Raw genomic sequence first — 56,477 nt, 5'->3', positions numbered from 1 at the left:
TACTGCCATTGCAGTGGCGAAGAAGGTGATGCCCGGAGCCAGCGGTATTCCGAGAAAAACAATCAGAGCGGCGATGACCACGGCCACGACGGTGGTGCGGATGCTCTTCAGCGCAAGAACACTCTGGAGGACTACGGCGCCGAAAATGGCCGGCAAAATATACAGTCTTGCGACACCGATCATTGCAAGCGGCAGTATGCCAACTATCCAGGTCCCGAGAATGCCCACGAAAACGAGGAGTGTTGTGACATGAACCAGGACCGCTCCGATGATTGCACTTCCTGCGATCAGCTCCGCCCTGCGGCTACCTGGTTTTTCGTTCAGCTTGGCTTGGGCCACGATGGCGGCGGGAAGTAGCTTGTTGGCAATGTTTCCGATCAGGAAGGCCTGATACATCGCAGAGCGGCCGAGGATCGGAAAGTATGAGACGGGCTCAACGATCGCGAAGAGGCCGAAGGTAGCCACGACCGCGCCGACAGCTTTCCACAACTCAATGTCTGTAATACCGAGGCCGGTTCCAAACGCGGCGTATAGGGCGGCCACCAGGGAAATCAACATCCCTAGACCAAGGGTTATCGGACCCCAGATTGAAGTTGTGCGGTCAAAGGCGGCGAAGCCGCTGCGGGTTTGCATGGAAGCTGACATCGAATGCTTCTTTCTATGGGTCAGGCGACCGGTGCGGAACTGGTGACAAGGTAGGCGACGGACAGTGAGGCGAAAATGGCGATCCCCAGACCCCACTCGCGGAGCCATGGTAGATCGAAGCGCTTGGCGAGCAGCAGACAGAGTCCCATAGCCGCGGCAGAAGAGACAACAGTCAGAAGATGCACGGGTGACTTCAATGTTTCTTGGAATGTCAGCGTGAAGAACGCGCCCAAGAGCGCAGCGGCCGGAACGATGGTCATGACCGCAGGATTGACCTGGCGGAGCTTGGCGTCGCCTCTACTCAGAATTGGCGTCAAGATCAGAGTCGCGAGCATCCAGAGGAGCCCGCCCATAGTCATGGCGGCGAAGCCTAGGGCGAATACCTTCTGCGTGTATGTGGGACCCCCGAGTTGGGCACCCTGGGTTCCGGCTGCCAGTCCGGCCGCGGCGACGTCGAAAGCGGCCGAGCCAACCAGACCGATCCTCGTCAGCACTGCAGGGGTACCGAATAGCGGTAGCAGGGAGATCGCAATGAGGGCCACAGCCAGGGACGGGCCGATCGCGGCTACGGCTCCGGCGCGCACAGATCCGCGAACCTGCGTCGGGCTGAGATCCGCATCCGCTGCGGTTCGCCGTATCGCCCGAAAGTAAATAACGGACTGAAGAATGATCACTAGGAAAACACCGCCGGCGCATACCCAGAGCACCGGGTGATGGACCAGGGGCTGGATATCCGTCGAGCCCGGGTCGATAACTGTGACAACCACGGTCACTCCTTAGAGTCTCAAAACCTGAGATAAAATGTCTATAAGTATCGTTTGTGCTCAATCGAATGCCGATACTTCTCAAATATGGAGCCCGTAACGACGTTAAGTCAATAGGCGGACATCCAACGTCGATTGTGAAGGATCCCTCCGGGCGGATAACTTCGCATAGCGAGAACCTGCCAACGGGCAGCTCCCAGCGCACGCTATCCCCGACAAGGTGAACGTGGCGGCCCGGACGGAGCCGTATGAGAGGTTGCCGTCCAGTCAGGCGGCAAGCGCCGCTCTCAGAACCAGTTTTCGGCGAGCAGTCGCATGGAATGAAACTTGCCGGCGGGGTCGTGGGCGTATGTCATGGTGATCAGTTCATCAGCGTGGGTCGCCTCAGCGAAGGCCTCCAGCGCTTTGCAAGCAGCGGCTGGGGAGCCCACCGCCTTGATTCCCAGCATCGATTCGGCGTAGGCCCTCTCGGCAACTGTTCCGATGCTGCCAGGCGCAACCGGCGGCTGGAGTTTGCGCCGGTTGCCGCTACGAACATCGAGGATCATCCGCTGGGCAGTCGTCCACATCCGCTGCGCTTCCTCATCCGTGGGCGCGATGGCGACGTTGATGGCCGCCATGACGTATGGCCGTTCAACTTGTGCCGTCGGCGCCTGAGGATTAAAGGTCTGTCGGTAAACCTGCAGTGCTGAAAACGTCTCAGCCGGGGAGAAGTGAGATGCAACGCAGAATGGCAACCCCAAGTGACCGGCAGCTGCGGCGCCACTGCTACTGGAACCCAGAACCCAGATGGGAACTTTCGTCCCGGTGGCCACGCCGCCGGTAATTGGCAGGCTTTCGGCCATTCCCTCGTCACTGAACCAGCCATTGAGGTCCTGGATATCGCGGCCGAACGAGTTCAGATCGGACCCGGTTCTGCGCAGTGCCTGCCCTGCCACCGGATCTGTTCCAGGTGCTCGCCCGACGCCGAGGTCGATCCTGCCCGGAAAGAGCTGGGAGAGAGTGCCAAAGTCCTCTGCAACCCTCAAGGGTGCGTGGTTGGGCAGCATGATGCCCCCGGAGCCGACGCGGATCCTTTTGGTAAGGGAGGTCGCGCGGCCAATCAGTACCGATGTGGCGCTGGCGCCGAGGAACGGTGTGTTGTGATGCTCCGCAAACCAGAGTCTGCTGTACCCGAGCTCGTCCGCCAACTGCGCCCCGGCCATTGAGTGGGAGATGGCCTCCGCCATTGTGCCGCCCTCTGTGACGTGCACAAGATCAAGGATGCTCAGGGGTACACGTGCTGACATGCCGGGTTGTCCTAACCTACATCAACGGTCAATCCATAGAATCACAGTGGGTGGACGCAAATACTCACCTCGGATCCCTAGCCGAATCCGACCATATCAATCTATAGTTGAATGGTTCGACCAATAGCCTATTTTCTATTTCCGGAACTGGAGACTACAGAGTCCCGATCCGGCGGAGGGTGAAAGATATGAGATCCGTCGTCATGATTAAGCAGGTGCCGGACACCTACGGACCCGTAGAGCTCGACTCCCTGACCGGCCTTCTTGACCGATCTTCGGGGGAGCAGGTTTTCGACGAAACAACTGAGCGCGCCCTTGAAGTTGCGCTGCAGCAAAAGGAAATTCACGGCGGCGAAGTTGTGGTTCTAACCATGGGTCCCGCCCAGGCAATCGACGCGCTCCGCAAGGCGCTTGCCATGGGGGCGGACAGTGGCGTGCACATTCTCGACGACGACCTGGCCGGGTCCGACGCCGCCCGCACGTCCGAGATTCTCGCTGCTGCCCTGCGCCGGATCGGCTTCGATTTGGCCTTGGCAGGAGACCGATCCACTGATGGACAGGGTGGAGTGATTCCCGCCATGGTCGCGGAGCGCCTTGGTGTCGCCCAGGCGACTTACCTCGCCTCGCTGAGCACTGACGGCCTGTCCCTGACCGGGGAACGAGTCACTGAATCCGGCGTTCAAACGCTCCGTGCGGCATTGCCGTCGGTGGTTTCCGTGACGGAGAAGATCGCCGAACCCCGGTACCCCAACTTCCGCGGCATCATGAAGGCGAAGAAGAAACCCGTAGACGTATGGAGTGTTGCGGACCTGCGCGTGCAGGGCGTCGCCCCGGTGGGTTCGAGAATCGGAAGCGTCGCGGAACGCCCTGCCCGGCAGGCGGGCGTCCGTATCATTGATGACGGCACCGCAGGCCGCCAATTGGCACAGTTCTTGTCCACGTCCGGGCTTGTCTAGAGGAGGCACCATGGCTGCAGTACTGGTTTATGTAGAGATGAATGAACACGGCCCGGCGAAGTCCGCCCGAGATCTGCTGGCATTCGCTGCCGGGCTGGGCGAGCCGGTGGCCGTGGTGGTTGCCGCCGACAGTCCTTCGCGCGAGTCCGTGGCGGAACTCGGGTCCTGGGGAGCCGGGCGGGTCATGCTAACCACGACGCCGGACGCGGGCCGGGTCCTGGTAACGCCGGCGGTGGACGCACTCGAGGCGGCCTGCGCGTCCGCCGCTGATGTAGCTGCTGTCCTGACTGCGGACACTGCTGACGGCCGCGAAGTGGCCGCCAGGCTGGCGGTCAGATGCGGCCTCCCGTATCTCGGTGACGTCGTCAATGCTGAGTTGCGTGGTGGGGACCTATTCGTGGAGAAGTCGGTTTTTGGCGGAAATTACGCGGTGGAGTCTGTCGTTTCGGGGATGGCTGTATTGGCTGTCCGGGCAGGCGTCAACTGCGGCAGTCCGGCTCCGCGGGAGGCCTCCGTTGATCCGCTCGATGTGGGGCCATCCGTTGCTGAGCGGACGGCGATACTGGATTCGCTGCCGCCGACCGGGACCGGCGGCCGGCCCGGCCTGTCCGAGGCCGAGGTTGTAGTCTCCGGCGGCCGAGGTTTGGGTTCCCGCGAGCAGTTCGCGCTCGTCGAAGCCCTGGCTGATGCATTTGGCGGTGCTGTAGGGGCCTCGCGCGCCGCTGTTGACGCCGACTACTGCGATCCCGTACTCCAAGTGGGGCAGACTGGAGCTACGGTCTCGCCCATGCTGTACATTGCGCTCGGCATCTCCGGGGCAACACAGCATAAGGCGGGCATGCAGGCAGCCAAGACCATCGTGGCTATAAACCAAGATGCGGAAGCGCCAATTTTCGACATAGCGGACTTCGGCGTGGTGGGGGACGTTCTGGAAGTTGTGCCCCAGCTGCTGAATGAACTGGCAGCCGTAAGGCGCTGACCGTAGGGTCACCACGCGGTGGCGGCGTGGTCAAAACTTTATGGTCAAACGGTTGGACCATCCGCCGCAGGAACGGGTAGCATAGGCATGCTTGGCAATACAACCAGCCGAGCCCCGGAGCCGTAACAATCAGGAGGAATCACCGATGGCTGAAGTCGATTTGATCCCCGCCCCGGATGGTGCGGGGCCGTTCGCTGCCAAGGAGACGGTGGGGGAGCAGCCCATGTTCACAAAAGTACGGCCCCGGAGAGGGTTTGAGTACGTTTCTGAGCAGATCCGCGATGCATTGGCGGACGGGCGGCTCAAGCCCGGCGGCCGCCTTCCGGCGGAGCGTGAGATGGCGCTCATCTTCGGCGTGAGCCGGCAGGGCGTGCGGGAGGCCCTGCGCGGACTTGAGATGAGCGGGCTCGTGGAATCCAAGCCCGGCGTCAACGGCGGCGTGTTCATCCTGCCCGGAGACCCGGGTGTGGTGACCCGGGCGGTCAGCGACCTTGCCTCCCTTGGCGCACTTTCACCTGAAAGTCTGCTCGAGGCGCGCATCCTGCTGACCTCGGACGTTATTCGTCTGGCGTGTGAGCGGGCAACCGCGGAGGATTTCCAGCGGCTGGACGACGACATCACGAAGGTGGAGCAGTTCGAGGACTCCATTGATGAAGTCGGGGCCGTCCGCACGATTCGGGTGACTCACTTCTACACCCTCCTGGCTGAGGCAACACACAATGAAGTCCTGGTGATGCTGATGAACTCCCTGACGGACGTTGTGCAGATGCGGTTGAACCGGGTAGGCCCGCGACCGCTGACCGACGTCGGCGCGGTGCGGAGAAAGTTGCTTAGCCACCTTCGCAAGGGTGAGGCCGACGCCGCGGTTGCGGAGCTGACCGCTCACCTCAAGCGCCTGGAGGGCCGGCTTGAGGAGCGCGAGAACCAGATGTCCTCCGCAAGCTAGCACTCCGACACTGAAGGGGCTGGAACCGGTACACCACCGGAGCCGGCCCCTTCGGCATTTCCGCAGATATGGACGGATCCCACGAAATGATTGCTTCTTCACCGTCGGGCGACTAAATTTAACCTATAGGTCTGACCATTGGCATCTTTGATGATGAGGCCTGCTGAGGCAACCCGCCTGAACGGACGAAGCACAAGACAAAGGATGTCAGCAGATGACTGTGGCCATGCACAACGATGTGGAAGCACTGGCAGCCGTACCCAAGGAACTCCTGATCGGTGGCGAGTGGCGACCAGCCGCTGACGGATCATCTTTCGATGTGGTGGATCCCGCCACCGGTGAAGCGCTGTGCCAGGTGGCCGACGCCTCGGTGGCGGACGGGCTGGCTGCCATAGACGCGGCCGTGGCTGCGCAGGCGTCTTTCGCTGCCACCACGCCCCGGCAGCGGGCGCAGATGCTGCGCCGCACCTGGGAGCTGCTGGGGGAACGCAAGGAGGAGCTGGCCGTCCTGATGACGCTCGAGGCAGGGAAGCCGGTAGATGAGTCGCGAATGGAAATCGAGCTGGCCCGCGAATTTGTTCTGCATTTCGCCGAGGAAGCCGTAAGGATCTCCGGAAACTATCAGGAGAACCCCAACGGGGGCGGCCGAATGCTGGTGACGCGCCAGCCGGTCGGCCCGACCATTCTCATCACGCCGTGGAATTTCCCGATGTCCATGGGGTGCCGGAAGGTGGCGCCGGCCATTGCGGCGGGGTGCACCGTCGTCGTAAAGCCGGCAAAGGAAACCCCCCTGACAATGCTCGCCCTCGCGGAGATCTTCCGGGAGGCAGGCGTTCCCGCCGGAGCCGTCAACGTGGTGACCACAAGTTCGTCGTCGGCTGTCATTGAACCCATGATCGCCTCCGGCAAGGCACGCAAACTCTCTTTCACCGGCTCCACGGGCGTGGGGAAAAAGCTCATGGTTCAGGCTGCCGAGCAGGTCATGAAGACGTCCATGGAGCTGGGCGGCAATGCGCCGTTCATCGTATTCGAGGACGCGGACCTGGAGAACGCGCTCAACGGTCTGATGCTGACGAAAATGCGCAATGCCGGCGAGACGTGCACGGCCGCGAACCGCGTGTTTGTGCACAGTTCCCGCATCGACGACTTTTCAGCACGCCTTGCGGAGCGGATGGCTGGCTTCACCATGGGGCATGGCCTGGACGACGGGGTAACTCTGGGCCCGCTGATCAACGCCCGCCAGCAGCAGTCGGTGGACTCCCTGGTTCAGGACGCGGTGGAGAAGGGGGCAGAGGTAGTGGTGGGAGGCCACAAGGTTGACCGGCCAGGCTTCTTCTTCGAACCAACAGTCCTTAAGAACGTCCCGGCCGGTGCCCGCATCCTCAAGGAGGAGATCTTCGGTCCGGTGGCGCCTCTCGTTCCGTTCGACACTGAGGATGAAGTAGTGGGCCTGGCCAATGACACGGAGTACGGACTGGTTTCCTACATCTTCACAGAGAACCTGCGCCGTGCCATCCGAGTAGCCGAGGCCATGGAATCAGGCATGGTGGGCCTCAACCAGGGCAGCGTATCGAACGCGGCGGCTCCCTTTGGCGGCACCAAGCATTCGGGTCTGGGACGCGAAGGCGGCCCGCAGGGCATCGACGAGTTCCTTGAGACAAAGTTCATTGCCATGCAGCTTTAGATCGGCAACTGCAGGATCACAAGCACAAAGGAGGGGCGGAAACCACTGAACTGCTCCCCGGAAGTTGGACTGAGAATTCAGTTCTGACTTCCGGGGAGCAGTTCATTTATGAGGGCAGTTCGTTGTCAGAGGAACAACGCGAGGCTGCGGTAGCGTTGTTTGATGCGGTCGGGCCGCTGCGGCCGTAGCGACGAGGCTCGGATTGCGCACGAATGCGATCGGCAGGTCATACGATCGGTGGCGAGTGCGCGAGGCCTTGACGACGCTCGAGGGCGGGCAGAACCGGCCCGTGCATTCGGATCAGGGCTTCCAGTACCAGCACGCGTCGTGGCGGCTTCTCCTGAAGGGCGGCGGTGCGGTTCAATCGATGTCCCGCAAGGGCAACCGTAATGACAGCGCGGTGATGGAAAACTTCTTTGGCCACCTCAAGGGGGGAGCTCTTCCGCCACGTCCGGTTCCTCCCCACCGACGCCTTGGCTGCGCAGCTGACGGAAGACATCCGCTGGTACAACACTGAGAGGATCTCGACAAAGCTCGAGGGCCTGAGCCCGGTGCAATACCGTGCGCAGACCCTCGCGGCCTAGACCCTTACTCGGCCAGGCCAACTCTCCGGGAGCAGTTCACTGGTTCCGCCCCTCCTTTGTTCGTGTGATGCCGGTCAGCCCACCGGAGCAGCGGCGAGCGTACCTGTAACGCGACGGATAAGCGTTGAAGCGTTACCAGCGGGCTCGTCGCCGCGCCAGACCACCTGACCATCGGGCCGCACCAGCACAAGCTTGGCCCCGTAGAGCTCGTGGGCTTCGGCGTTATCTACGTCCACCACGCGCAGGGGAACCCGGCACTCCTGGGCGGCTGCAACCAGGGCCTCTGCATCCAGCCGCGGGTCGAACCGCACCAGGACGAAGTCACGGCCGAACTCATCCAGGGTAGAGCGGTCCGCGTCCAGCCACACGTGCGGTGCACGGGAGCCGGGGCGGGCGTTGGGGGCGTAGCTGGAGACGGTAAGCGGCGGAAGTGCCGTGCCGTCCGGGGAGACGACCGGAGACCCTTCGTAGACATATCCGAGGTGGATGCCGATACTGAACCATTCGCGTTTCATCGCCTCAGTGTAGGCATCGCCGTATTCGCGCCTCGCAGCATCGGACTCCGGGCTGCCGTCATGGAACACCTCTGCCCGTGGCTGGGCCACGCGCGGGCCCAGCATGCGCTTGAGGTTATCGCCGGCCTCAGTAACGTTGCGGATGGCAACGGGCCGCTGTTCAAACTCGTAGCTGTCCAGAAGCGTTTCACCGCCCCAGCCTTCGAGGCTTGCCGCGAGCTTCCAGGAAAGGTTCACCGCGTCCAGGACGCCGGTGTTCATGCCGAATCCACCTGTGGGGGACGTGAGGTGGGCAGCATCGCCTGCCAGGAACACGCGACCCTGCCGGTATTTGTCGGCAACCAGCTGCCGGCGGACCCAGGGCAGCATCGTGAGGATCTCGAAATCGAAGTCTCGTCCGACAGCGCGAAGAATTGCCGCCCGCATCTCCTCTGTGGTGACCTCGTGCTGCGTATCGTCGCCAATGAGCGAGAAGCGCCACTGGTCGCGGCCGTTGATGGCCACCAGGGTGGCCCAGGTGCCCTCGGGGCCGATGAAGATGTACCGGTACGCGGGAGCGGTGGTGTGCAGCTCTTCCAGACCATCGCAGCGGAAGATCGCATTCGAGGTATACGTGAGGGCGCCTTCGCCGCTCATGTCAACGTCCAGAATCTCCCGTACCTTGCTCTGACCCCCATCGGATCCTACGAGGAAGTCAGCCTCCACCTGGTACTCCGTGCCGTCCTCCTTGTTGCGGAGCGTGGCAGTGACGTAGTCGCCATGGTCAACGAACGAGGCAAGTTCGGTGAAGTAGCGGACCTCGGATTTTCCAGTGGATGCCGCGAACTTGGTCAATACAGGATCGAAGAAGTTCTGCGGGCAGCGCTCGCGGTGCTGCGGACTTTGGGGCGGGGTCTTTTCGTCCTGCGGCGGTGCGAACTTTTCCCTGCCGAACTCGTAGCCCGTCAGCGTGGTAACCCAGGCGCAGTCCTGGATGTAGCCCCGGTTGTAGCCGGCGGCCTCGACATCCGCCGTGATGCCCCACCGGCGGCAGAATTCCATGGTGCGGATGCCCACCATGTCCATCTTCGGTTGGGAGACTCGTCCGCTGCGTGCTTCAACAAGCAGGGACTGGACACCCCTCCAGCCGAGGTCGCCGGCCAGCGCCAGTCCCACGGGACCTCCACCGACGATGAGTACGGGAACTCTTTCCACCATGGTCTTCACCTTTCCTTTAGGATTCCATTCATCTTATGGTCAAACCATTAGACCTTGTCAATAGATTTGCCAAGGCGGCCGGGACTTTGGGCCCCGCTCTTGACCGCTGGAAACCATCAGACTAGTCTCATTCTAAATGGTTCGACCATTGAATCGATCACCAAGGAGAGGAACAGACAATGTCTGAGATCACTATGGAGAGCGACGTCGAGACCCGCCGGGAGTTGCGGGAACGGCTGGGCAGGGACGGGCTGAAGATCGCACAGCCGGACGAACCGCCGCTGTTCACGCGTTCTCCCGAGTCCCCGATGGTTCCCATGCACTGGCGCTGGGCTGACCTGCACGCCTACCTCGAGGAACTGGGACGGGTTCTCAACCTCGAGCCCGGCGGGGACCGCCGCACGCTGCGCCTGGCCAATCCCGGACTGGAGTATGGCACCACTCCGACGTTCTGGGCCTCGATCCAGTACATCAACCCGGGTGAGGTTGCGACCGCCCACCGCCACACGCCCGACGCCTTCCGGTTCATCATGCACGGCAACGGCTGCACCACCAATGTCGAAGGCGAGAAGTACGACATGAACGAGGGAGACCTCGTCCTGACCCCCAACTGGATGTGGCATGACCACGTCCACGAGGGTGCCGAGCCGATGATCTGGCTGGACGTGCTGGACGTGTCCGTCATGAAGAAGCTCCACAACATTTACTTCGATCCGTACGAAAAGGGGACGCAGCCGGTCAACGAGTACCCGGAAACCTCCTACCGCGAGTTTGGGTCGGGCCTGATGCGCCCGGTAGGTCCCGCGCCCCGCCAGGATCGCAACCCGCTGCTGGTCTACACAAAGGCACAAAGCGACGCCGCCATGGAACTGGCGAAAGGCCTCCGCCCCGACCCGCTCAACGACGTCATCCTTGAGTACCAGAACCCTGCCGGCGGTGGTTCCGCGTTGCCCTCGATGTCGATGAAGATGCAAATCATCCGGCCCGGTTTCCAGGGCAAGGCTCATCGTCACAGTGGCAGCAAGGTCTACCATGTCCTCGAGGGATCAGGCACTACGATCGTGAATGGCCGCCGCTTCGAATGGAACAAGGGCGATTTCATGTCTATCCCGCCATGGGCCACACACCGCCACCTTAATGAAGGCGCCTCCGAGGCCCGCTTGTTCCGGGTGGATGACAGCCCCATCCTCAGGTACCTGAACGCCTATCACGAGGAAGTTTTGGAAGACGCGAGCGAAGCCGAGATGCTGCGATGAGGCTCGCTGTCTTTGATGACTTCCGCATAGGCGTTGTCGAGGGGGACACCGTGCTGGACGTCACCGACGTTGTCCCCGCCGAGTTCAACGATTGGCCGGAGCAACGCGTCAACTGGATCATTCGCCACTGGGCGTCGGTCAGCGGGCAGCTTGCCTCGGCCGGTGGAACAGCCAGGCCGTTGGCAGAGGTCTCGCTTCGGGCAGTCAACCCCGCGCCGCCCCAGGTATTCGCTATCCCGGCCAACTACCGCGCCCATCTGGGCGAAATAGGAGCCCGGTCGATCACCAAGGGCGGCCGGACAGCCCGCGAGGTGGGCTTCTTCCTCAAGGCAGCCGGCTCGGTTTCCGGAGCGGCCGACGGCATAGAGCTGCCCGCAGGTTCAACACGCCGGTTCGACCATGAGTGCGAACTCGCTGTTGTTATGGGTTCCGGCGGCCGCAACATCAGCCGCGAAGATGCCATGCAGCATGTCTTCGGCTATTCCTGCCTGGTTGACCTCACGATGCGGATCGAACCTGGGGAGCATGAGGAGGACCGGTCACTGCGGAAGTCCTTCGCCACGTTCACCCCGGTCGGCCCCTGGCTCGTGACCGCTGACGAAATCGGAGACGTTGACGCACTCCAATCCCGACTTTCGGTCAACGGCGAGGTACGGCAGAAGGCCGTCATCGCGGACATGATCGTGGGAATAGCCGAGGCCATTGAGCTAATCTCATCAGTGGTCGAGATCAAGCCTGGTGACGTGATTGCGTCCGGCACACCGAAGGGCGTGGGACCCGTGGTCCCCGGCGACGTGCTGGAGATCGAAATCGACGGCATCGGTGCCATGAAATTGGATATCAAGGAAGCAACCCCCGCGCCGAGGCCCTTCTAGCCGGAGCGGCCGATACGGCCCGGCCGGGCGCCGCGGCAAACTCACTAGGGATAGTAATGGGTCAAAAAATCAGGGCAGCGTTTATTCGGGGCGGAACCAGTAAGGCGCTCGTTTTTCACCGTGATGACCTGCCGGATGACCGCACCTCCTGGGACGATATCTTCCTCCAGGCCATGGGCAGCCCCGATCCCTATGGGCGCCAACTCAATGGCATGGGCGGGGGAATCTCCTCCCTGTCCAAGGTTTGCGTGCTGGGTCCACCGACGCATCCTGAGGCGGACGTCGACTATCTGTTCGCCCAGGTCCAAGTGGACCGTGCTTCCGTCGACTATGGGGGCAACTGCGGAAACATGTCCGCCGCCATAGGGCCCTTTGCTGTTGACGAGGGTTTGGTGGCCGTGGCGGATGGTGCTGCGCGCGTGCGGATTCACAATGTCAACACGGGCAAGATCATCGCTGCCACGTTTGAGGTCCAAGGGGGGCGCAGCGTCGAGAAGGGTGACTACGTCATCAAGGGGGTGGCCGGGACTGGCGCCCCCGTCCGCCTCGACTTCCTGGATCCCGGGGGAGCCGTCACAGGGACGTTGCTGCCTACCGGCGCCGTCCTGGACAAAATTGAGGGCGGAATCGCGGACGGAGGGGAAGCGAAACCGGCGCTCCGCGTATCCATGGTGGACGCTGCGAACCCTTGTGCCTTCTTCCTGGCGGAGGATTTCGGGCTTACAGGCGCCGAGCTCCCCGAGGCGCTGGAGGCCGATCCGGGCCTCCTCCTTCGCTTGGAGGACGCCCGCCGTCAGGCGTCCGTGGCCATGGGGATCACGGGCTCGGTGGAAGACGCGGGGGAGAACCGCTTGGTGCCATTTATTGCCCTGGTAGGGCGCCCGGCGCCGTATTTTACGCTTTCCGGTGAGCGGGTAGAGGCCGACGACGTCGATATCCTCGTGCGCTTTCTGTCCAGCGGACGGCCGCACCGCGCGGTCCCTGTTACAGGCGGCCTCTGCACGGCGATCGCTGCACGGATGGTAGGAACCACCGTCCATTCCATAGCCGGGCACGGAGAGGCAGATCAGCCTGTCCGTCTCGGCACGCCGTCGGGCGTCCTGGACGCCAACGCGTCGGTAAGTCCGACGGCGGACGGCGCCAATAGCGGCTACGTTGCCGAGTATGCCTCGACGTACCGCACCACGCGCAGGCTCTTCGACGGATACGCCTACCTCCCGTAGGCGGCCTGGCTATGGCTTCGACGGCGCTGAGGCGCGGCCGGCGGCGTGTTTGAACTGCACCTCCGAATGCTGGACTTCCACTTGAGAGTCTGGCCTTCGGGGGTGCAGTTCTTTTTGCCTGTTCGAACGACAAGGAAGGCTCCGTCCGAACCGGACGAAGCCTTCCTGAAGGATGCCGCGCTCACGAACAAGCCGTGGCTATAAGCGCCGTTTGATTGCCTCTCCGGCTCAGGCGAGCGCGGTCGCCGGCCGGGCGATGACCGGATCGGCAAACTTCGGCTGGCGGCGTTCGTTGTAGGCAGCTATGCCTTCCTGGAAATCGGGCTCACGCATGAACTTGCCAATGATTTCTTTCGAGGCGTCAACCGCACGCCCGGGGTGCATATCGAGCAATTCGCCGTACATCTGGCGCTTGGCGGAAGTGACGGAGGCGGGGGAGACCTGCGTGGCGATCATACGGGCCACTTTGTAGACCTCGTCCATGAACGTCTCCCGCGGGAACAGGCCGTTGAGGTAGCCCATGCCCTTCAGCTCCTCGGAATACACGATCCGGCCGGTGAACAGGATGTCCGCGGCGTGGGTGGTGCCGACGATGCGCGGGAGGATCCAGGACAGGCCGTATTCAGCCGGCAGGCCCAGCCGCGGCGTGGAGGTGGTGAATTTGATCCCCTCCGCTGCATAACGCAAGTCGCAGAAGCTCGCAATGGCCGCGGCGATTCCCGCGCAGGCGCCATTGATCGCCGCAATAACGGGAACACGAAGGCCCCAGTGCCAGACGATATCGGTTTCGAACTCGGGGTTCACGCCTGTGCCCGGCTGGGCGGCTGCGCTGGCGTCCACTGTGTCCGCATAGTTCTCGTCAGTCTTGGTGTAGAAGTTCAGCGCCTTTGTATCCGCGCCGACGCAGAACTGGTTTCCTGTTCCGGTGAGCACCACTACGCGGACTTTGGGATCGTTGTCCAAGGTGTCCATGATCCAGCGGTATTCAGTGTTCATGAGGTTGGTCCAGGAATTGCCGCGGCCGGGGCGGTGGAACCAGACTGTTGCGACGCCGTCGTCGTCAATTTCGTACTTGGTGACTTTCAGTTCCATTGGGATTTCCTCCGGATCGGGCCCGCCGTAGGGGCAGGCATGTTGGAGCGCCCTTAGGGCGCTGTGGTCGCTGAGGCTGTTGTTGCGGAGATGAAGGCCAGTGCCTGGGGCCAGGAGAGCTGGAACGCAGTGGCGTTGACTTCCTCGTTGTGACGCCTCTTGTCGCTGAAGCCGTGCTTGGCCTGCGGATAGAGATGGATGATGCTGGGCGAGTCGGTCCGGTTCTGCAGAGCCTCCTGCAGCCGCAGGAAGTTCTCGCGCGGAACGATTGAATCCTTGCCCGGGTAGGCCATGAAGGCCGGCGCCTGCATGGCAGCGGCAAGATCCACCACATCGTAGGTGTGCGTCGGCGCGGGTTCACCGGGAACTGTGGGGTGGAATGCGAGGACGTTGACCAGGTTGTGATCCAGTCCGCCCAGGATGAAGGCAAAGCGGCCGCCAAGGCACCAGCCGATGACGCCGATCCGCTCGAGGCCCAAGTCCTCGCGCATGTGGGTGAGCAGCGTCTGCTGTTCGGCGATGGCAGTTTCGTCCTTGAGTTCGTCAAGCAGGCCGTGGAGGACGTCGAAGTCAGCGTCGTCTGAACTCACGCCGTGCCACGGATCCCAGCTCAAGGCAACGGCGCCTGTCTGGGCGGCGATCATGTCGGCAAACTCCCGGACCTGGGCGCCTATGCCCGTAATCATTGGCAGCAGGAGCATTCCTGTCTTTTGCGCGTTGCCGCCTTCAGGCCTGGGCGTGGCGACGTAGGCCCGCAAGCCTTCAATCGTGACGTACTCGGAGTCGGTGGCATATGGCACTGATGGGCCTCCCTATCTTCTCGGCCGAAGCATTGTCGGTCGGGGCAGGCACGATCTGCGCCGTGCTGCGTGGTAGGTCTCACAGTAAGCCAATCTTTGAGAATTTGGAAGGTCAAACCATTTGGAATCTAGTGCCTGCAGCTCCGGCGACCATTGACAACCGGGTCTGCGCCATAGTCAAATGGTTAGACCGATAGCAATGAAGCAGGTATGTAGAGGGGTTGGCATGACAACGACAGCAGGTTCCAGCGAGACGTCCGCAGGCGAGATCCTCCCGCTCAGCGGGGTCAAAATCGTTGACCTATCCCAGATTGGCGCCGGCCCGTACGGCACGTCCATGCTGGGCGATCTTGGCGCTGACGTCATCAAGGTGGAGCCTCTACAGGGAGACAGCTTCCGTTATGTGGACAATGCCTACGCCCCGGGCGAGAGCGCGTACTTCTACGGTGTCAACCGCAGCAAGCGCTCCATTGCCCTGAACCTCAAGGACCCGGCAGGCTACGAGGTTTTGATGCGCCTGATCAGGGAAGCGGACGTTTTCGTCGTCGCCTTCCGGCCGGACGCCGTGGAGCGGATGGGGATAGATTACGCGACGCTCAGCAAGGTAAACCCCCGCATGGTCTACGCATCGATCACCGCATTCGGTGAAGAGGGCCCACGTTCGCATCAGCCCGGCATGGACATCCTCGCCCAGGCCTTGAGCGGAATGATGGGCGTGACCGGCGAAGTGGGTGGCGGCCCTGTCAAGGTCGGTGTACCAATTGCTGACTTCGTGGGTTCGTTCTTCCTCGGCTTCGGCGTCTGCGCAGCATTGCGCCAGCGGGACCAAACCGGCCAGGGCGACAAGATCAGCATCAACCTCCTGGACGGCCAAGTGGCCGCTTTCGCCAACTACATCACCGCCTACGACAAGACACGCGTAGCCTTCCGCCCCCAGGGCGGCGGACACCCGCAGCTGGTGCCTTACCAGCCCTTCCTGGGGTCGGATGACAAGTACTTCATCCTGGCCTGCCTCAATGACCGGTTCTGGATTGAGCTTGTGCCGTTCCTCGCCGAGTTCGATGACTTCAGCGATCCCCGGTTCGCCACCAATACGGACCGCATCGCCCACCGCGAGGAGCTCTGCGGCAGGCTGCAGGATCTTTTCTCGACACAGCCTGCCGACTTCTGGCTTCAGAAACTGGAACAGGCCGGGATCCCCTGCAGTCCCATCCACCGCATGGAGGAAGCACTCGAAGACCCGCAGGTTGTGCACAACCAGTCCGTGGTGGAACTGGAGCACCCGCGTTTCGGCGCCTACAAGGTGCCCAACAACCCGATCCGCTTCCAGAAGGCAGGCACCGGCCCTCGCGGCTACGCGCCCGGCCTCGGCGAGCACACCGAAGAAATTTTGTCCGAAGCGGGGCTGAATCCTGAGGAGATCCAAAGCCTGAGGGCCGCAGGGATCATCAACAGCACATTCACCCGCCAAACTGCCTAGCTGCGGAGATGCAGCAACTACAGCCAGAAAGCAAGAAGGAGCCCGAATTGACCACGAGCGCAGAGCTGACTACTGAGCAGCCCACCCCGGTCCGCTGGGGCCGGGACATTATCGAGGCAACCGTCAACGGCTACCCTGTCCGCGTGTACAAGGACCGGCCACGCTCCGTTGGTGAACTGCTGTTGGACGCCCGCCGCTGGGGTGAGCGGGAATTCCTCGTTCAGGGGGACCGCCGCCTCAGTTACAAGGACCACGAACTGGCAGTAGCGGCGGTTTCGAACCGCCTGGCTGCCTACGGGATTGCGCCGGGAGATCGTGTCCTCCTCCTGGGATTTAACAGCATCGAATGGTTCGTGAGCTTCTGGGCAATCCAAAGCCTCGGGGCAGTGGCAGTTTTGGGCAACCCCTGGTGGGGTGCCCACGAACTCGAGGTGATTCTGGGCAGGGTGCAGCCGAAACTCGCGATATCCGATGTTGAAATGCACCAGGTCTCACGAGTGTCTGTCGCCGAGATCCGGCAGATAGTGGATGCCGGCGAGCCTGCCGTGCTTCGGCTGGCCGACGTGGACGAAGACGACCCGGCACTGATCATGTTCAGCTCCGGCACGTCCGGAATCCCCAAGGGAATCCTCGTTTCCCAGCGTTCGGTGTGCGGCAACCTGCAGAATCTGCTGAGCATGACCAGGCGCCTTCCCACGGAGCTGGACGATTCCCGCCCCGGGACGGCCAGCCTGCAGACCGTGCCACTGTTCCATCTCGCCGGGGTCCAGGTAAGCTGCGGAACCATCCTGCAGGGCGGAAAGCTCGTCATGTTGAACGGAAAGTTCGATCCGGCCGAGGTATTGCGGCTCATCGAAGCGGAGAAAGTGACATCCTGGGGCGCCATCCCCACCATGGTCTCCCGTGTCCTTGACCATCCGGACCTTGCATCACGGGATGTGTCCACTCTTGGTTCCATTCCGCTGGGGGGTGCCGCCGTCCCCGATGAGTTGCGCGCCCGCATCGGGGCCACCTTCCCGAAGGTGAGTAAGCGCGTGGGCAGCCTCTACGGCCTCACCGAAACCGGGGGCCTGCTGGCCGCGGCCGCCGGCAAGGAGATCAACGGCCATCCTGGCCGCGTGGGCAAACCCCTCCCCGTCGTCGACATCAAAATCGTGGGTGCGGGTACCGACGGCATCGGCGAAATCCACGGACGCACCCCCAACGTTCCCCTGGAAATCGTCGGAGAGGGTCCCGTTGCCGACGCTGAAGGATGGGTAGCCACCGGAGACCTGGGCCGGATCGATGATGAGGGCTATCTGTATGTCACCGGCCGGGCCAAGGAGATCATCATCCGCGGCGGTGAGAACATCGCTGCAGCCCACATCGAAAACACCTTGCAGCGTCACCCCGACCTGGCAGACGCAGGAGTGATCGCCCTGCCTGACGCGGATCTGGGCGAGATCGTCGGCGCCGTGGTGGTGCTGGCCCCGGGAGCGATTTTCAACCACGACAGCTTACTGGCGCTCTGCCACGAGTACCTCGGGAGGTTCGAGATCCCCGAGCGCTGGTGGGTTCGCAGCGACAAGCTCCCCATGACCGCGATCGGAAAACTGGACAAGAAGCTTCTCAAAGCGGAGTGGCTTGAGCGCGGGGCCGGGGACCTCGACGACACCGCGTCCTAGGGCGCGGCGAACGGGACGGAACTGATGACTGGAGTACTTGAGGGACTGAAGGTCGTGGAATTCGCCGGGCTTGGCCCGGCGCCCTTCTGCTGCATGCTGCTTGCGGACATGGGTGCGGAAGTGATTCGGATTGAACGGCCTCAGCCGGCTGAATACCTTGAGCAGGCCACTGCCCGTGACACGTTCGGCCGGGGCCGGACCTCGGTCGTCGCTGACCTGAAGGACGAGGAGGGCAAACGGCTTGCCGCTGCCATTGCCCGTCAGGCGGACGTCGTGGTGGAGAGTTTCCGCCCTGGCGTGATGGAGCGGCTCGGCCTAGGGCCCGAGGATCTGATGACGGAGAACCCCGGCCTGGTTTATGCGCGAATGACCGGTTGGGGCCAGGAGGGCCCGCTGTCCGCGGCTGCCGGCCACGACATCAATTACATCGCCCAGGCAGGCGCGCTCGAACCAATTGGCAGGGCAGGGCAGCCACCCGTAGTCCCACTTACCCTGGTGGGCGACTTCGGCGGCGGCAGCATGTTCTTGGCGGTGGGCATCCTGTCAGCACTCTTTGAACGCTCCCGCTCCGGCCAGGGACAGGTGGTGGACGCTTCCTGCGTGGACGGCGCGTCCATGCTCATGTCAGTGGTCCACCACATGAAGTCCCTGGGGCAATGGAAGGACGAACGCGCGTCCAACCTCTTCGACACGGGGGCGCCCTATTATGACGTCTACGAAACGGCTGACGGGCGCTTCATTTCGTTCGGTGCGATCGAACGGAAATTCTACGAGGCGCTGGTCAGCACACTGGAGCTGGATCCCCGGGACATGAATCCGCAAAACGACCGGAAGGCCTGGCCCCGGCGCCATGACCTGATCGCCGCGAAGGTCCGCACGCGGACCCGTGCGGAATGGGAAGACGTCTTCGACGGCGTGGAGGCCTGCTTCGCACCGGTCCTCTCACCGGCCGAAGCGCCGGACGCCGCATTGCACCGCACCCGGGATGCCTTCATTACCGTCGATGGTTTTCCGGAACCGGCCCCCACCCCGCGATTTAGCCGCACGCCGTCGTCCGCGAAGCCGCGGCCCCGGCCGGGAGAACATACGGCCCAAATTTTTGAGCGGCTCGGCCTGGCCGAGCCGCTTACCCGCAACTGATACCCAGGAGGGATGAACATGGTGGAGACTGCCTACATGAGCGAGACCACAAAGCCACAGGCCGGCGAGAGCCCGGAGAGTCTCGAGGAGTTCGTGGCCCGGGCAACCGCATTCTTGGATGCCAACGCCGAGCCAAGTCCGGCCCGCACTGCATTCCAGTGGGGTGTCGGCGAGGACACCGGCGTCAAGCTGTGGGAGGAACCGGACTCGGCAGAGGAACGAGTACGCCTCACTGAAGCACGCGAATGGCGTCACAAGCGCTTCGATGCCGGCTTCGGCTGGCTGGACGGACCCACGGAGTCCGGTGGCCGGAGCCTGCCGCGCGCCTACGTCCGCGCGTATCAGCGGCTGGAAGCGAAATACCAGACGCCCAGCGAAACATATTTCAAGCTCGATCACGTCCTTGGCCCCGTACTGCTCAGCCGAGGAACGACGGAAGTCAAGGAAAGCATCCCCAGGGCCCTCCAGCGGGGCGAGTTGGTGGCCTGCGAACTGTTCAGCGAACCAGACGCGGGATCCGACCTGTTCTCCGTCCGAACCCGCGCCACACGGACCGAAGGCGGCTGGCTCTTGAGCGGGCAAAAGGTGTGGACCTCAGATGCCCACCTCGCTGACATTGGCGTCATCTTCTGCCGCACGTCTAACGAGCCCGGAAAACGGGCCTTCTCCGCCTTTGTCCTGGACATGCACCAGCCAGGCGTCAAGGTTGTGCCGCTCCGCCAGATGACCGGGGGAGCGGCGTTCAACGAGGTCTACCTGGACGACGCCTTTGTGCCGGATTCCTATCTGCTTGGCGAGGTGGGCCAGGGCTGGGACGTGACCGGCGAGATCCTGGCGCGGGAGCGCGCCGGAATCGGCGCCGGCCTGAGCCGCTCCGGCTCCGGCCTGGCCAACGGCAGCCGCCTCATCGCCCTGGTCCGGGCGATGGACCAGGCGGAGGATCCGCTGGTGCGCCAGGCCCTGGTCAAAACCATAACGGGCTTCTGGGCCACCAAGCAGCTCACCCGGAATGGCACCGACCGAGCCGGAGCGACCGGCTATAAGTCAGATCCGACACCGCTGGTGAGCAAGCTCGCGCTGAGCTTCAACCTTCGCCGCGCCTCGCAGTTCGCAGGTCAGGTCCTGGGGTCCAGGCTCACAGCGGACGGCGGGGAATGGGGAACTTTCTCCTGGAACTCCCTGGTCCTCGGCGAACCGGGGGTGCATATCTTCGCAGGTACGGACGAGATCGTCCGGAACTCACTCGCGGAGAAGGTCCTCGGACTTCCGCGGGATTAGGGGAGAGCATGAATACGACCAGTGCTGACATGTCCGGGCTCGCCGTCCGCGAGATAAGCGGACCGAAGAATGCCTCTGATACTCCGCGGGTCGTCCTGGTCCACGGCGCCATGGATACGGGAGCCAGTTTTTCCCGGCTGATCGGGCACCTGGGGGGACTCGACGTGGTCTCGTACGACCGCCGGGGGTACGGTGAATCGCGTCTCGCTGAGCAGTCGCCGGCACGCCTTGCCGACCATGTCGGCGACCTGCTGGCACTGCTGGACGGCCACCGCTCCATGGTGCTGGCGCACAGCCTGGGCGGGGTGATCGCCTTGGCAGCGGCCGAAAGGGCACCGCACCTGGTGCGGGGCATCCTCGTTTACGAGGCGCCAATGCCATGGGAATCGTGGTGGCCGCCGCTCGTGCTTCCGGAAAACGCCTCCGATGACGCCGAGGTCCGCGCTGCCGCTGAGGAGTTCCTGAGGCGGCACCTCGGGGACGCCCGCTGGGAAGCGCTCGACGACGACAGGCGCGAGGGTTTTCTGCGGCACGGTCCGGCGTGGGCCGCTGAGCTTGGGGACGCACGCGACGGCGGCCCCGCCTTTCTGCCGGAGGCGATCGAAGTTCCCGTTTTGGCCGTCTATGGAACCGCCACGGACAGCAGGCACGAGCGGGCAACGCAGGAACTTGCCCGGCGTGCCCCGCAGGGAAGGCTGGCGACGATCGGCGGCGCGAATCACCTCGGCCACCGGACGGAACCTGGCCGCCTCGCTGAACTGCTGATCGGCCATATGGCCGCCACGGAAGGAACCTCATGCCCGACACCAGATCCCACGCTGATCAGAAACACGGACGCATGAGAGGGACCGGCGGCGGGCAACTGCAGGGCAAACGCATCATTGTGACCGGAGGCGCCCAGGGAATGGGCGCCTCCAGTGTCAGGGCGTTTGCCCGGGAAGGCGCGACAGTCGTTGCCATGGACCTTCAGGCGCAGCAGGGGACAGCAGCCGCGGAGCGAATCGCCCAGGAGACCGGCGGCGACGTCTCCTTCCTGGCCGCCGATGTCTCCGACAGGGCACAGGTCTTTGACGCCGTGTCGGGGGCCGCGCGGCGCATGGGCGGCCTCGATGTCCTGGTGAATGTGGCCGGGGTGCAGCGCGCGAAGCCGGCGGAGGACCTGACCGAAGAAGACTTCGATTTCCTCCTGAACATCAACCTCCGCGGGACGTTCTATACGAATCAGGCGGCCTTTCTGGCCATGAAGCCGGCCGGCTCCGGTGCCATAATCAACTTCGGTTCCGACTCCGGCATGACCGCGATCCGTGGCCTGGGCGGATACTCGGCAACCAAAGGCGGCGTCCACGCCTGGACCCGGACCGTGGCCCTCGAATTCGCCGCCCACGGCGTCCGGGTGAACACCGTTGTCCCGGCCATGAAAACACCGATGACCGAGTCCGGTCAGGCGGAGGGACGCGGCAGCGTGTACGCGAAGACGCCGCTCGGCGGTGCCCTCGGCGATCCCGACCGGGACCTTGCCCCGGTAATGGTCTTCCTCGCCGGGGACGGCTCCCGGTTCATCACGGGACAAACAATTTCAGTCAATGGCGGGCTAGGAATGGTGCGCTAGCCCCGAAAGGAAACTCATGCTCTACTCGAAGACAATCCGGAAATCGGGCACCCAGGAGGCAAGCGTTCCCGAGATGCTGACGCGGGCACGCCTCTATGACCTGGTCGACTATGAGGGCTACAACCAGTTCGACACCGGAGTCTTCAACTTCTCAGTCCCGACCGTGTTCAGCCAGCCTGTCCAACGGATGACAGGCTGGCCGGCGGCCTAACGTCGGTGGGGCACCGGGCAGTCACACGGACTGCCACCAATCGCAACGAAAACGGTGCCTCACCGCGACACTGCACTACCCACATCGGGCTCACAAGTTGGCCGTCAGCCAGATGACGAAGAAGGCGCCCCGTTCCCGGGGCGCCTTCTTCGTATTGTTCTGGCTTAGATACCGAGGTGTCGGGCCGCAAGCTCGCGATGGTGGTCGGGGGTGCCGAACAGCAGTTCATTGCTCTTGGCCCGGCGGAAGTAGAGGTGGGCCGGATGTTCCCAGGTGAACCCGATGCCGCCGTGAACCTGGATGGCGTCGTAGCCAGCCTTGACGAAGGTCTCAGCTGTCAGGGCATGAGCCATCGCAGCTTCGGCAGGAAGCGCAGGGTCCTGTTCCGACGCCGCCCGAGCCACGCGGTGGGCAGCCGCCCGGGCGAGCTCCACATCCATCAGCACGTCCGCCAGCTTCTGCTTGATCGCCTGGTAGCCGCCGATCACTTTGCCGAACTGCTCCCGGGTGCGTGCGTACTCAGCCGCCAGTTCGAGGAGCTTCAGCGCTCCACCGGCGTTCTCCGAAGCGAGGGCCACTGAGGCGGCCCGGAGCATCTGCGCCACCGCCGCCCAGCCAGCACCCTCGGTACCGACCAGTTGGGCGGGCGCCTTGTCCAACACCACGATGGCCTGGCGGCGGGTCAGGTCCAGTGTGTCGACGCCATCGGCGCGAACCCCTGTGCCGTGGGCGTCCACGCGGAACACGGAGACTCCCAGCGGCGTGCGTGCCAGAACCAGCAGGAGGTCGGCCGTTTGGCCGTCAATCACGTTGGTCTTGATCCCGCTCAATGCCCAACCGTCGCCGGAACGATCAGCGCTGCACTGAATGCCTTCTTCGTCCCAGCGCTGCGATGGTTCGAGGAAGGCTACGGCCGCGCGAGTCTCTCCGGCGGCGATGCCCTCGAGGATTTCCTCCTTGGCGGCCGCATCGTCAGTGGCCAGCATCAGGTTGCCCGCAAGCACTACCGTCGAAAGGAACGGCGTCGGTGCCAGTGACCGGCCCAGTTCTTCCATCACGATGGCTTGCTCTGCCAGTGAGAATCCGGCGCCGCCGAATTCCTCAGGGATGGCCAGGGACTGCAGCCCGAGTTGCTGGGCCATCTGCTGCCACACGGCGGGGTCGAAGCCCAGCTCCGAATCGACAAGACGCCGAACGGCTGGTTCGGGGAACTTCTCCTCGCAGAATCGCCGCACCGTCTGGCGCAGCTCGGTTTGTTCCTCAGTGAATACCGGTGCCATGCCGCTCCCTTGCGTCTGCTAAACCCTAAATGTCTATTGGTATGACCGTATTATCCTACGGAGCCGGTCGTGGAGCCGTCAAGACCCTTGACGTTCTTGAAAAGACAGATATACATTGGTCAAACCAATTGGCACAACATAGGACCGGAGATTGTCAATGAAGACAAGCAGCCGGCCCCGGTCATTGCCCGGCGCCACGGCGGTTGTAAAGACCGTTGCCCTGACTTCCGTGACCGTGTCACCGACCTTTCTCATGGGCTCGCTGGTGGTACAAATGCGGCATGACATAGCGCTGGCGCCTGCGGCCATAGGGCTCGGGGCCGCAATCATGTTCGGAACGGGTGGAGTCCTGGCGCCCTTTTGCGGCCGTCTTGTCCAGCGAATCGGTCCCAAGCGCGGAATGCTCTTTGCTGCCTCGACCTCAGCATTTGCCCTGGCCGGGATAGCGGCGGCGCCGAATTTCCTTTGGCTTGCACTGTGCCTCGGGCTGGCGGGAACCGGCAACGCCCTGGGGCAACCTGCCTCCAACATGGCCCTGTCCGAATCCGTCCCCTTTCGACGCCTGGGCATCGCCATGGGGATGAAACAGGCCTCCATCCCCACCGCCTCCCTCCTCGGAGGCCTGGCCGTGCCGGCAGTGGCCCTAGTGTTTGGATGGCGATGGGCATTCGCCCTGGCGGCGGTATTAGCCCTGCTCGTCGCGGCCTGGGCACTTGGAGACAGAACGAAACAGCCAGCCGGTCGCCCCGCGCCCGTCGCCATTGATCCGCCTTCCTCACGGAGGGCAATGGCATTCCTCACCGCCGGCGGCGCAGTGGCGGCGGCTTCCGCCACCAGCCTGGGGATCTTCCTCGTGGATTCTGCAGTCAGCTCCGGAATCAGCCCGAGCCATGCCGGAGTTCTCTTCGCCGGAGCTGCCCTCATGGGCCTGGTATCCCGGATTGGAGCGGGCGCGTTCCTCGATCGCCGGCCGCACTACAGCCCCTATTCCCTGGCTAGCCAGTTTCTCCTGGTCGGATCGGCCGGATTCCTGGTGCTGGCCGTAGGTCAGCCCTGGGCGATGATGGCCGGTGCGGTGTTTGCATACGGTGCGGGCTGGGCCTGGCCGGGGGTGCTGACCTACGGAGTGATGCGGGATCGCCTGAGCTCCGTGGGGACCTCGACCGGCACCTTGCAGGTAGGTCTTTCTCTTGGCGCTGCGGCCGGACCGCTGGCGTTTGGAGTCCTGGCACAGGTTTCGTCGTACAGAATTTCGTGGCTTGTTGCCGGGCTGGGACTGGCCGCATCGGGCGTCATCATCAGTCGGGGTCACGCGGCGGAGAACAGGATCAGGTGCAGGGAAGCGGTGGCTGACCTGGACTCGGTATCTGAATGAACGCGGGTGACGCCATCCCAGCGGCCGCGTCCCGGCCTACAGCACGCACAACGAAAGGACAGCCAGTGAGTGGTGCCTCGATCACAGTGACCGGTCATGACCAGAAGGCGGCCTGGCGGGACAAAGTCCTGCCGGCCGTGGAGCAGGTACGTAAGGGTGTCTGGTCCATCCCGGTCCCTTTCCCAAACCATCCGATGCGGTACACCCTCAGCTACCTGCTGCTCGGGGCGGACGATGCCGTGCTCGTGGACCCGGGCTGGGCCAGCGACGTGGGCTGGCAGCACCTCGCGGCCGGCCTGGCCCAGGCAGACGTGGGTTTTTCGGAACTGACCGGCGTCGTCGTCACCCACCGGCATGCCGACCATTTGGGCCTGGCGGCCCGGGTACGGGAAGCCTCGGGCGCGTGGGTGGCACTGGGCGAACATGAAACACTCGGCGTGCCCACCGACGGCGACGATGCCGCGCGGATTGCTGAGGACCGCAGTCTGCTCAGGCTCTGGGGCGTGCCCGAGAACCGGCTCGACGAAGTTGTCGTAGACCCGAAGCGCCTGACTGCGCGAGGGCTGGCAGAGCCGGATCTCAGGTTCGCCGGCGACACCCTGGTGCCCGCCGCGGGACTGCGCCTGCGCGTCGTCGCGACACCCGGCCACACACCCGGCCACATCTGCCTCGTGGACGAGGCACGGGGCCTGATCTTCAGCGGCGACCACGTCCTGCCCCGCATTACCCCGAACATTTCCTTCGAAATCTCGGGGCCCGTCAATCCGCTGGAGGACTACTATGAGTCGCTCAACCTGATCGGGTTCGAGGACGACATGGAAGTGTGCCCTGCCCACGAGTACAGGTTCAGCGGCATGCGCCGCCGGGTAGACCAGCTGCAGGCCGACAACCGTGCCCGTTCGGCGGAGGTGGTCAAAATCCTCGCTGGCGGCAGCGCACATTCGATCTGGGAGATCGCGCGGTTGCTGACCTGGTCCCGCGGCTGGCACTCGCTGCAAGGACCGGTGCTTCGACTGGCCCTGGGGGAGACTGCCAGCCACGTGGTCTATCTGGCGTCTCAAGGCCATGACGTACAGGTTCCAGTCCGGGAAGCAATGCCGGCCGGGGACGCTGCCTGGTAGAGCCGTCCGGGCGGCCTACTCCATTACCACCACGGCGCGGCCGGTAATGCGGCCCGCCTCGAGGTCGTCAAATGCGTCCAGTGCATTTTCGAACGGGTACGTCTTCAGATCGATGACGATCCTGCCAGCTTGGGCGAGAGCGACGACGTCGTGCAGCTCACGGCGGGTGCCGCTGTACGGGCGGTTGATGGTCACCCCGCGGGGAATCGACGTCGTGGTGCGCCTCGTCTCGAACTGCAGGACGCCGTCGCTCTGACCGGGTACACGAATGGCCCCGTACGGGGCAATCATCGATGTCGCCAGCTTCAGCGTGGCGCTGCTGCCCACGAGGTCCAGAACGAAGTCCGGGCCGAACCCCCCGGCGGCGTCAAGCACTTGCCCGGCTGCGTCGGGAGCGGAAGCATCGATGGCAAAGTCCACGCTTGAGCGGAGGGCGTCCAGGGCGGCCTGCCGCACGTCCAAAGCGATGAGCCGGGCGGGCGTGATGGCCCCCAGGATGGAGACAGCGAACTGGCCCAGGCCGCCGAGGCCTATCACCGCTGCCGAGGAACCCGGCCCGAGCAGCGCGAGGCACTCCTTGATGGAATGGTAGGGAACGAGGGCGGCGTCCGGAAGCACCGCCGCGAGTTCAGGCGCGAGTCCGGGAGCCGGAATTACGGCGCTTGCCGGGGCCGTCACGTAAGTGGCCAGCCCGCCGTCGTGCTTTGTACCGGGACCCTGAGGAGGCCGCATCCGACCGCCGGTGCCTAGGCAGGCGTTCTCGCGCCCGGATCCGCACTGGCGGCAGACTCCGCACGACCAGACGGTGTGGACCACGGCGAAGGTCCCCGGCTCCAGGCCGCCGGACACGCCAGGGCCGACGTCGCTGACGACGCCCGCGATTTCATGCCCTAGGGTCAGCCCGGACGGGATGGCCAGGCCGGGGTGGGCGCGGAAAGCCACGTCCGTATGACAGATGCCGCCGGCGGAGACTTTGAGGAGGACCTGGCCGGGACCGGCTGTGGGCTTCTCTGCTTCAGCCCAGGCCACATGGCCGGTGCCGAGATATTTCAGTGCTCGCATTGTGAACTCACGCTTTCGTGAACTGCGCCGCGGCCGGAGGCGGTTGTCGCCTTCGACCGCGGCGCGGATCGAACAGGTGCAGTTGCTGCTCTTGCTACTTTGCGGCCATCTCCGCGGCTGCCTTCTCGCTGAAGGACGTGTCCATGATGTCCTCGACCTTCAGATCGGCCTTTTCGATCAGCCCTTGGGCCCGGTAGGTCTCGAGGTCTTCCGCCACGCCCGCCAGGTTCATCTCACCGGTGGGGCTGATCTCCGGAGAATAGGCTTTGGCCACGAGCTTAGGATCCAGTTCCGTGTATTTGGCAATGATGTCGATGACTTCTTGCGCGTTGGTGCCCGCGAGCTGTCCGTCGACCAATGCGGCGTTGTAGTCCTTGACGCTGCGGAGCCAGCCCTTCATGAAGCTAAGGGCCGCCGCGGGGTTCTTCTCCGTAAAAGCCGTGCCGTACATCATGGCGCCGAGTTGCAGGCCCGGGTAGAAATCGGCTCCGACGGCGAACCGCACCGCTGAGCCGTTCTCGATGGCCTTCGTGGCGAAAGGTTCAGCCGTGGTTGCGGCATCGATGGAACCGTTCTCCAGTGCCACCGCCTGGTCCGGGCCGCTGAGGAAGTTGGCCTGGATATCGGCACGCGCCAGGCCACCTTCCTTAAGGGCGCGGTCGAACCACAGCGTTGTGGAGGTCCCGTCCGCGTACAGGCCCAAGCGCTTGCCCTTGAGGTCCTTGACCGACGTGAACTCCTTGCTGTCCACCAGCGACTTGCGTACCAGGAGGGACGAGTACTTGCTGCCGGGGACGAGCTTGCCGGTATCGGCCACCAGCCGCACACCCAGGCCGCGGCCGACGGCGTTGAAGATCCCGGCCCCCGGCGCAGCCGTGCCGGCGTCGAGCGCGCCGGAAGCCAGGGGCGCGACCATGTCCCCGCCCGACTTGAAGGCAACCAATTTAACGTTCAGGCCTTCTTCCTTGAAGTAGCCCTTTTCGATGCCGATATATAGCGGAGCGTTGGAGATTCCCGCAGCGTGGCCCACTGAGACCTCGGCAGTTCCATTGGAGGTGCTGGCGCTGCTGTTGCCGCCGCAGGCGGCGACGCCGAGCAGTGCGGTGATGCCCATGACGGCGCCTGCTGTCCGGACAAGGAACCGGTTGCGGGCCGGCAGAATACGGGTGTTTTTGAACATGGGATGTCCTTTCGGCGGCTTCATTGCCGCGGAAGGTGGGATGAGCGGGATTTGGGGCAGTGCTAGGAGTTCTTACGGTTCCACGGTGTGAGCAGCCGTTCGACTTCCGTGAGCAGAAGGGTCATGGCGACGCCCAGGACGGAGATAAGGATGAGGGCGACATACATCGTTTCGACTCGGAACGTGGACCATGAGTTCCAGATCATGAAGCCGAGGCCGCTTGTTCCGCCGAGCATTTCCGCGACGACGATGAGCATGAGCGCCATGCCGACGCCCAGCTTCATGCCGGCGATGATCAGGGGGGTGGCGGCGGGGACGGCGATGGTCCTGAAAACCTGCAGCCGGCTTGCCTTGAAGTTCTTGCCCACGTCGTGGTGGATCTGGTTGATGCCCATCACGCCCGCCGCGGTGTTGACCACGACCGGGAAGAAGACCCCGATCGCGACGACGGCGACCTTGCTGGATTCGCCCAGGCCGAAGATGATCAGCAGCAGCGGGAAGATAGCGGTCTTGGGTATCGGATATGTTGCGGCAATGAGGGGTTCTGCAATTGTGCGGACCCAGCGGCTGAGTCCCATGATGATGCCGACAATGACGGCCGGGACGGCGCCGATAATGAAACCGATTGAGAGCCTGCCCATACTGACCATGGTGGTGTCGAGCAGTTGTCCGGAACCGATCAGGCGGGCGAATTCCTTCGCGATGGTGGTTGGGGCGGGGAAGAACTGGACATTCAGCAGCCCTGCCTTCGTTGCGATCTCCCACAGGACCAGCAGTCCCAACGGGGCGAGGACGGCAGCGAAGCGTTCGGCGCCAATGCGCTTGACGAGGCTGCGCCGGACGGGCTGCGGCGGGGGAGCAGGAGTGGTCTTGGCTGCAGCGGAACGTGCAGCGTCCGCAAGCGGCGTCTTGAGGCTCACAGGGCCGCTCCCACAACTTCGTCCTTCAGCGATGCCCAGATGTCGTAGACAATCTCGCCGTATTCAGGCTGCCGGCGAAGTTCGAGGACGCTGCGGGGCCTCTCGAAGGGAACTTCAATGACCTTCTTAACGCGGCCCGGACGGGCTGTCATGATCATGACCTCGTCACCGAGGATGACGGCCTCATCCACGCTGTGCGTAATGAAGACGACCGTTTTCCTGCTTTCTTCCCAGGTGCGGAGCAGTTCTTCCTGCAGGATGGTTTTGTTCTGTTCGTCCAGTGCTGAAAACGGCTCGTCCATGTAGAACACGTCCGGATCGTTGGCGAAGGCCCGCGCGATGGAAACACGCTGGCGCATGCCGCCGGAAAGCTGGTGCGGATAGGCCTTGGCAAACTTGGTCAGGCCGGTTTTGTTCAGGTAGTGCCCCACCTGTTCCCGGATTGTTGCCTTCGCTGCGTTGCGCATCTTGAGCCCGTAGGCGGCGTTGTCCCAGACGTTCATCCATGGGAAGAGTGAGTCTCCCTGGAACACCATGGAGTTTGTCACCGGCTTGTCCGATCCGGTGCTGACGTTGATTGTTCCGGACGTTGGCGTTTCGAGTCCGGCGAGCATGCGGAGAATCGTTGTCTTTCCGCAGCCGCTGGGCCCGACGATCGTGAAGAACGATCCTTCCGGAACATGCAGGCTCACGTTGTCGACAGCGGTGACCAGTCCACTGTCTGTGTTGAAAGTCTTGGTCAGGTTCGTGACTGTGATTCCAGTTGCTTGGGCTGTGTCGGACAACGGTGTCGTCGCAGGTCGCTGCATTGGATCCCCTCCCTGGGGTGGCGTTTGCGTGGGTGGCCCCGAAGGTAAGCGCCGGCTACGACGGGCATGTCGCTGAGGCCTGCTCGATAGCGTGGCAGTCTTCGGCAATAAGGTCAATAGGTTTTCCGGTCTTACCTTTATATGCCGTCCAAAGGGTGGCGTTCCCTGATTTGACGATATACATTGGTCAAACCATTGAATCAAGAAGGGTGTTGAGTGAGATGTTGCAAACCGAGACGGTGACGATTCCCGAAACGGCCCAGGAGAGCTCCCTGGCCGAATACGCGGCGGAGTCCTGCCGCCGACTGGCGGCCGGACTGTTAGGGAACACCGGGGAAGAGCTACGGACGTTCCTGGCTTCGGAGGTCCAAAGGCTTCAGGCCGTACTCGCAAACCCGTCCCTGCTCGAAGGCGCGGAACCTCAAACCCCGCCCCGCTTTGACCGCAAAGGCAGGGTGCAGATCACGACCAACCCGGTGGTCAGCCACCGCAATCCACTCGCACCTCCGCTGATGCACCATCATGATGGCGACGAGAGCGAGTTCCGCGTCACCCTGCCACTGCAGTACCAAGGGCCCCGGAATCACCTGCATGGCGGCTACTGCGCCGTTCTCCTCGATGACGTGCTGTGGCACTCAGTGCGTTACGCGGCGCCGGGGATCAGTTTTACCCGCGAGCTCACCGTCACGTACGAGCGGCCCGTGCCGCTGTTTGAGGAGCTGAGGATTGTGGGGCGGGTCAGCAGGATAGAAGGCCGCAAGACGTTTGCCGAAGGTGAAATCATCGCAGGCGGCCTTGTGTGCGCCCGCGCAACCGGTCTTTGGATTTCGCCGAAACCAAGCGAATAGACCGCCAAACTTTCACTGAGTGAAAGTCGTGGATGTGGCCCACATCATAACTGCAAGCATGGCAACAAGACCGAAATCAGGGGCAGTCACAAGGAAGTGAAGAGATGTCTGAAGAAGCGATCGTCATCATCGGAGCCGGCCACGCGGGAGTACAGGCGGCAGTCCGATTGGCCGAACTTGAATGGGCCGGACGCATTATCGTCGTTGAGGAGCAGGACGGTCCCACGTACGAACGGCCGCCGCTTTCAAAGGAATTCCTCAAGCCCGGAGCCTCCGACGAGATCGCAGCGCTCCGCAAGGAATCGTACTTTGAAGACAAGCGGATTGAACGGATCACCGGGGCAACCGTAACCGGGATCGATGCGGGTGCCAGGTCGGTCACTCTCTCCGATGGCACGAGCCTCGGTTACTTCCGACTGATCATCGCCACGGGTTCACAGGCCAGAGCCCTCACAGTCCCCGGCTCCGAGCTTCCCGGCATTCATCTCCTCAAGACCCGTGATGACGCCCAGGCCCTCCGTCGGGCAATGCGCCCCGGAGCGCATGTCGTGATCATCGGCGCCGGTTACATCGGACTGGAGGTAGCAGCCGCGGCAGCCAAGCTCGGGTGCACCACAACAGTCCTCGAGTTCCAGGACCGCGTCATGAGCAGGGTCACCTCAGCCCCGGTTTCGCGGCACTTTGAACAACTGCACCAGGAACAGGGCACGCGCTTTGTGTTCGGCGCCGCAGTGACGGAAGTCCGCGGCAATGGCAAGGTCCAGGAGGTCGTGACTGCAGACGGGTCCGCGTACGCCGCTGACGTAGTGGTGGCCGGCATCGGCGTGCTGCCCCGCCAAGCGCTCGCGGAGGCGGCGGGCATCGATGTGAAGGACGGCATCCTCGTGGACGCCGACAGTCGGACTTCAGACCCCAACGTTTACGCCATCGGCGACGTCACCCGACTGATCATCAAGGATCAGGGGATCAACCGGCGGCTGGAGAGCATCCAGAGTGCACTCGCCCAGGCGGTCAGTGCGGCCAACAGCATCATGGGCCTCACGAACACCAAACATGAGGTTCCGTGGTTCTGGACCGTCCAACACGGTGTGCGTCTCCAGACTGCCGGGTTGCGGCTTCCGGAAGACGACATCATCGTCCGCGGCAATCCCAAGGACGGGCGCTTTTCGGTCCTCTACCTCCGTGACGGACGCCTCGCTGCAATCGATACCATCGCAGCGCTCTCCGACTTCACCGTAGGAAAGAAGCTGGTGGCTTCCGGGGCAGAAATCGACCCTGAGATTGCCGCCGACCCGGCAAACAAGCTGACAACCGCTGTACGCGAGCTCGTCGACGAGACTCGCTGAGGACAGGAAAGGATCAACAGCCATGAGCAAGACCCTGATCAATGTCATCGACCGCGAGGGTGCAACCCGCGAAGTGGAATGGGAACCGGAACAGTCGCTGATGGAGACCCTCCGCGACAACGACTTCCCCGTCCTGGCATCGTGCGGGGGGACGGTCTCCTGCGCCACCTGCCACGTCTTCCTGGAAAAGCCCGTACTCGAATCGCTTGCTGACCGCAGCGAGGACGAACTGGAACTGCTCGAGGATGCGGAGCACTACAACCCGGAGGCCTCGCGCCTGTCCTGCCAGGTCCAGCAGTGCGACAGCCTCGGTGGCATCAACGTCATCATCGCCCCGGAAGAGGACTAGCAGGTGGGCGGTGCCGCGGAAACGGCATCGCCCACCGGGCAGGCAACGCTGGGCAGCCCGTGCCCCAAAACTGGTTCGGGGCACGAACCAAGGCAAGAACAAACACAACGAAGTCAGGCAAGAAGGGGTCAGCGGCATGAGGCAGAATCCGGCAGGAACTACCGGGGAGGTATCCGGGGAGGCAGGAAGCACGGCCGATCTGGCCAGCTTCCTGCGCGTTCCCCTGACTATCCTCGGTGACGTGGTGCGCCGCGCAGGAAAAGGCCGGGCACTGCCGACTTCACAGGCTCAGGTACTCAGCCAGCTCTCCGCCGAGGAATCCCTCAGCGTCTCCGAACTGGCCCGGGCCCAGGAGCTGGCCGTGTCATCTATGACCGAAGTCCTCCAGCGGCTCCAGGCCCGTGGACTCATCACGAAGACCGGCACCGAGCAGGACCGGCGGCAGGTGCGGGTTGCCATTACCGCCGAAGGCCGGCACCGGCTCAACGAAACAGCAGCAGCCAGGGACGAACTGCTGGGAATGCGCCTGGCCAGTCTCCCGGAGGACGAGCTGAAGCGGCTCGAAGCGGCCGTGCCGGCACTGTGGCGGCTTGCCCGACTTGATGCGGAGATTTGGCCCCGGATCCCGGCCCGGCCGCATCGCCCGCGCTCCAGAGAAACCCGGCCGCACATCGGCCGCTAAGACCCAACCACCGCAGAAGTGCTCGGGATAGCCAGGGCACCTTAACCAACACACGTGTACAGACAGAGGAGAACAGAACATGGGCGTTCTAGACGGAAGAGTTGCTTTGATAACGGGGGCAAGTCGTGGCATTGGCGCCGCTATCGCGGAGGAATTCGCGAAAGAGGGCGCCTCAGTGATCCTGACCGCGCGTTCCAGCAATGAGGAGCCGGGAAAGCTTCCAGGCACACTTGAGGAGACGGCTGCCACCGTTGAGGCTGCGGGCGGGCAGGCATTGAGCATCGTCGCGGACCTGACCAGCGAAGAGGACCGTCAGCGCATCGTACGTGAAGGCATTGAGCATTTTGGCCGGATCGACATCCTGGTCAACAATGCCGCGGTCACCTTCTTCCAGCCTGCAGCCGAACTGAAGCTCAGCCGGTCACAGCTCATGTTCGACATCCAGGTTCAGGCTCCACTGCACCTGAGCCAGTTGGTCTTTCCCGGCATGCGCGAACGCGGCGAGGGCTGGATTCTTAACATCACGTCCGGAGAATCACGTCATCCGGACATCCCGCCAACCCGTTTCAACGCCAAGGGCACCACCACTATCTACGGCATGATCAAAGCAGCCCTGGAGCGCCTCACCTCGGGTTTCGCAGCCGAAGGTTTCAAAGACGGTGTCACGGTCAACGCACTGCGGCCCACGGGACTCGTGGCCACGCCTGGACCGGTGTTCCACGGGGTCTTGAAGGCAGATGACCCGAACGCCGAGAGCCCGGACGTGATGGCGCGTGCCGCCGTCGTCCTCTGTTCTGCCACGCCGGACCAACTGAGCGGTAACGTGCTGGAATCCGAAGAGGTCCTCGCCGAATGGGCGCCGCAGGCGCTCAACGCCGAGGCTGGCTCTCATGTCTAGCGAGCCGGCCGGGCCGGCGCTGGCGGAAATTGAGTGGCTCCGCGGCGTCAAGGTTGTTGAGGTTACCACCGCCGTTTCCGCTCCGCTGATCGGACGCGTGCTCGCCGAGCTTGGTGCCGAAGTAGTCAAGGTTGAGTCACGTGCAAAGCCGGACGTGAACCGGGCCAGGCTGCCGCGGCCTACCGATCCCGAGGGCTTTCCCGCGCATGAGTCGTTCCAGCTGCTGCACGAGTCCAGCGCCAGCAAGAAGAGCGTGACCCTGAACCTCAAAACTGACGAGGGCCAGTCACTTTTCCTGAAGCTTCTGGGCGATGCGGACGTCTTCATCGAGAACTTCGTGCCGGGCTGGCTGGACCGTCTTGGCCTGACTGTGGAAAGCCTCCGGGAAAAGTTCCCGCGCCTGGTTATCCTGTCCGCCAGCGGTTACGGCCAGACCGGGCCCCTGCGCACCCAGCGCTCCTACGCCCCGGTCATGTCCGCCCTGGCCGGAGTTGAGGGCCTGATCGGATACGACGATGGGCAGGTCATGGGATGTTCGGCGCTTGCGCTGGCCGATCTCAACTGCAGCTTCACGGGGGTCTTCCTCGTTGCCGCAGCGCTCAAGGGCCGGGAACAGACGGGCCACGGTACCCATGTGGACCTGTCGCAGATTGAGGCCGCTTCCACTCTGGCCGGCGAAGCGTTCGTAGAGGCGGAGCTTAACGGCTCTGCCCCGCTCCCGCGGGGGAACGCAGATCCCGACGGCACGCCCTGGACTCTGATTCCCACCGAGCGTCCGGACGAGTGGATTGCCGCGGTGGACACGCAGTCCGGCACGCTGGCCGAGGGCGAGCTGCTCGAGCTCAAGAATTTGCCTGCAGGAAGGCGGTCTGCCAGGGAAACTCTCCTTGAGCGGCTCCGGGTCCGCGGAATCGAAGCCGCCCCCGTCCTGACTCCCACGGGCGTGGCCAAGGACCGGGGCTTCGCGGCACGGGGCTTCACCCAGACGGTACAACACCCGCACGCGATGATCGGCGAGGTCAAAGTGACCAGCGTCCCCTGGCACCTGGACGGGCGGCTGCCCCGTGTCCTTGGCGCCGCGCCGCTGCTTGGCGGCGATAACCCGACCATCCTTTCCAGATTCGTGGACGCCGCGGGCCTGGCCGATTTCGAAGCAAAGGGAGTGCTGCGATGACCAACACCATGTTGCAGGGCACGTTGACCATTGAACTCGGGACCACCCGGGCTGCGGCCTTCGCCGGCAAGCTCATCACCGATGCCGGCGGGGATGTGGTGACCCTCGAGGACAGCCGGCGCCGGGCCCGCCTGACTGATGCCGCGCGGATATTCCTGGATGCCCACAAGGACGTTGTTGCCTTGGAAACCGCCCAGGACAACGTTGTGATTGAGGAGCTCGTGCCGTTCGCGGACCTCGTGGTCACGGACCTTCCCCAGGACGAGCTGGTGCGCCGTGGACTTGATTGGGACTCGCTCCGCAGCCTCAATCCGCGCCTGAGCTACGTCCGCCTCTCAGCAGTGGGCTGGGAAACAGAGGGTCCTGCAGGGGAACTGACCATGCAGGCACTGAGCGGGCTGATGGAGATGGTGGGGGACCCGCAGCGCGAGCCACTGGCGCTCCCTTACGGCATCGGCTCACTGCAGCTGGGCCTGCACGGCGCAGCAGCAGGGACAACCGCCCTCCTCTCGGCCGCACGAAGCGGGCAGGGCCGGCTTGCGGAAATTGCGGGTTCCGAAGTCCTCGCGTCCTACGTCCGAATCTACGGTGCGGTGGCCTCCTATTACGGCATTCCGCTGCAGCGGGATGGCCGGCGCGCACCGGGTTCCGGGGGCCGGTACCCGTTCGGGTTCTTCGCCTGCCGCGACGGCTACGTTGCCATGATCTGCCGCAGTGACCGCGAATGGGCGAGCCTTCTGGCGATGATGGGCGACCCGTCCTGGGCCAAGGATGAGCGGTACCAGGACCTCTACGGGATTGCCATGAAGTATCCGGACGAGGTGGACGCCCTCATCGAACCGTGGCTGTTGGAACACACCCGGGATGAGCTGCTGGCCCTCGCCCAGAAGTTCGCGGTCCCGGTTGCCCCGGTCCGCTCCGTAACCGAAGTCATGGAGGACGTGCAGCTGCGCGATCACCGCGACTTCTTCGACGTCCTGCGGACAGCCGACGGCCGTGACCTCCGCGTTCCCGGCCGGCCCTGGGCCAGCCCGCAACGGCAGGTGGAGCTGCAGGGTCCGCGGACCCTGCAATCCGTTCTTCCGGCCGGACCCGACGCCATCGACCCGCACGCGATCACACATTCACTCGCACTAACTATCTCGGAGGCACCATGACGACACCAGAGGATCCGGTACTCGTTGAACGCAGCGGCCCCATTGGCCGGCTGATCTTCAACCGCCCGGACAAGAGCAACGCCATGACATTCGACGATGCCCAGTTTCTGACCGCCAAACTTCACGAACTCGAAGACGACGACGACATCAAAGTCATCATCCTTAAAGGCAACGGCAAGTCCTTCTGCGCGGGGCACGACTTTGATGACGTGGTCAGGGTGTACGGACTGGACCGAAAGGGCCCTGACGGGAAGCAGTTCAAGATGAGCCAGCGGGCCAGGTTGCAGATCGACCGACGCCTTGCAGAGGAATACATGGCCTTCCAGTACTCACACAAACCGGTCATCGCACAGGTCCAGGGAGCCGCCGTCGGTTTCGGTATGTACCTGACCGAGCTCGTTGACATGGTGGTGTGCGCCGACAATGCCCGGTTCAGCCACGCCGAGCAGCGGCTCGGCTTTGCCGGAAACACCTGGCACCTGAACATGCAGATCCTCACCTACGGACCAAAGAAGGTCCGGGAACTGCTGCTGTTCGGGTCCCAGTTCGACGGCAAGGATGCCGAACGGATAGGCCTGGCCAACATCTCGGTCCCTGAGGACGAGCTGGAGGCCACGGCGGAGAAGTGGGCGGAAAGGGTAGCCCGCAACCCTAAAGACGCCCTGGTCCTGGGCAAGGCGATGCACCAGATGGCGCTGGACTCACTGGGCGCCTCACAGCAATTCATCCGCGGCGTTGTGGGTCACACGCTGGGAACAGGACTGTCCTTCGAAAAGGACGAATTCAATTTCTTCCGGGAACGCCGGGATACGGGAACCAAACAGGCATACCGGAACAGGGATGCCAGCTACGAAACGGAAAAGGTATAACAATGACTGATCTGCTCAACTACACCGGAAAAATCGTCGTCGTCACGGGCTCTGCCTCAGGCATGGGTAAGGCAACCGCCGAACTCCTGGCCGGTCAGGGCGCCACCGTCTATGCCCTGGACATTAACGAACCCAAAGAGCCGCTAGGCACTTTCGTCAAAATCAACCTTGGTGACCGGATCTCCATAGATGAAGCACTGGCCGCCCTCCCGGCAAAGGTGGACGCCGTCTTCAGCTGCGCAGGCATAGCCGGCGAGATCTACTCCGGCCGCAACTTCTCCGAGCTGGACGTGCTCACCATCAACTTCATCGGCGGACGGCACCTCATCGAAGGACTGATCCCGCGGCTTCCCCAGGGCGGAGCGGTGGCCGTCATTGCCTCCACGGGCGGCATGCGCTGGCAGCAGCGGGCCGAGAAGCTCGTGCCTTTTGTGACCACCGCGGGCTTCGAAGAAGCGCAGCAGTGGTTCAAGGAGAACCGCGACGAGCTCTTTGCGGACTTCCCCGGCGTGAACGTGCCGTACATGGTTTCCAAGGAAGCGCTGATCGTGTGGATGAAGCACCGGGCATACCAGCTGTCCGGCCAGGGAATTCGTTTGAACGCCGTTTCCCCGGCATCTACAGCCACTCCAATGAGTGACGACTTCACCCTCAACGCCGCCGGCCTCAAGGGTTCGCATATCTCGCTGATCGGGGCACAAGCCACCTCTGAGGACCAGGCCAAGGCGCTCATCTTCCTCAACTCCGATCTGGCGTCGTATGTGAGCGGACAGGACCTGCAGGTGGATTACGCGTTCACCGTCAAGGGACTCCACGGCCTGGTCTAACAAGGTTCATCAAACGGAAGGTTGAAAGATATGACTGTTTCTGCCCTGATCGTTGAAGATGCGGCGCTCGCGCTGGTGCACAAGGACCTCTTCATTGGTGGTCAGTGGGTTCCCGCCGAGGACAACCGGACCCTGGACGTTTTCGATCCCGCCACCGGCGAGGTGCTCTGCGCTGTGGCAGACGCCTCGCCGGCGGATGGGCGGCGCGCACTCGAAGCCGCCGTGGCCGCCCAGCCCGGTTTCGCCCGCACTACACCACGTTCGCGGTCCAAAATGCTGATCCGCGCGCTGGAGCTGTTGCAGGAGCGGACCGAGCAGATCGCTGCCATTATGTCCCTGGAGGCCGGTAAACCGCTGGCCGAAGCCAGGGCAGAGATCGCCAGCACCGGCGATTTTATCCAGCACTTTGCTGAAGAAGCGGTCCGCACGGAAGGAAACTACCAGGTAAACCCGGTCAGCGGTGGGCGGATGATCGTTACCCGCCAGCCCATCGGCACCGCTATTCTCATCACCCCCTGGAACTTTCCGCTCTCGCAGGCGGCACGCAAACTCGCACCCTCCATCGCGGCAGGCTGCACCTCGGTGGTCAAGCCTGCGAAGGAGACTCCGTTGACGCTGCTGGCATTCGCGGAAGTTCTCAAGGACGCGGGAGTCCCGGACGGTGTTGTTAATGTGGTGACCACCAGCGATTCCAACGGCGTGATGGAACCGTTGATCCGCTCCGGACTTGCCCGGAAACTCTCCTTCACCGGATCAACCCCGGTGGGCGTGAAGCTTCTGGAACAGGCCGCCGAGCAGGTTCTGAGCACGTCCATGGAACTGGGCGGCAACGCACCGTTCATCGTCTTCGAGGACGCGGACCTGACCGTTGCCATCGACAGCCTCGTCATGAACAAGATGTGGAATGCAGGCCAGACCTGCACCTCCGCAAACCGGATTTTTGTTCACTCCTCGATCATCGACCGCTTCCAGGAGATGCTCGTCGAGCGGATGTCCGCTTTCGTTCAGGGACGGGGCACCGACGCCGGCGTGAACCTGGGACCGCTGATCAATGCCAGGCAGCTGGCTGCCGTAGGGGCGATGGTTAAGGACGCGGTCGACGTCGGCGCGAAGCTCGTGCTCGGCGGTTCACCGCTGCCGGGGGCCGGCTACTTCTACCCGCCAACTATCCTGCGCGACGTTCCCGAGACCGCTGCCCTGAACCGCGACGAGATATTCGGCCCGGTGGCCGCACTGATTCCGTTCGAGTCAGAGGAAGAAGTGGTCCGCCGTGCCAACGACACGGACTACGGATTGGTCTCTTACCTGTTTACCGAAGACCTCCGGCGCGCCGTCCGGGTGGCTGAGGACCTGGAATCCGGCAACGTAGGGCTGAACCGCGGCACAGTCGCCTACGCTGCGGCGCCCTTCGGAGGAGTTAAGAAGTCCGGGTTGGGCCGCGAAGGAGCCAAGGAAGGCATCGAGGAGTTCCTGGAGACGAAGTTCATAGCCTTGCAGCTCTAATCCTTTGGTTCACTGCAATTTGCAGAAAGGGTGCCGATCCTCGCAGGAGGATCGGCACCCTTTCTGCGTGCATAACGGGCCTTAAACGCCGGAGGCCGGCAGGAGCTCCTGCCGGCCTTCGGTTTGTTGCTGGGGGCTACCCGCCCTGTCGCGCCGTGATGGTGACGCGGAGGCTGTCCACGCCGTTGGTGAGGCTATTGCCTTTGAGGAGGGTCAGATCCTTCTCCGGATCGAAGTCCACCTTCTCCACCTGTTCGGCAAGTACCTGGAAGAGGATTGTGCTCTCCAGCCGGGCAAGCGGTGCGCCGAGGCAGGCATGAACACCATGCCCAAAGCCGAAGTGGCCATCGGTCTCGCGGTCGATGTCGAACTCATCCGCGTGGTCCCATTGGGCCTCATCGCGGTTTGCCGACGCCAGCAGCAGCCGGACGATGGAACCCTTCGGAATGGTCACACCGGAGAATTCGAAGTCCTCCTTTGTCCGGCGGGGGGCCTTGTGCACCGGCCCCCGAAAGCGGACCAGTTCCTCGATGAACTTTGCACCATCCTCCTCGGGATTTTCCCGGAGGCGGCGCAGCAGGGCAGGGTTTGCCCGCAGTTCGCGGAACCCGCCGGCGATCAGCCGTTCGGTGGTCTCGAACCCCGCCACGAAGACGAAGGCGCACAGCTCGATGGCCTCCTGCTCCGTCAGGAGCCCCTCGTCCTTCCATGAACGGGCAATATGCCCGGCAACAGTCTCACTTTTCTCATCGTAGAGACGATGGAGGGTCTGCCGGAGGTACTCGAAGAACTCCATGGTGTAGTTTTCGTCATCATCGGTGCCCGGCGCCATGCGGGACAGGCGGGCGAAGTAGACGAACATGGAGTCTGAGAGCAGATGAACCTTATTCAGGTCCTCGACAGGAACCCCGAGAATCCCACTGATAGTGGCCATGGTAAGGGGGCGGGATACGTCCCTGACCACCTCTGCACTGCCTAAGTTCACGAGTGCGTTGACGCGTTCTTCAGCCACTTCGCGGACGCGGTCAGTAACCAGAGCGATCGCCTTCGGAATGAAGGCAGAAGCGATGACCTTTCGCAGCTTGATGTGAGCTTGACCGTCCAGCAGGGTGGGGAATGCGAACGGCGGAACGTCGTTGACCTGGCTTAGGAAGATCTTGGGAGTGCGCATGCCCTTACGGACATCCTGATACCGCGCGATGAAATAGACGTCCTCATCAGGATGATGGACCCGGAGTACCGGGTGGTGCTCGCGCATCCACTTGAAGTGGGCGTAGGGCTCTCCCTGGGTGCCCGTCTCATCGATAACAGTCCACGGCGCCAGGCCTTCGGGCCAGGCGATTTCATGGGAGTACGGGAGCTCGGTGCCCGGAATAGATGATGCTCCCGGGACCTCGGCAGCAGGGTTTGCTAGTTCAGCGTTGGCGGACATCCTTGTCCTTTCAGTGATAGCGGTTTGGTAGTTCCACCGTGCCATGTGTGACTCCCAACACCAGGCAAACTTTCACTGAGTGAAAACGGCCAGAGTAAGCGCCTCAGTTCCGCCGCGGGGGTTGGGCGCCCAGGGCCATTGAGATGCCAAAGGAAGCGGCTTGCATGGCAGGAATAGCCTCGGCCGCGCGCTCGGTCCCGAGGGCATAAACAACGCTGAGGGCGGCCACCACCCGGTTGCCGGTGCCAAAGACGGGAACCGCCATCCCGGTCCATCCTGGTGTGCCGATGCCGGGCGCAATACAGGCTCTTTTCTGCCGGATATCGGCCAGCATCTTGCGAATGGTTTCCGGGTCTGTGACGGTGTCCGGCGTGTATCGGGCAAGCGGCTTGGAAAGAAACTGCTCCTGGAATGCAGCCGGCGCAAAAGCAAGAAGAACCAGCCCGGAGGAGGCGGCGTGAATCGGGTGCCGCTGGGCTACCAGTGCACGGTTGAGGTCCAAGCCTTCCGGTGTGAGCCGCTCCAGGTAGAGGATGGTGTGGCCCTCGAGCACCGAGAGGGTAGTCAGCCTGCCCAGGCTCTCGAAGAGATCCTCCATATAGGGGAGGGCGGTATCCCGAAGCGAGAGGGCGTCACTGCCGCGGGTGGAGAGCTCCCAAAGGCGCAGGCCGATACGTATTTGCTTGGACTCATCGCGCTCCAGTAGCCCGTGGCGAACAAGTTCCGACACGAGGCGGTACGTGGTGGGCACCGGGAGCCCTGCCCGGTCAGCCAGCGCGGTCAAGGGCAGTGAGCGCTGCTGGCGGTCGAAGGAGGCCAAGATTCGCGCTACCTTCGTGATAACTGATTCGCCGGGGGATGGAGCGGTCACGCCTGTGCCTGTCGTTCGAAGGAATCCGCACGCAACATCATCGATGTGCGTACGGATTCCTTGAATTCTATGGGGTTTTGGTCTGGAAAGGCAGTCGAACCCAGTTGGACTCTTGCCTAAGGATTAGTCTATTGCTGGGCGCGGACAGGGAGTTCCGCTCCTGGACTTCCTAACTTGATCGGATCCGCGATGACATCCATTTCACGGGCATTGGGAAGACCGAACCTCGCAACGAAGATTCCCGCGACGGCAAAAACCATCACGTAGTAGGCCGGCGCCGTTGCACCGAAGCTGGCGGACATCCAGGTCGCAATGAACGGCACAGTTCCGCCGAAGACGGAGAATGCCACCGAGTAGGCGAAGCCGCTGGCGCTGGCACGGACATCCACCGGGAAAAGTTCAACGATAGCAACGCCGGAGACAATCATCGTTGAGTACATCAAGGATGCAAAGACTCCGAGGCCGATTGCAGCCGGCACTGCGCCCCAGGACATGAGAATGAAGGCCGGGAGTACCCAAACCGCGAGGCCCGTCGACATGAGAGTGGCGAAGTTCTTGCGTGTCATCTTGTCCATAAGCCGTCCCAGCAAGGTGCAGGCAATCATGGCGATGACCATGCCGACGACCAGGATCCCCAGCGCCGTTGACATCTGGAAGCCTTCAAACTGGACCAGGTGGGAGACCATGTAGCCGACTGTCAGGTATCCGGCCACCGCCTGGAGGGCTACCCAGCTAAACAGGATGAACAGTTCTTTCGGTACGGTGCGGAAGGCCTGCACCAATGGCGAGTGCCGGTGGCCAGCCGCACTATTGATCACGGCGGATTCCTTGGCGGCGTCCTTGAACGCATCCGACTCGTCAATGTGCAGGCGAAGGTAGAGTCCGACAATTCCGAGCGGCACAGCGATGAAGAATGGCAGACGCCAGCCCCAGCTGATCAGGGCTTCTGGTGAAAGCATCGAGGTGGTGATCATTGCCGTGAGCGCTGCACAGGCGGCGCCGGCAATTGAGGCCACGATCAGAGGAGCCGTGTTGTGCCCGCGGTTTTGGGCTTTGGAATGCTCCACCACGAGAACAAAAGCGCCGGTGGATTCGCCTCCTACGGAGAAGCCCTGAAGCAGGCGGCAAGCGATCAGGAGGATCGGGGCGAGGATTCCCACCGTGTCATAGGTGGGAAGCAGGCCCAGGATGGTGGTGGCGATGCTCATCAGCAGGAGGGCGAGGATTAGTTGGCGTTTGCGCCCGAAACGGTCGCCGATGTGCCCGAAGACAATCCCACCGACCGGGCGGATGAAGAATGCGAGGCCGAAGACCGCGAACGTGGAAAGGAGTCCGACAACCGGGTCCACAGTGGGGAAGAACAGCTTGGCGATCGTCACGGCAAAGTAGGCATAGAGCGCGTTGTCAAAGTACTCAATGAAGTTTCCGATTGCGCCGGCTCTGCGTACTTTGCGCATGCGGGCATTCTCGGAAACTGCCGGAGAATGGGTGGTTGCCATAGTGTTTTCCCTCGGGTCGTGTTGGAAGGGGGGGGGGGGGCCGGCTCCGTCAAGCTGCCGGTGTAGCGGAAGCGGATCGATCGGTATAGGGGCGTCTTTGCCCGATACCAAGTGAACTGCTTCTTATTTCTATTGGTAAGACCTTTATGCTATTTGAGCAATTAGTGGCCGTGATGTCAATGACATTGAGCCAACTTCTGACTGACACGGATTTAGCGGCTGACCTTGCCCATCAGCGAGGCGATGGGACGAAGGAAGAGCGGACGCGCCAGAAACCAGCTGCCGATAATCGCGAGGAGGGCCAGGGCGAAGAGGCCGAAGCCGAGCAGGCCGTCGTCGTCCCGGGCAGCGAACATGTGATTTAGGTTTTGCAGGGCGCCGGTCACGAAGACAAGTGTTACGTGAACAACCGTGAACAGCACGAAGTAGACCATGACGGGAACATGGATCCTACGGGCCAGCTCGACCGGGTACACCTTGTTGATTCGCGCGGCGGATTGCGGCCAGGCTCCGGACATCCGAAGCCCCGAAATGATGGCAAGCGGGGCTGCGATGAAGACTGTTGCGAAGTAGCTGAGCAGCTGGAGGGCGTTGTAATGGATCCAGCCATTTTCGAGCGGCCAGTCAAATGCGGCGTACTGCAAAAGTGCAGACAGGGCGTTCGGAAAGACGTCCAGGGATGTGGGCAGAATCCGCATCCAGTGGCCGGTAGCGAAGAGCAGCACGATGTAGATTGCGCCGTTGAGTACCCACAGGGTGTCGAGGGTCAGGTGTAGCCACAGATCCAGGCTGATCTTCTTCGGGGGGCGCTTGGTCCTTAGGAAGCCTGAATTATTTCGGGTCCACTGGCCGGACGGTCTTGTCGAGGTCCGCACCTGCCAGCCGGTCCGAATGATCAGAACGATGAAAAAGGCATTGAAAAAGTGCTGCCAGTTGAGCCACGCCGGCAAGCCCTCGGGAGTGTCTCGCGGGAGGGTGCCGTTCCCCGGATATTCGGCCACGAACCCTTGGACCGCCGGCTCAGCCATGAGCCAGCGGGCCAGGAGAACCAAAATTCCGAGGGCTGAAATCGCACCCACGGCCGTCGCTGAGAACCTCAGCCATTTGTTCTTTTGGGCAGGTTTCTTCGGGGCGAGCGTCGACATCGTCGTCTGTTCCTCTCGTGTGGGTTGGTGAAGGAACGGAGCCGGTTAGGGGCAGCTGCCGTCCGCGCTGCGTATCGGCCGGTCCGGCTTCCGCTGCGTCTGAAGAATCCGTCCCTCCGTCGCAGCGTCCAAATTATCGTTCAAGAGTAGGCGGATTTGGCTCATTGGTCAATTGGTAAGACCGCTAGTAGTAAGGTCTTTACGCTGCAGGAGGGCGGCTTAAGCGAGAGGTTGGCGGCTTGTGGCGCACCCAGCCGGAGGGCCGACGCGGTGCGGAACCTTTTGTGCTTGACATCACATGATGGTGGTCGTAGCGTAATGGTTCTACCAATGAGTCGAATGGGTGTTGCTCGCTTTTCCTGAGCCCACCTGACTGATTCATCGCCCGGCAAAGGTGCCACCAGGTTTCTCCTGTCTACCGGCACTCGGAGCCCCTCATTTTGGAGGCACGTTGAGCACGACGATCTCATTGCAGGACCGGGAACTACGGCGCAAGCGCACGGAAGTCACCCGTGCTGGAGCCATCGGCAACTTTATAGAATTTTTCGATTTCAGCCTCTACGGCTTTTTCGCGGTCATGATCTCACAGCTGTTCTTCCCGACCATCAGCCCGGTCGCTGCCCTCCTGGCCACGTTTGCCGTATACGGCGGTGCCTTCGTCATGCGCCCGGTCGGGGCAATCGTGTTTGGTCACGTCGCCGACCGCGTTGGCCGCCGCCGCGCACTCATCCTGGCTGTCATCCTCATGAGTCTGGCCACCACCTTGATCGGCGTACTGCCGACTTTCGCCCAGGTCGGCGTAGCAGCCCCGGCCCTGCTGCTTCTTTGCCGCCTGACCCAGGCCTTCTCAGCAGGTGGTGAGCAGAGCAACTCCTACGTGCTGGTCCTCGAGCAGTCTGCTGCCAACCAGCGCGGCCGAAACGGATCGTGGCTGGTCGTCGCGGTTATGGGCGGCGTGGTCAGCGGCATCTTGCTCTCGCTGCTAATGGAGTCGATGACCACAGTGGAACAAATGACTGCATGGGGTTGGCGTGTGCCGTTCCTGATTGCGGCCCCGTTGGGCCTCCTCGGCCTCTACCTGCGGCTCAAGCTGCAGGAATCCGATGTCTTCAAGGCGGCAGCCGCCGAGGTGTCAAAGTCCGATAAGCGGCACGTTCCGCTCGTCCAGGCCTTTCGCACCGTCAAGAAGGAGATGCTTGTCCTATTCGGGTGGGTCGCACTCGTGTCGCTGTGCGGATACATCCTTATCGGCTTCATGGTGACCCTGCTGGTCAAATTCGAGGGCTACGATATGTCCTCGGCTTTGGGCATCATGGCGATCGGCTTCCTTCTTGGCATCCCCGCCGTTCAGGGAATATGCCGCTGGTCGGACCGGGTCTCCCGCAAGACCTTCGCGGGTCTTAACGCGGCAGCCCTGGTGATCTGGGCTATTCCTGCATTCCTGCTGATCGGTCAGGGCCCCGTGGGTGCAACCGTGGCTATCACCGGCTGGATCATCATCATGTATCCGATGAACCTGGTGGCAGGTTTCGCCGTCGTCGAGCTGTTCCCCGTTGATGTCCGCGCAACCGCCAGTGCCCTGCCTTATCAGTTGGCCTTCGCGGTCTTCGGCGGCAGTGCCCCTTATGTCGCGACATGGCTTACCTCATCGTTCTCGTCCATGGCCGTCGCCTACTACGTCACGATTTTCGCGGTCATTGGCATCGCCGTGGCGGTGTTCGGCTTGCCGAACGCCCGCGAAAAGGCCGTGATCTCCACGGATGGGGACAAGACCCTGGAGGACGAGCTCGACGACGCCAAGGCAGCTTCCCTGCGTTAGCCCTGCAACCCCTGCAGTGGGGTCGCGGCGGTACGAATGCTCCAAAAAGACTTCGAAGGAAGGGACAAGATATGCCTGAGACTCAATTGAACCTCACCCGGCAGTTGGCCGAGTTCGTTGCCAATACCCGTTACGAGGCTCTGCCGACAGAGGTGGTGAAAGAAAGCAGGCGTCTGCTTCTGGACACCATTGGCTGTGCGCTGGGCGCCATCAACACACCCAGTGGAAGGATCGCGCTGCAGCATGTTGAGTCACTCGGCGGTGGTCCCAACGCGACGGTCCTGGGCCTGGGCATCAAGACGTCCGCAACCAATGCTGTATATGCCAACGCGCGCCTGGCCAATGTGCTGGACGCGGACGATACGTTTCCGACCTCAACGCACTTCGGCAATGCGACCGTGTTTTCTGCTCTCGCCCTGACTGAACAATTCGAAGGCAGCGACACAGACCTTTTGACTGCAATTGCCGTGGGGTTCGATGTCGGCGCCAGAATCGGAAGCTGGATGGGCGCCCCGTTCCAGGTCAGGGACGGTGAAGTTGTGGGCTGGAATGAGCTTGGCGGACCGCCGGCGACTGTGACGTGGGCTGCGGTCGGGGCGGCAGCCAGTGCAGCGCGACTCGATTCCGTGCAGACCAATCATGCGTTCGGGCTGGCAGGGGCGAACTCGCCCCAGCCCACTATCCGCAAATGGGCGGAAGCCCGGATCCAACCGATGTACAAGTACGCCGATGCTGGCTGGTGCGCCGATATCGGCGTTTCCGCAACGTTGCTCAGCAAACTGGGCAGCACGGGGTTCCTGGACATCCTGGATGGAGACAACGCCTTCTGGCGGTTTTATGGATCACCCACCCACGAGGATGATCTCCTGATCAGCCGGCTGGGCTCTGACTGGCAGATACTCAATACCACCTACAAGCTTTGGCCATGCTGCCGGTGGATACATCATCCCCTGACGGCATTCTCACGTCTGATCGAAGAGCACGGCCTGAAGCCGGAGGAGATTGAGGGCGTCGTCGTGAGGGCCAATCCGCTTGCCTTGTCAGAGATCTTCCGCGCACAGCAGCCGGCAGACCCGCTGACGGCCGAATTCAGCCATGCCCACGCGATCGCTGCCATGGCATACGGCATTCCAGCAGGCCCGGCCTGGTACGAGCGGGAAGCGATGACCGCTCCCCGCATGGTCGCCTTCCGCGGGAAAGTAACCGTCAAACCTGAGCCCAGCTCCTCAAACATCGCAAAGTGGATGGGGGCCGGCCAATGGCGCGGCATCCCAGGGGGCGTCGAAGTTTTTGCCCGCGGAAGCCGATTTGCGGCAACGGCCGACAACGCGCTTGGCGATCCCTGGTCCGATTCGACCCGGTTCTCAAATGAGACCCTGGTTCAAAAGTTCCTGGGAATGTGTGGAGTGGGAGAAGCGGACGCGTCGTCCGGGCTCGCTGACCAGGCCGCGGCGTGCGCGGAGGCGATTCTCGCGGCAGATAGCGCCGCCGGGCTGTCATCTTGGGTATCGGACGTCGCGGATCTGTCGCGCACGCTGCGACGCACCCTCGTAGACGTCCGCTCGTAGCCTAGTAACGGGAAGGCTCCGGATGCTTGGACGAGCGGCGCTGATCTCCATGAGCTTGGTGATCGGAACAATGCTGGCTGCTCAAGCCCGGATTAACTCCTTCTTGGCCGCCGACCTGGGCGACGGGTACGCCGCGGCGCTGGTGGTGTTCTCCCTCGGATTCGCCACCACGGCCTCCTTCAGCCTTGTGCACCCCCGGGCTCGGGCCGCAGTTCGCAGGTTCCCGCGCCAGTTGCGCAGCGGCGAGATTGGCTGGTGGATAAGCCTTAGTGGCCCGATGGGTATCTTGGCGGTGCTGGCCCAGGCAGCCACAGTGAAAGTCGTCGGCGTGGCGCTTTTTTCGCTCTTCTTCATCTTCGGCCAAATAGTGTCCAGCGCGTCGATCGACCACTTCGGCTGGTCACCGGGCCGGCGTCTCCGGCTCACTCCTCTTGGTTTGGCTGCGGTAGTTCTGGCGCTGGCCGGGGTGGGTGCCGCCTCGCTACCCAGGCTAGGGAACTCATGGGCTGCCACTGTCCTGATCTTTGTCGTGGTCTTCACGGCCGGGGTGCTTATGTCGGGGCAAATGGCGCTCAACGGCTCGGTCACGGCTGCCACCGGACGCCCTGAGCCTGCCGGGCTGGCCACCTATGTCTTCGGTATCGCCGCGCTGCTGGCGGTCACGGCAGCGATGCAGCTTGCTGGCCATGGAACGGGCGTGCTCGTCGGTCTGGCCGAGGTGAAGTGGTGGTACCCGGCCGCCGGGCTCATCGGTCCCGTGGTGGTGCTGCTTGGCGCAGTCATCGTTCGCACCGTTGGTGCCCTACTCTTCTCGATGGGCCTGGTTGCCGGGCAGTTAGCCGGATCGATGCTGCTGGACGTTGCCTGGCCATCTGCTGGCACCATCTTCTCCTGGGCGACGCCATTAGGCGGATTGATGGCCCTCGCGGCCCTGTTCGTGCTGCAGCGGTGGGGACATCACCGGTAGGTCCCACCGGAGTAAACAAATGATTAGGAAGGTCAGGCCGAAGAACGCAGCGGGGGAAATCCTCGACAATTCGGGGTCTCGACTGCCGACGGGCTTAGCCGCATGTGAAGCATGGCGGACATGTTGCAGTAGATAGCTGTCCGGACAAACACAGCCGGATCTCTTCGGGACCCGCGTTCTGACTGGGGGCTCCGTCAGCCACGAAGTTAAGGTGTGGACAGTGTCCACAATTTGGGCTTCGGATCGGCTCGTACATCGGTCGGACTGGGCCGGATTGGGGATTTTTGCAGGAGTTCCCAGTGTTTGCAAGGGCTGGAATGCAGTTCGAGTCCCACCTCGGGCAGAGTGTTTCCACAGGTCAGAGGGGTTTTTGCTTTGACGTGTGTACAAAAGCTTGTGGTGGCGTCCCTCTGACGCTAGGGCGCGGCTGTGGCCTCGCCGCCGCGGTGGCGCATTAAGGTGTATGGGTGGCGGGTTCAGGGTCCTGGCTAGTGGGCCCTCCGCCTGCTGTGGGTTGGGTTACGCGGTTCCTCGTTCCCGTTCTGTCGGGTTGGTCTGGGTGGCCAACACCTGTTCATGGTTCAGGGGTGCGGGTACAACATGGCCTGGCCGACTTTGGTGCGGAGCTGGCTTGCAAAGCTCCTGCCAGCCGTCACGGGAGCCGCGTTTGCATGTTTGTCCTGGATGGACCTTGGGGCAATTCAAAGCGGCACATGCCTGGGCGCTCAGCCCTCATGCTGAGCACATGTGCCGGATTCTAGCGACTCGCAGGGATTCGGAGCGGCTCGGTTGGTTCCTCGCGGACCTTGGAACCATTGAACGGGCGGCTCGGCTTAGGTAACTGGGGAAGGTTGCTAGCCCTAGTTCGCCTGACATCTTACGAGTGTCAGTGCCCCGTGGGAGGATCTGTTGCTATGACGGACCTTCCACATTTCTCCATGCCAAATGCCATTGGCGCGTCAGGCAGTTACGGCCCCTTCGCCTACCTCAGTACCCCCCACGCTCCGTTGTATCGCCGCATCATGCGTGTGCTGATGTCGGAGAAGGAACGGTTCACGGTCCACGTCCGCCCGGACCAGGTCTCAATGGGACTCAGTGCTGACGGCGGGGAACCGGTCGAGGAGGGCTCGGTCACGGAGGCGCTGGAGCGATTATCCCAACCCGGCTGGGCCAACCTGCTTGCTTTTCCCGACTCGAGTAGGGTTACGGCGCTGGAGGATTTTTATCGGCGGCGGATGCTTTTCCAGATGTCACGTGAGGGGGAGGCGGCCGAGCGTGCGCTCGCGCAATATGACGTCGCACTTGGTACTCGCGGTGCCCTGCAGTCGGTGGCGCTGGAGGACATCGTAGTGCTGCTCACCAGCCTTGCCGACGCTGTTGCCGCCCACAGCGCGGGCGAGCCCGCGGACCCGGCCGTGACCCACCAGACCCTGCGCAGCCTGCGCGAACGCTTCGCCGAGCTGGCCGAGAACGCGGTGGCGTTTATGGGATCGATTCAGCGCACAATCGACCTCCACGACGCGGATGTGGATGCCTTCGTGGCCTACAAAGAGCAGCTCATCGACTACTTGGTGCTGACCCGTGGGGCTTCCATCGCGGACCTGCTCGGCAGAATTCCGCACGACGGAGTGCTGTTCCTGCGAGAACCCCACGATCGTCGAAGTTGTGGCCGAGCGCTGGGCACGAACTTCCGCTACGGGCGGGACGTCCACCGCGGGAGGGCCAGTGCTTGTGTGCACATCCGGTCAGCCGAGCACGGCGGTAGTTGAGCTGCTAACAAGACTCGCAGGAGAAGGGGCAGAATGCCGCTATCACGGTGACTTCGACTGGGCCGGTCTACGAATCGCCCGCTCGCTCAGCGCGCGAGTGAAGTGGATGCCGTGGCGATACGCGGACGCCGATTACCGTGCCGCTGTGCGAGACGGGAACCCTTCGCTTCGTCTGGCGGGAACCCCAGCCGAATCCCCGTGGGATCCGAAACTGGCGGTCGCCATGGCCGAATGCGGCCTCGCCCTCGAGGAGGAGGCTGTGGCGAATTTGCTTGCAGCCGACGCTTTGGCGGCCGCGCGCTCGTGAGCAGGGCCGTAATGGCGAGGCGAAGGGGGAACGGTCTGACGGTATCTCAGCCCCGACTCCGTGGTCGTGGATCTTGCCCACTCCTAGGTGGACCCTCGCACGCCTGGCCAGTGGACGCTCGCGGTGAGCACCGCGTCGTAGTAAGTGTTTGGTGGCGAATGGAGTGCACGACAGCGAACTCCAGCGCCTGTTGGTCAGGGCGCTTGCGGCTAATGAGGCCGCTGGCCCTGCGCCAGGGGCCTCAAAGTGGCCCGGCAGGCATGCAGGTCAAAGGCTTGAGGGTCGCGCTGTCTGTCCGTCTGGTGCAGGGGAGGGCCGCGCGGTGAGTGAAGTGCTGATGCGTTCGGTGCTGGTGAACCAGGAGAGCAGTTGTGGGTCGATGGCGCCGATGACGGTTCGCATGTTGACCAGTTGGGCCGTGACGTTGCTGTTGATGATCGGTTCGAGGTGGGCTATCCGATTCCGGAGGTGATAGACGCCTTCGACGGCGCGTTCGAGCTCGCGTGAGGTTCTGCGCAGATAGGGAAATGCTTCGTGGAGCGCTTCGTCCCAGAGGCGTTGTTTGCCGGCGTCGTGGCGCCCGGGCAGGATGAAGCGTCAGGTTCCGAAGGACATCGCGGCAAGGATGTCTTCGTGGAGAGGTTCTCGTTGGCCGTGTGGTCTGCGCTTCGTTGATTTGAGTGCGCGACGCCCGGCGTCGGGGATGTCGCGGCCGGCGATGCGGAGCAGCAGGGCACTTGGGTCGATGAGCCAGTCCGATGAATGCAGTCGACCGGTTTCGGGGTCCGGTTGAGATGCGTTCCAGATGCAGAGTTGTTCGTCCAAAGCGTTGCGCAGGACGACTTCGAAAACGTGTAGGGCTTCGTAGACGGCGCCTGAGAGGTCAATGTTCCAGCGGTAGAGCCGGATGGCTTCATGCAGGGTTGGTGTTTCTCGGATGTAGGGTGCGAGGCGCTCCGGGCTGATCCTGTGCTGGAGGACCCGTTCGATCGGTGTTTGCTGCGCTGCGGCCATAGGACTAAACTGTAGAGGAAGACAGGGGCAGGTTCCCTGTTATGGATTACTGAGGGTCCCGCGGCCAGGTGCTGCGGGGCCCTCAGCCGTTAACCGTGTTTGCAGCATCCCGGCTTGCGGTGTTGTTCACCATTCAGGGAGTGGCCAGCCAGTGCGTCTGGTCTCCGCTCGGCTGTGGCTTCGGCTGCCACGGGAAATTGTCGTAGGTGCAACTTAGCCTGATGGCAGCCCACCGAGCACCACGGAATGGGCCGAATTCGAAGAGCACTTCGACAAACGCAAGGTCGAGCTGGGCAACTGCGGCCGCCCCTACGCCACCCCCTGCGAACACGAACACGCCTGCATCCGCTGCCCCATGCTCCAAGGTGACCCTGGCATGATCGCTCGCCTCGACGAGATCAAAACCGACCCTATAGCCCGGCGCGAGCTCGCTGAAACAAAAGGGTGGCTCGGCGAACTCGAAGGCATCGATCTCACCCTCAAATTCCTCAAAGAAAAACGTGCCGACGCACAAAGATCCTTGCAGCGCTATCCGACCAATCTGGGCATCCCGGCCATCCGCGCTTGAATGAGGTGACAGCGAAGCCAGTTCGAGAAAACCTCCTCGGGGGCAACCAGAGTCGTCTTTGCCGATTTTGCCCACCAGGGGGAGGATAACCGGCTTCGCTCCTCCTGACGAAAACGCCTCGTTGAACTCAACTGGGCGACGAAATCCATATCTCTCCACTGGTGAGAGTTCGGGCGAGGCATTCGGCAATACGTACCGCGTCCTTTTCCGTTGTACCAGGCAAGAGTCTTATCCCAAGCTGCGAAGCCGGCAGATCGTTAGAAATGACTGCCCTTTCGATGCTGGGGTCTTATCGCAGGGACTCAGCGTGTCATGTCTCGGGTGAGTTGCGCCGAGGTTCCAGGAACTGTCGCCGCTGGAGGTACGACGAAACGAATCCGACGGCGAACCAGCGCACCCCGCCAGAAGCAGAGCTAAGACGGGGGAGATTATTTTCGGAAGCCTGCTCATAACTAGTGGACCGACGCGGGTGGGTTCTCTGCTGGCACATCGCCCGCTGTCAGTCTCGTGCCTTCCGGGCCTCGGAAATCAGTTCGGCCATAATTGCCCCGATAAGTACGAGCGTGAACGGCGACTTTGCACCTTCTACCCCCATAAACAGCATGAGGGGGTACTGCTTCTCGTCAAGGGGGAGCCCCGACCCAATCGGGCTGCCGATGATGGCAAAGACCGCGAGGATCGTGAGAGTCGTGAGCCGCGCAGCCGTACCGCGAATTGCAACGCGGTAGACCAGAATCGCAGCCGCAGCGAGTAGAACGAAGCCAAGCCGCCACACGTAGGGCAACCATTCTCCCGGGACCCCTACAACCCGGAAGTTGAAGCCCAGAAGAGCATTGGCGTAGGCAGCCTGTAGCTGCATCGTCAGATACCCCGTTAGGAGAATAACGAGCACAGGACCAGCCACAGCGGCAACGATAGGAACAGGCGGCCCCAAGTGACTCTGGGACGCCGAACTCTTCTTGTCCGGGCTGGTCAATTTCTCCATCACAAATCCCCCAATTCGATTGCTATGACTGTAAGCCTCCTCCCGCGATTCGGGTAGACACCCGTCAACAGGTCCATTGGGATCTCAAGAAGGAATTGAACGACCTGCAGGAGCGGCAGTTTCAAGGAACGGAGACCATCCCCCCTCAAGGTTCTCCCAGGCGGGGTGGAAGCGTCTGATCCCGGCCATCCTCTTTCGCGGCGGCCCGGTGCAAGGAGAGATCTGTTGTCCGGCACCCCTGGAGTGCGGAGGTTTTGCGGCGCTCTCTCGCGCCCAAGCGAGCAATCCACGACGGGCCCTTTGTTGTCCGCACTTGCAAAGTGCAGAGAAGCCACCACAGTCCGCCGCGAATGGGTCAAGACCCTGCTCGCCAGGAAGCAGGCACCGAAGGGCTGGCAGTATTTCACCGTCCACGCCATCACCCACCACCCCGAAACCGCAGCGGCTACGAAGGCAAAGTCGCCGCCGAAATGATCGGCGCGAAATTCGAAGAGTCCGACCGGTGGGCATGGAACCCGCTAAGGGATCACGTCGCCAAGACCACGGCACGGCCGGAGTCCGCTCTGATCGCACTGGTCTGCGCCGGATATGAAAAGACCATCGCCAAGGACTCATGGGCTCACCGTCCCAGACCCACCGGGACTACCTCGTCACGTGGGGATATGTTGACCGCGAGGTCGAGAGCATCATCCTCGACGGTCAGAAGCCAGCCGAGGACACCCCGGCCGCATAAAGACGAGCTTGCCGGGCGGCACCCCCGCCCGGCAAGACCCCCGGCCACTCATCACGTAAGGGCCGGGAACCTTCTAGAAGTCGGGCGATCAGCGCACCCGCCCACCCCGCAACCAGGGTGCCGCGCTGCCCAAACGGTGACGTCCACCCTTGCGGCGGCAACCACTACAAAACTTCAGCTAGGCTGAACCATAGATTTCCTTTGCCGAGGAGAACACAGAAGGGCCAGCCCAACAGCCGGCCCTTCTTGTTTCACCGACACCGCTGCGCGATGGCGTGAACTGCCGGATCAGCCCGGGACATTCCGGGGATCATTGCCGTAGCTGTTCTTGGGGCCGATCTTCCCGTCCTGGTTCTTGATGACGTGCTCCACCTTGTCGGCCTGGGCAGCGTCCCGACCTGCAGTTTCTGCCTCATCCTTGGTGCCGTAGCCGGCACCGAAAGCACGGCCAGTGCCCGCATTATCCAACGGAGACTGCCTGTACCGCGTGAACACTACGACCAAAAGGGAGTTGATACTGGTGAGGCCAACCCCACCCCGGTCGGGAATTGAGTACTACAGTGGATGCATGGCTGCCAGCCGCAATCCGCTCGACGACCTGCGCGAAACCATCGGCCATCTGGTCGATCAGCTCAAGCTGCCCGGTTCGGAGCGCGTCGACGACCTGGTCGGCGATCTCATCGGTGCGAGGCCCGGGCCGGCCCGGCCGCTGTCCGAGGTGCAGGCCGAGCTCGACGCGCTGGTCGGACTGGAGACCGTGAAGGAACAGGTGCGGGCCCTCGTCGCACTGCTCCAGGTCCAGGCCCGCCGTAAGACGCACGGCCTGCCGGAGGTGGCCACATCACAGCATCTGGTGTTCCTCGGAAACCCGGGCACGGGCAAGACCACCGTGGCGCGGCTCCTGGCCGAGATGTACCGCGCGGTCGGTCTGCTGCAGAAAGGCCACCTGGTCGAGGTCGACCGTTCGGGCCTGGTGGGGCAGTACGTCGGCGCGACCGCCATCAAGACGGACCGGGTGATCCGGCGTGCGCTGGACGGCGTCCTGTTCATCGACGAGGCCTACGCGCTGGCCCCGGAGGACGGCCGGATGGACTTCGGCCCCGAGGCGATCGAGGTCCTGCTCAAACGGATGGAGGACCACCGCCACCGCCTGGTCGTGATCGTGGCCGGGTACCCGCGGCTGATGGAGTCCTTCCTGCTCTCGAACCCCGGACTGCGCTCCCGGTTCGCCCGCGAGATCACGTTCCCCGACTACTCCGTCGACGCACTCCAGACGATCTTCCACCAGATGCTGGCCCAGCACGAGTACACGCTGGAGCCGGGTGCGGACCAGATGCTGCGCCGCATCCTCACCGGGCTCCACGCGGGCGAGGACTCCGGCAACGCACGGTTTGCCCGCACGCTGTTCGAGCAGGCGCTCAACCGCCAGGCGCTGCGGCTGTCGCTCGACGAGGAACAAAGTCTCGACGCGCTCGATCGTGAGGCCGTCATGACGCTCACCGCGGACGACATCGTCGAGGCCGCGCTGGCCTTGGGCGAGGAGCCGGAGCCGGAACCGACGCCGGAACCGGAGCAGTCACGCTGGTGGCGCTGGCTGGTCTGACCGGATCTGCGGCGGCTGTCAGGCGAATGCCCGTCATTTTTAGAAGTCATGTGCACTGAATGTCAGGAGTCCTCTGCACTAAGCCATTGGGCGGCGGAGTGCTGAGCCGAAGTGACCTTGGTGCAGAGGAGTATCGAGCAGCCAGTGTTCAGAAGTCATCTGCACTACCCCGAAATTACGGGAAAGTCAGTGCAGTCAGCTTCTGAAAATGACAGGGGCGGCCCTAGGAGCCTGCTGAATTAATCGCGAGCGTCAAGGCGCGTCGGCTGGACTGGCGCGGCTGGTGGTTAAGACTGGTCTTATGCAGGGACGCGAGGACGCGCAGCGCGGGTATTTGGATGTGGAGGCACTGGCCGGGGAGTTGTTGGCTCCGGGCAGTGTGTTCGCTTTTCTGGCCGGGCATCGGGGCCGGTTGTTTCCCGATTCAATGATGGAGGACCTCTTCCCGTCACGGCGGGGCCGCCCTTCAGTTCCGGCACCCGTGATCGGATCGGTGCTGGTGCTGCAGGCGTTGCAGGGTCTTTCTGACCGCGAAGCGGCGGAGGCTTTGACGTACGACCTGCGCTGGAAGGCCGCGTGCGGGTACGGGCTCACCGATACGGCGTTTCAC

The 56,477-nt window shown here is 62.9% G+C and carries 54 protein-coding genes and 1 pseudogene (1 of these 55 running past the window's edge); 37 read left to right on the top strand and 18 right to left on the bottom strand.

The annotated features are described in order from the left end of the window. The 3 genes from J7I92_RS22160 to J7I92_RS22150 all read right to left on the bottom strand — a co-directional run. Positions 1-645, bottom strand: partial view of a hypothetical protein gene (locus J7I92_RS22160; protein ID WP_214844016.1) — the 5' portion only. It extends 90 nt beyond the left edge of the window; the window shows 645 of its 735 coding nt (coding positions 1-645); the start codon lies at positions 643-645; the stop codon falls past the left edge of the window. A 20-nt stretch (positions 646-665) separates the two neighbouring features. Continuing rightward, positions 666-1,412, bottom strand: a complete 747-nt coding sequence (locus J7I92_RS22155) for a DUF5058 family protein (RefSeq protein WP_214844014.1) — start codon at positions 1,410-1,412, stop codon at positions 666-668. A 284-nt stretch (positions 1,413-1,696) separates the two neighbouring features. After that, complete coding sequence (locus J7I92_RS22150) at positions 1,697-2,698, bottom strand: LLM class flavin-dependent oxidoreductase (protein ID WP_214844012.1); 1,002 nt, start codon at positions 2,696-2,698, stop codon at positions 1,697-1,699. A gap of 188 nt (positions 2,699-2,886) precedes the next feature. Here J7I92_RS22150 and J7I92_RS22145 point away from each other — a divergent pair, with 188 nt between their 5' ends. The 5 genes from J7I92_RS22145 to J7I92_RS22120 all read left to right on the top strand — a co-directional run bounded on the left by J7I92_RS22145 (position 2,887) and on the right by J7I92_RS22120 (position 7,847). After that, on the top strand, positions 2,887-3,654 hold the full coding sequence (locus J7I92_RS22145; RefSeq protein ID WP_214844010.1) for an electron transfer flavoprotein subunit beta/FixA family protein: 768 nt from the start codon (positions 2,887-2,889) through the stop codon (positions 3,652-3,654). 10 nt (positions 3,655-3,664) lie between these two features. Next, positions 3,665-4,633 carry an electron transfer flavoprotein subunit alpha/FixB family protein gene (locus J7I92_RS22140; protein ID WP_214844008.1) on the top strand — a complete coding sequence of 323 codons (969 nt, stop codon included), beginning with the start codon at positions 3,665-3,667 and terminating at the stop codon, positions 4,631-4,633. Between the two features lie 145 nt (positions 4,634-4,778). Next, on the top strand, positions 4,779-5,579 hold the full coding sequence (locus tag J7I92_RS22135; protein ID WP_214844007.1) for a FadR/GntR family transcriptional regulator: 801 nt from the start codon (positions 4,779-4,781) through the stop codon (positions 5,577-5,579). A gap of 214 nt (positions 5,580-5,793) precedes the next feature. Then, positions 5,794-7,263 carry an NAD-dependent succinate-semialdehyde dehydrogenase gene (locus J7I92_RS22130; protein ID WP_214844006.1) on the top strand — a complete coding sequence of 490 codons (1,470 nt, stop codon included), beginning with the start codon at positions 5,794-5,796 and terminating at the stop codon, positions 7,261-7,263. Between the two features lie 416 nt (positions 7,264-7,679). Beyond that, on the top strand, positions 7,680-7,847 hold the full coding sequence (locus J7I92_RS22120; protein WP_251040316.1) for an IS3 family transposase: 168 nt from the start codon (positions 7,680-7,682) through the stop codon (positions 7,845-7,847). 74 nt (positions 7,848-7,921) lie between these two features. Here the strand turns inward: J7I92_RS22120 and J7I92_RS22115 are convergent, their stop codons facing one another. Then, positions 7,922-9,559, bottom strand: a complete 1,638-nt coding sequence (locus tag J7I92_RS22115; RefSeq protein ID WP_214844003.1) for an FAD-dependent oxidoreductase — start codon at positions 9,557-9,559, stop codon at positions 7,922-7,924. A 179-nt stretch (positions 9,560-9,738) separates the two neighbouring features. Between J7I92_RS22115 and J7I92_RS22110 the strand changes: the two genes are divergently transcribed. The 3 genes from J7I92_RS22110 to J7I92_RS22100 are packed head-to-tail and all read left to right on the top strand — an operon-like array spanning position 9,739 to position 12,913. Further along, positions 9,739-10,815, top strand: coding sequence for a cupin domain-containing protein (locus J7I92_RS22110; RefSeq protein WP_214844002.1), 1,077 nt, complete (start codon positions 9,739-9,741; stop codon positions 10,813-10,815). Continuing rightward, on the top strand, positions 10,812-11,690 hold the full coding sequence (locus tag J7I92_RS22105) for a fumarylacetoacetate hydrolase family protein (RefSeq protein ID WP_214844000.1): 879 nt from the start codon (positions 10,812-10,814) through the stop codon (positions 11,688-11,690). Before J7I92_RS22110 ends, J7I92_RS22105 begins: the two co-directional genes overlap by 4 nt. A gap of 56 nt (positions 11,691-11,746) precedes the next feature. After that, positions 11,747-12,913 (top strand): 2-methylaconitate cis-trans isomerase PrpF family protein, encoded by a 1,167-nt coding sequence (locus J7I92_RS22100; protein WP_214843997.1) that lies wholly within the window; start codon positions 11,747-11,749, stop codon positions 12,911-12,913. Positions 12,914-13,141: 228 nt separating this feature from the next. On the opposite strand, the gene J7I92_RS22095 is transcribed toward J7I92_RS22100, so the two are convergent. Both J7I92_RS22095 and J7I92_RS22090 read right to left on the bottom strand, forming a co-directional pair. Further along, entirely contained in the window at positions 13,142-14,005 is an 864-nt protein-coding gene (locus tag J7I92_RS22095) for an enoyl-CoA hydratase-related protein (RefSeq protein ID WP_214843995.1), read from the bottom strand. A 53-nt stretch (positions 14,006-14,058) separates the two neighbouring features. Further along, positions 14,059-14,805 carry a dienelactone hydrolase family protein gene (locus J7I92_RS22090; protein WP_214843993.1) on the bottom strand — a complete coding sequence of 249 codons (747 nt, stop codon included), beginning with the start codon at positions 14,803-14,805 and terminating at the stop codon, positions 14,059-14,061. A gap of 226 nt (positions 14,806-15,031) precedes the next feature. Here J7I92_RS22090 and J7I92_RS22085 point away from each other — a divergent pair, with 226 nt between their 5' ends. Genes J7I92_RS22085 through J7I92_RS22055 form a run of 7 tightly spaced genes read left to right on the top strand, consistent with a single transcriptional unit; the run spans position 15,032 to position 22,187 of the window. Then, the gene (locus J7I92_RS22085; RefSeq protein ID WP_214843991.1) at positions 15,032-16,285 is read left to right on the top strand and encodes a CaiB/BaiF CoA-transferase family protein; all 1,254 of its coding nucleotides are present in this window, start codon (positions 15,032-15,034) and stop codon (positions 16,283-16,285) included. Positions 16,286-16,332: 47 nt separating this feature from the next. Then, entirely contained in the window at positions 16,333-17,949 is a 1,617-nt protein-coding gene (locus tag J7I92_RS22080; protein WP_214843989.1) for a class I adenylate-forming enzyme family protein, read from the top strand. A 24-nt stretch (positions 17,950-17,973) separates the two neighbouring features. Further along, positions 17,974-19,089: a CaiB/BaiF CoA-transferase family protein gene (locus J7I92_RS22075; protein WP_214843987.1), complete on the top strand. Its 1,116-nt coding sequence runs from the start codon at positions 17,974-17,976 to the stop codon at positions 19,087-19,089. A 36-nt stretch (positions 19,090-19,125) separates the two neighbouring features. Then, positions 19,126-20,367, top strand: coding sequence for an acyl-CoA dehydrogenase family protein (locus tag J7I92_RS22070; protein ID WP_214843985.1), 1,242 nt, complete (start codon positions 19,126-19,128; stop codon positions 20,365-20,367). Between the two features lie 8 nt (positions 20,368-20,375). After that, positions 20,376-21,209, top strand: coding sequence for an alpha/beta fold hydrolase (locus J7I92_RS22065; RefSeq protein WP_214843983.1), 834 nt, complete (start codon positions 20,376-20,378; stop codon positions 21,207-21,209). Beyond that, a complete protein-coding gene (locus tag J7I92_RS22060) occupies positions 21,206-21,976 on the top strand; it encodes an SDR family NAD(P)-dependent oxidoreductase (protein ID WP_214843981.1) in 771 nt (256 codons plus the stop codon). Before J7I92_RS22065 ends, J7I92_RS22060 begins: the two co-directional genes overlap by 4 nt. Before the next feature lie 16 nt (positions 21,977-21,992). Next, positions 21,993-22,187, top strand: coding sequence for a hypothetical protein (locus tag J7I92_RS22055; RefSeq protein WP_396020444.1), 195 nt, complete (start codon positions 21,993-21,995; stop codon positions 22,185-22,187). Positions 22,188-22,351: 164 nt separating this feature from the next. Here the strand turns inward: J7I92_RS22055 and J7I92_RS22050 are convergent, their stop codons facing one another. After that, a complete protein-coding gene (locus J7I92_RS22050) occupies positions 22,352-23,467 on the bottom strand; it encodes an acyl-CoA dehydrogenase family protein (RefSeq protein ID WP_214843979.1) in 1,116 nt (371 codons plus the stop codon). A 157-nt stretch (positions 23,468-23,624) separates the two neighbouring features. On the opposite strand from J7I92_RS22050, the gene J7I92_RS22045 reads away from it, so the two are divergent. Together J7I92_RS22045 and J7I92_RS22040 are read left to right on the top strand one after the other, a co-directional pair. Continuing rightward, on the top strand, positions 23,625-24,842 hold the full coding sequence (locus tag J7I92_RS22045; protein WP_214843977.1) for an MFS transporter: 1,218 nt from the start codon (positions 23,625-23,627) through the stop codon (positions 24,840-24,842). Positions 24,843-24,907: 65 nt separating this feature from the next. Next, the gene (locus tag J7I92_RS22040) at positions 24,908-25,963 is read left to right on the top strand and encodes an MBL fold metallo-hydrolase (protein WP_214843974.1); all 1,056 of its coding nucleotides are present in this window, start codon (positions 24,908-24,910) and stop codon (positions 25,961-25,963) included. A gap of 15 nt (positions 25,964-25,978) precedes the next feature. On the opposite strand, the gene J7I92_RS22035 is transcribed toward J7I92_RS22040, so the two are convergent. From J7I92_RS22035 to J7I92_RS22020, 4 genes are all read right to left on the bottom strand, one after another. Next, positions 25,979-27,025: an alcohol dehydrogenase catalytic domain-containing protein gene (locus tag J7I92_RS22035; RefSeq protein WP_214843972.1), complete on the bottom strand. Its 1,047-nt coding sequence runs from the start codon at positions 27,023-27,025 to the stop codon at positions 25,979-25,981. A 94-nt stretch (positions 27,026-27,119) separates the two neighbouring features. Then, positions 27,120-28,205, bottom strand: coding sequence for an ABC transporter substrate-binding protein (locus J7I92_RS22030; RefSeq protein WP_214843970.1), 1,086 nt, complete (start codon positions 28,203-28,205; stop codon positions 27,120-27,122). A 62-nt stretch (positions 28,206-28,267) separates the two neighbouring features. Continuing rightward, positions 28,268-29,125: an ABC transporter permease gene (locus tag J7I92_RS24080; RefSeq protein WP_214843968.1), complete on the bottom strand. Its 858-nt coding sequence runs from the start codon at positions 29,123-29,125 to the stop codon at positions 28,268-28,270. Beyond that, positions 29,122-29,934, bottom strand: a complete 813-nt coding sequence (locus tag J7I92_RS22020) for an ABC transporter ATP-binding protein (RefSeq protein ID WP_214843966.1) — start codon at positions 29,932-29,934, stop codon at positions 29,122-29,124. The genes J7I92_RS24080 and J7I92_RS22020 overlap by 4 nt, the downstream gene beginning before the upstream one ends. Before the next feature lie 221 nt (positions 29,935-30,155). On the opposite strand from J7I92_RS22020, the gene J7I92_RS22015 reads away from it, so the two are divergent. From J7I92_RS22015 to J7I92_RS21970, 10 genes are all read left to right on the top strand, one after another. Further along, entirely contained in the window at positions 30,156-30,782 is a 627-nt protein-coding gene (locus J7I92_RS22015) for a PaaI family thioesterase (protein ID WP_214843965.1), read from the top strand. 104 nt (positions 30,783-30,886) lie between these two features. Further along, positions 30,887-32,128, top strand: coding sequence for an NAD(P)/FAD-dependent oxidoreductase (locus tag J7I92_RS22010; protein WP_214843964.1), 1,242 nt, complete (start codon positions 30,887-30,889; stop codon positions 32,126-32,128). A 22-nt stretch (positions 32,129-32,150) separates the two neighbouring features. Beyond that, positions 32,151-32,477 (top strand): 2Fe-2S iron-sulfur cluster-binding protein, encoded by a 327-nt coding sequence (locus J7I92_RS22005; RefSeq protein ID WP_214843963.1) that lies wholly within the window; start codon positions 32,151-32,153, stop codon positions 32,475-32,477. Positions 32,478-32,613: 136 nt separating this feature from the next. Continuing rightward, complete coding sequence (locus tag J7I92_RS22000; protein ID WP_214843962.1) at positions 32,614-33,159, top strand: MarR family winged helix-turn-helix transcriptional regulator; 546 nt, start codon at positions 32,614-32,616, stop codon at positions 33,157-33,159. A 79-nt stretch (positions 33,160-33,238) separates the two neighbouring features. Then, the gene (locus J7I92_RS21995; protein WP_214843961.1) at positions 33,239-34,057 is read left to right on the top strand and encodes an SDR family NAD(P)-dependent oxidoreductase; all 819 of its coding nucleotides are present in this window, start codon (positions 33,239-33,241) and stop codon (positions 34,055-34,057) included. After that, positions 34,050-35,231: a CaiB/BaiF CoA-transferase family protein gene (locus tag J7I92_RS21990; RefSeq protein WP_214843960.1), complete on the top strand. Its 1,182-nt coding sequence runs from the start codon at positions 34,050-34,052 to the stop codon at positions 35,229-35,231. The genes J7I92_RS21995 and J7I92_RS21990 overlap by 8 nt, the downstream gene beginning before the upstream one ends. Further along, the gene (locus tag J7I92_RS21985; RefSeq protein ID WP_214843958.1) at positions 35,228-36,388 is read left to right on the top strand and encodes a CoA transferase; all 1,161 of its coding nucleotides are present in this window, start codon (positions 35,228-35,230) and stop codon (positions 36,386-36,388) included. Before J7I92_RS21990 ends, J7I92_RS21985 begins: the two co-directional genes overlap by 4 nt. Next, on the top strand, positions 36,385-37,257 hold the full coding sequence (locus tag J7I92_RS21980) for an enoyl-CoA hydratase/isomerase family protein (RefSeq protein WP_214843956.1): 873 nt from the start codon (positions 36,385-36,387) through the stop codon (positions 37,255-37,257). The genes J7I92_RS21985 and J7I92_RS21980 overlap by 4 nt, the downstream gene beginning before the upstream one ends. Positions 37,258-37,259: 2 nt before the next feature. Beyond that, positions 37,260-38,084 (top strand): SDR family oxidoreductase, encoded by an 825-nt coding sequence (locus J7I92_RS21975; RefSeq protein ID WP_214843954.1) that lies wholly within the window; start codon positions 37,260-37,262, stop codon positions 38,082-38,084. A gap of 30 nt (positions 38,085-38,114) precedes the next feature. Continuing rightward, positions 38,115-39,587: an NAD-dependent succinate-semialdehyde dehydrogenase gene (locus tag J7I92_RS21970; protein ID WP_214843952.1), complete on the top strand. Its 1,473-nt coding sequence runs from the start codon at positions 38,115-38,117 to the stop codon at positions 39,585-39,587. Positions 39,588-39,723: 136 nt separating this feature from the next. Here the strand turns inward: J7I92_RS21970 and J7I92_RS21965 are convergent, their stop codons facing one another. From J7I92_RS21965 to J7I92_RS21950, 4 genes are all read right to left on the bottom strand, one after another. After that, complete coding sequence (locus J7I92_RS21965; protein WP_214843950.1) at positions 39,724-41,019, bottom strand: cytochrome P450; 1,296 nt, start codon at positions 41,017-41,019, stop codon at positions 39,724-39,726. 103 nt (positions 41,020-41,122) lie between these two features. Then, positions 41,123-41,890: an IclR family transcriptional regulator gene (locus J7I92_RS24460; RefSeq protein ID WP_214843948.1), complete on the bottom strand. Its 768-nt coding sequence runs from the start codon at positions 41,888-41,890 to the stop codon at positions 41,123-41,125. 128 nt (positions 41,891-42,018) lie between these two features. After that, the gene (locus tag J7I92_RS21955; protein WP_214843946.1) at positions 42,019-43,347 is read right to left on the bottom strand and encodes an MFS transporter; all 1,329 of its coding nucleotides are present in this window, start codon (positions 43,345-43,347) and stop codon (positions 42,019-42,021) included. A gap of 254 nt (positions 43,348-43,601) precedes the next feature. After that, positions 43,602-44,534, bottom strand: a complete 933-nt coding sequence (locus J7I92_RS21950; RefSeq protein ID WP_214843944.1) for a cytochrome b/b6 domain-containing protein — start codon at positions 44,532-44,534, stop codon at positions 43,602-43,604. A 451-nt stretch (positions 44,535-44,985) separates the two neighbouring features. Here J7I92_RS21950 and J7I92_RS21945 point away from each other — a divergent pair, with 451 nt between their 5' ends. The 6 genes from J7I92_RS21945 to J7I92_RS21920 all read left to right on the top strand — a co-directional run bounded on the left by J7I92_RS21945 (position 44,986) and on the right by J7I92_RS21920 (position 51,471). After that, a complete protein-coding gene (locus J7I92_RS21945) occupies positions 44,986-46,353 on the top strand; it encodes an MFS transporter (protein ID WP_214843941.1) in 1,368 nt (455 codons plus the stop codon). Positions 46,354-46,424: 71 nt separating this feature from the next. Beyond that, the gene (locus J7I92_RS21940) at positions 46,425-47,921 is read left to right on the top strand and encodes an MmgE/PrpD family protein (RefSeq protein WP_214843939.1); all 1,497 of its coding nucleotides are present in this window, start codon (positions 46,425-46,427) and stop codon (positions 47,919-47,921) included. Between the two features lie 22 nt (positions 47,922-47,943). Continuing rightward, the gene (locus J7I92_RS21935) at positions 47,944-48,888 is read left to right on the top strand and encodes a DMT family transporter (protein WP_214843937.1); all 945 of its coding nucleotides are present in this window, start codon (positions 47,944-47,946) and stop codon (positions 48,886-48,888) included. A 914-nt stretch (positions 48,889-49,802) separates the two neighbouring features. After that, a complete protein-coding gene (locus tag J7I92_RS21930; protein WP_214843935.1) occupies positions 49,803-50,657 on the top strand; it encodes a TIGR02677 family protein in 855 nt (284 codons plus the stop codon). Beyond that, positions 50,554-50,964, top strand: coding sequence for a DUF2399 domain-containing protein (locus J7I92_RS24725; RefSeq protein ID WP_396020442.1), 411 nt, complete (start codon positions 50,554-50,556; stop codon positions 50,962-50,964). Before J7I92_RS21930 ends, J7I92_RS24725 begins: the two co-directional genes overlap by 104 nt. 369 nt (positions 50,965-51,333) lie before the next feature. Then, complete coding sequence (locus J7I92_RS21920) at positions 51,334-51,471, top strand: hypothetical protein (RefSeq protein ID WP_214843931.1); 138 nt, start codon at positions 51,334-51,336, stop codon at positions 51,469-51,471. A gap of 90 nt (positions 51,472-51,561) precedes the next feature. Here the strand turns inward: J7I92_RS21920 and J7I92_RS21915 are convergent, their stop codons facing one another. After that, positions 51,562-51,978 (bottom strand): hypothetical protein, encoded by a 417-nt coding sequence (locus J7I92_RS21915; RefSeq protein WP_214843929.1) that lies wholly within the window; start codon positions 51,976-51,978, stop codon positions 51,562-51,564. Positions 51,979-52,354: 376 nt separating this feature from the next. Here J7I92_RS21915 and J7I92_RS21910 point away from each other — a divergent pair, with 376 nt between their 5' ends. Then, complete coding sequence (locus J7I92_RS21910) at positions 52,355-52,546, top strand: hypothetical protein (protein WP_214843927.1); 192 nt, start codon at positions 52,355-52,357, stop codon at positions 52,544-52,546. A gap of 499 nt (positions 52,547-53,045) precedes the next feature. Here J7I92_RS21910 and J7I92_RS21905 read toward each other — a convergent pair whose 3' ends face one another. Beyond that, a complete protein-coding gene (locus tag J7I92_RS21905; RefSeq protein WP_251040314.1) occupies positions 53,046-53,531 on the bottom strand; it encodes a hypothetical protein in 486 nt (161 codons plus the stop codon). A 324-nt stretch (positions 53,532-53,855) separates the two neighbouring features. On the opposite strand from J7I92_RS21905, the pseudogene J7I92_RS21900 reads away from it, so the two are divergent. Continuing rightward, a pseudogene (locus tag J7I92_RS21900) lies at positions 53,856-54,264 on the top strand (chromosome partitioning protein ParB); the annotation flags it as partial. A 288-nt stretch (positions 54,265-54,552) separates the two neighbouring features. Here the strand turns inward: J7I92_RS21900 and J7I92_RS21895 are convergent. Beyond that, complete coding sequence (locus J7I92_RS21895) at positions 54,553-54,732, bottom strand: DUF2188 domain-containing protein (protein ID WP_251040313.1); 180 nt, start codon at positions 54,730-54,732, stop codon at positions 54,553-54,555. Positions 54,733-54,832: 100 nt separating this feature from the next. Between J7I92_RS21895 and J7I92_RS21890 the strand changes: the two genes are divergently transcribed. Together J7I92_RS21890 and J7I92_RS21885 are read left to right on the top strand one after the other, a co-directional pair. Further along, the gene (locus J7I92_RS21890) at positions 54,833-55,867 is read left to right on the top strand and encodes an AAA family ATPase (protein WP_214843925.1); all 1,035 of its coding nucleotides are present in this window, start codon (positions 54,833-54,835) and stop codon (positions 55,865-55,867) included. Between the two features lie 301 nt (positions 55,868-56,168). Continuing rightward, positions 56,169-56,477: transposase (locus tag J7I92_RS21885; protein ID WP_214840820.1), on the top strand; the 309-nt coding region annotated here is incomplete at its 3' end.

Origin of the sequence: Arthrobacter sp. ISL-72, from assembly GCF_018613755.1 — a bacterium.
In the GTDB taxonomy this organism is placed as follows: Bacteria; Actinomycetota; Actinomycetes; order Actinomycetales; family Micrococcaceae; genus Arthrobacter.
Note: the sequence above shows the minus strand (reverse complement) of the source record. Positions and strands in the feature narration are given on the sequence as shown.

Coding starts and splice junctions, on each gene's coding strand:
- J7I92_RS22150 (WP_214844012.1), bottom strand. CDS start 2,698: ATGTCAGCACGTGTACCCCTGAGCATCCTTGATCTTGTGCACGTCACA.
- J7I92_RS22145 (WP_214844010.1), top strand. CDS start 2,887: ATGAGATCCGTCGTCATGATTAAGCAGGTGCCGGACACCTACGGACCC.
- J7I92_RS22140 (WP_214844008.1), top strand. CDS start 3,665: ATGGCTGCAGTACTGGTTTATGTAGAGATGAATGAACACGGCCCGGCG.
- J7I92_RS22135 (WP_214844007.1), top strand. CDS start 4,779: ATGGCTGAAGTCGATTTGATCCCCGCCCCGGATGGTGCGGGGCCGTTC.
- J7I92_RS22130 (WP_214844006.1), top strand. CDS start 5,794: ATGACTGTGGCCATGCACAACGATGTGGAAGCACTGGCAGCCGTACCC.
- J7I92_RS22115 (WP_214844003.1), bottom strand. CDS start 9,559: ATGGTGGAAAGAGTTCCCGTACTCATCGTCGGTGGAGGTCCCGTGGGA.
- J7I92_RS22110 (WP_214844002.1), top strand. CDS start 9,739: ATGTCTGAGATCACTATGGAGAGCGACGTCGAGACCCGCCGGGAGTTG.
- J7I92_RS22105 (WP_214844000.1), top strand. CDS start 10,812: ATGAGGCTCGCTGTCTTTGATGACTTCCGCATAGGCGTTGTCGAGGGG.
- J7I92_RS22100 (WP_214843997.1), top strand. CDS start 11,747: ATGGGTCAAAAAATCAGGGCAGCGTTTATTCGGGGCGGAACCAGTAAG.
- J7I92_RS22095 (WP_214843995.1), bottom strand. CDS start 14,005: ATGGAACTGAAAGTCACCAAGTACGAAATTGACGACGACGGCGTCGCA.
- J7I92_RS22085 (WP_214843991.1), top strand. CDS start 15,032: ATGACAACGACAGCAGGTTCCAGCGAGACGTCCGCAGGCGAGATCCTC.
- J7I92_RS22075 (WP_214843987.1), top strand. CDS start 17,974: ATGACTGGAGTACTTGAGGGACTGAAGGTCGTGGAATTCGCCGGGCTT.
- J7I92_RS22070 (WP_214843985.1), top strand. CDS start 19,126: ATGAGCGAGACCACAAAGCCACAGGCCGGCGAGAGCCCGGAGAGTCTC.
- J7I92_RS22065 (WP_214843983.1), top strand. CDS start 20,376: ATGAATACGACCAGTGCTGACATGTCCGGGCTCGCCGTCCGCGAGATA.
- J7I92_RS22060 (WP_214843981.1), top strand. CDS start 21,206: ATGAGAGGGACCGGCGGCGGGCAACTGCAGGGCAAACGCATCATTGTG.
- J7I92_RS22055 (WP_396020444.1), top strand. CDS start 21,993: ATGCTCTACTCGAAGACAATCCGGAAATCGGGCACCCAGGAGGCAAGC.
- J7I92_RS22050 (WP_214843979.1), bottom strand. CDS start 23,467: ATGGCACCGGTATTCACTGAGGAACAAACCGAGCTGCGCCAGACGGTG.
- J7I92_RS22045 (WP_214843977.1), top strand. CDS start 23,625: ATGAAGACAAGCAGCCGGCCCCGGTCATTGCCCGGCGCCACGGCGGTT.
- J7I92_RS22035 (WP_214843972.1), bottom strand. CDS start 27,025: ATGCGAGCACTGAAATATCTCGGCACCGGCCATGTGGCCTGGGCTGAA.
- J7I92_RS22030 (WP_214843970.1), bottom strand. CDS start 28,205: ATGTTCAAAAACACCCGTATTCTGCCGGCCCGCAACCGGTTCCTTGTC.
- J7I92_RS22020 (WP_214843966.1), bottom strand. CDS start 29,934: ATGCAGCGACCTGCGACGACACCGTTGTCCGACACAGCCCAAGCAACT.
- J7I92_RS22015 (WP_214843965.1), top strand. CDS start 30,156: ATGTTGCAAACCGAGACGGTGACGATTCCCGAAACGGCCCAGGAGAGC.
- J7I92_RS22010 (WP_214843964.1), top strand. CDS start 30,887: ATGTCTGAAGAAGCGATCGTCATCATCGGAGCCGGCCACGCGGGAGTA.
- J7I92_RS22005 (WP_214843963.1), top strand. CDS start 32,151: ATGAGCAAGACCCTGATCAATGTCATCGACCGCGAGGGTGCAACCCGC.
- J7I92_RS22000 (WP_214843962.1), top strand. CDS start 32,614: ATGAGGCAGAATCCGGCAGGAACTACCGGGGAGGTATCCGGGGAGGCA.
- J7I92_RS21995 (WP_214843961.1), top strand. CDS start 33,239: ATGGGCGTTCTAGACGGAAGAGTTGCTTTGATAACGGGGGCAAGTCGT.
- J7I92_RS21990 (WP_214843960.1), top strand. CDS start 34,050: ATGTCTAGCGAGCCGGCCGGGCCGGCGCTGGCGGAAATTGAGTGGCTC.
- J7I92_RS21985 (WP_214843958.1), top strand. CDS start 35,228: ATGACCAACACCATGTTGCAGGGCACGTTGACCATTGAACTCGGGACC.
- J7I92_RS21980 (WP_214843956.1), top strand. CDS start 36,385: ATGACGACACCAGAGGATCCGGTACTCGTTGAACGCAGCGGCCCCATT.
- J7I92_RS21975 (WP_214843954.1), top strand. CDS start 37,260: ATGACTGATCTGCTCAACTACACCGGAAAAATCGTCGTCGTCACGGGC.
- J7I92_RS21970 (WP_214843952.1), top strand. CDS start 38,115: ATGACTGTTTCTGCCCTGATCGTTGAAGATGCGGCGCTCGCGCTGGTG.
- J7I92_RS21965 (WP_214843950.1), bottom strand. CDS start 41,019: ATGTCCGCCAACGCTGAACTAGCAAACCCTGCTGCCGAGGTCCCGGGA.
- J7I92_RS21955 (WP_214843946.1), bottom strand. CDS start 43,347: ATGCGCAAAGTACGCAGAGCCGGCGCAATCGGAAACTTCATTGAGTAC.
- J7I92_RS21950 (WP_214843944.1), bottom strand. CDS start 44,534: ATGTCGACGCTCGCCCCGAAGAAACCTGCCCAAAAGAACAAATGGCTG.
- J7I92_RS21940 (WP_214843939.1), top strand. CDS start 46,425: ATGCCTGAGACTCAATTGAACCTCACCCGGCAGTTGGCCGAGTTCGTT.
- J7I92_RS21935 (WP_214843937.1), top strand. CDS start 47,944: ATGCTTGGACGAGCGGCGCTGATCTCCATGAGCTTGGTGATCGGAACA.
- J7I92_RS21930 (WP_214843935.1), top strand. CDS start 49,803: ATGACGGACCTTCCACATTTCTCCATGCCAAATGCCATTGGCGCGTCA.
- J7I92_RS21915 (WP_214843929.1), bottom strand. CDS start 51,978: ATGGCCGCAGCGCAGCAAACACCGATCGAACGGGTCCTCCAGCACAGG.
- J7I92_RS21910 (WP_214843927.1), top strand. CDS start 52,355: ATGATCGCTCGCCTCGACGAGATCAAAACCGACCCTATAGCCCGGCGC.
- J7I92_RS21905 (WP_251040314.1), bottom strand. CDS start 53,531: ATGGAGAAATTGACCAGCCCGGACAAGAAGAGTTCGGCGTCCCAGAGT.
- J7I92_RS21890 (WP_214843925.1), top strand. CDS start 54,833: ATGGCTGCCAGCCGCAATCCGCTCGACGACCTGCGCGAAACCATCGGC.